Origin of the sequence: Pradoshia eiseniae (assembly GCF_002946355.1) — a bacterium.
In the GTDB taxonomy this organism is placed as follows: Bacteria; Bacillota; Bacilli; order Bacillales; family Pradoshiaceae; genus Pradoshia; species Pradoshia eiseniae.
This window is the reverse complement of record NZ_PKOZ01000003.1, coordinates 117,322-174,992: the sequence shown is the minus strand read 5'-3', so window position 1 is coordinate 174,992 and position 57,671 is coordinate 117,322. Positions and strand designations below refer to the sequence as shown.

The 57,671-nt window shown below is 39.5% G+C and carries 60 protein-coding genes and 2 pseudogenes (1 of these 62 running past the window's edge); 39 read left to right on the top strand and 23 right to left on the bottom strand.

All coding sequences use genetic code 11. The features are described from left to right. The 7 genes and pseudogenes from ppc to CYL18_RS07775 form a co-directional block, all read left to right on the top strand. Positions 1-1,353 carry the 3' portion of a phosphoenolpyruvate carboxylase gene (gene ppc, locus CYL18_RS07810; RefSeq protein ID WP_104848927.1) on the top strand. 1,398 nt of this gene lie to the left of the window's left edge, so only the last 1,353 of its 2,751 coding nucleotides appear in the window; its start codon lies beyond the left edge, outside the window; it ends in the stop codon at positions 1,351-1,353. Positions 1,354-1,710: 357 nt separating this feature from the next. Beyond that, positions 1,711-2,192 (top strand): annotated as a pseudogene (locus tag CYL18_RS19700) (competence protein ComK). A 274-nt stretch (positions 2,193-2,466) separates the two neighbouring features. Further along, on the top strand, positions 2,467-2,730 hold the full coding sequence (locus CYL18_RS07795) for a DUF2187 family protein (protein WP_236636321.1): 264 nt from the start codon (positions 2,467-2,469) through the stop codon (positions 2,728-2,730). A gap of 312 nt (positions 2,731-3,042) precedes the next feature. Beyond that, a complete protein-coding gene (locus CYL18_RS07790; protein ID WP_104848924.1) occupies positions 3,043-3,576 on the top strand; it encodes a ferritin family protein in 534 nt (177 codons plus the stop codon). Positions 3,577-3,716: 140 nt separating this feature from the next. Further along, the gene (gene fabG / locus CYL18_RS07785; RefSeq protein ID WP_104849073.1) at positions 3,717-4,481 is read left to right on the top strand and encodes a 3-oxoacyl-ACP reductase FabG; all 765 of its coding nucleotides are present in this window, start codon (positions 3,717-3,719) and stop codon (positions 4,479-4,481) included. A gap of 12 nt (positions 4,482-4,493) precedes the next feature. Beyond that, the gene (locus CYL18_RS07780; protein WP_104848923.1) at positions 4,494-4,943 is read left to right on the top strand and encodes a MaoC family dehydratase N-terminal domain-containing protein; all 450 of its coding nucleotides are present in this window, start codon (positions 4,494-4,496) and stop codon (positions 4,941-4,943) included. Continuing rightward, positions 4,940-5,344 (top strand): MaoC/PaaZ C-terminal domain-containing protein, encoded by a 405-nt coding sequence (locus CYL18_RS07775; protein ID WP_104848922.1) that lies wholly within the window; start codon positions 4,940-4,942, stop codon positions 5,342-5,344. Before CYL18_RS07780 ends, CYL18_RS07775 begins: the two co-directional genes overlap by 4 nt. 56 nt (positions 5,345-5,400) lie before the next feature. On the opposite strand, the gene CYL18_RS07770 is transcribed toward CYL18_RS07775, so the two are convergent. The 6 genes from CYL18_RS07770 to CYL18_RS07745 all read right to left on the bottom strand — a co-directional run bounded on the left by CYL18_RS07770 (position 5,401) and on the right by CYL18_RS07745 (position 10,142). Continuing rightward, positions 5,401-5,757 carry a helix-turn-helix domain-containing protein gene (locus CYL18_RS07770; RefSeq protein ID WP_104848921.1) on the bottom strand — a complete coding sequence of 119 codons (357 nt, stop codon included), beginning with the start codon at positions 5,755-5,757 and terminating at the stop codon, positions 5,401-5,403. Between the two features lie 206 nt (positions 5,758-5,963). Then, entirely contained in the window at positions 5,964-6,590 is a 627-nt protein-coding gene (locus tag CYL18_RS07765) for a hypothetical protein (protein ID WP_104848920.1), read from the bottom strand. A 521-nt stretch (positions 6,591-7,111) separates the two neighbouring features. After that, a complete protein-coding gene (locus CYL18_RS07760; protein WP_146102830.1) occupies positions 7,112-7,396 on the bottom strand; it encodes a hypothetical protein in 285 nt (94 codons plus the stop codon). An 807-nt stretch (positions 7,397-8,203) separates the two neighbouring features. Then, a complete protein-coding gene (locus CYL18_RS07755; protein WP_104848918.1) occupies positions 8,204-8,506 on the bottom strand; it encodes a hypothetical protein in 303 nt (100 codons plus the stop codon). A gap of 303 nt (positions 8,507-8,809) precedes the next feature. Continuing rightward, complete coding sequence (locus tag CYL18_RS07750; protein ID WP_104848917.1) at positions 8,810-9,010, bottom strand: hypothetical protein; 201 nt, start codon at positions 9,008-9,010, stop codon at positions 8,810-8,812. A gap of 340 nt (positions 9,011-9,350) precedes the next feature. Next, complete coding sequence (locus CYL18_RS07745) at positions 9,351-10,142, bottom strand: LysM peptidoglycan-binding and 3D domain-containing protein (RefSeq protein ID WP_104848916.1); 792 nt, start codon at positions 10,140-10,142, stop codon at positions 9,351-9,353. A 677-nt stretch (positions 10,143-10,819) separates the two neighbouring features. Between CYL18_RS07745 and lepB the strand changes: the two genes are divergently transcribed. The 3 genes from lepB to CYL18_RS07730 all read left to right on the top strand — a co-directional run bounded on the left by lepB (position 10,820) and on the right by CYL18_RS07730 (position 12,836). Next, on the top strand, positions 10,820-11,338 hold the full coding sequence (gene lepB, locus CYL18_RS07740) for a signal peptidase I (RefSeq protein WP_104848915.1): 519 nt from the start codon (positions 10,820-10,822) through the stop codon (positions 11,336-11,338). A gap of 133 nt (positions 11,339-11,471) precedes the next feature. After that, the gene (locus CYL18_RS07735; RefSeq protein ID WP_104848914.1) at positions 11,472-11,948 is read left to right on the top strand and encodes a DinB family protein; all 477 of its coding nucleotides are present in this window, start codon (positions 11,472-11,474) and stop codon (positions 11,946-11,948) included. A 336-nt stretch (positions 11,949-12,284) separates the two neighbouring features. Beyond that, the gene (locus CYL18_RS07730; RefSeq protein WP_236636319.1) at positions 12,285-12,836 is read left to right on the top strand and encodes a transglycosylase SLT domain-containing protein; all 552 of its coding nucleotides are present in this window, start codon (positions 12,285-12,287) and stop codon (positions 12,834-12,836) included. 61 nt (positions 12,837-12,897) lie between these two features. On the opposite strand, the gene yfkAB is transcribed toward CYL18_RS07730, so the two are convergent. Next, positions 12,898-14,025, bottom strand: a complete 1,128-nt coding sequence (gene yfkAB / locus CYL18_RS07725; RefSeq protein ID WP_104848912.1) for a radical SAM/CxCxxxxC motif protein YfkAB — start codon at positions 14,023-14,025, stop codon at positions 12,898-12,900. Between the two features lie 355 nt (positions 14,026-14,380). Here yfkAB and CYL18_RS07720 point away from each other — a divergent pair, with 355 nt between their 5' ends. After that, entirely contained in the window at positions 14,381-14,683 is a 303-nt protein-coding gene (locus CYL18_RS07720) for a hypothetical protein (RefSeq protein WP_104848911.1), read from the top strand. Between the two features lie 68 nt (positions 14,684-14,751). Continuing rightward, positions 14,752-15,066, top strand: coding sequence for a thioredoxin family protein (locus CYL18_RS07715; protein WP_104848910.1), 315 nt, complete (start codon positions 14,752-14,754; stop codon positions 15,064-15,066). A gap of 188 nt (positions 15,067-15,254) precedes the next feature. Here CYL18_RS07715 and CYL18_RS07710 read toward each other — a convergent pair whose 3' ends face one another. Next, entirely contained in the window at positions 15,255-16,232 is a 978-nt protein-coding gene (locus tag CYL18_RS07710; protein ID WP_104848909.1) for an exonuclease domain-containing protein, read from the bottom strand. 177 nt (positions 16,233-16,409) lie between these two features. On the opposite strand from CYL18_RS07710, the gene CYL18_RS07705 reads away from it, so the two are divergent. After that, the gene (locus tag CYL18_RS07705) at positions 16,410-17,171 is read left to right on the top strand and encodes a threonine/serine exporter family protein (RefSeq protein ID WP_236636316.1); all 762 of its coding nucleotides are present in this window, start codon (positions 16,410-16,412) and stop codon (positions 17,169-17,171) included. Positions 17,172-17,183: 12 nt separating this feature from the next. After that, positions 17,184-17,648, top strand: coding sequence for a threonine/serine exporter family protein (locus CYL18_RS07700; protein ID WP_104848908.1), 465 nt, complete (start codon positions 17,184-17,186; stop codon positions 17,646-17,648). A gap of 34 nt (positions 17,649-17,682) precedes the next feature. Here CYL18_RS07700 and CYL18_RS07695 read toward each other — a convergent pair whose 3' ends face one another. Further along, positions 17,683-17,874, bottom strand: a complete 192-nt coding sequence (locus CYL18_RS07695) for a hypothetical protein (protein WP_104848907.1) — start codon at positions 17,872-17,874, stop codon at positions 17,683-17,685. Between the two features lie 271 nt (positions 17,875-18,145). On the opposite strand from CYL18_RS07695, the gene CYL18_RS07690 reads away from it, so the two are divergent. Next, positions 18,146-18,661, top strand: a complete 516-nt coding sequence (locus CYL18_RS07690; protein ID WP_104849071.1) for a GNAT family N-acetyltransferase — start codon at positions 18,146-18,148, stop codon at positions 18,659-18,661. 44 nt (positions 18,662-18,705) lie between these two features. Here the strand turns inward: CYL18_RS07690 and CYL18_RS19695 are convergent, their stop codons facing one another. Next, on the bottom strand, positions 18,706-18,867 hold the full coding sequence (locus CYL18_RS19695) for a ferrochelatase (RefSeq protein WP_146102835.1): 162 nt from the start codon (positions 18,865-18,867) through the stop codon (positions 18,706-18,708). Positions 18,868-19,102: 235 nt separating this feature from the next. On the opposite strand from CYL18_RS19695, the gene CYL18_RS07685 reads away from it, so the two are divergent. Then, positions 19,103-19,396 (top strand): GNAT family N-acetyltransferase, encoded by a 294-nt coding sequence (locus CYL18_RS07685; RefSeq protein WP_161497101.1) that lies wholly within the window; start codon positions 19,103-19,105, stop codon positions 19,394-19,396. Positions 19,397-19,533: 137 nt separating this feature from the next. Next, entirely contained in the window at positions 19,534-20,064 is a 531-nt protein-coding gene (locus tag CYL18_RS07680) for an NADPH-dependent FMN reductase (RefSeq protein WP_104848905.1), read from the top strand. A 95-nt stretch (positions 20,065-20,159) separates the two neighbouring features. Here the strand turns inward: CYL18_RS07680 and CYL18_RS07675 are convergent, their stop codons facing one another. The 3 genes from CYL18_RS07675 to CYL18_RS07665 form a co-directional block, all read right to left on the bottom strand. After that, entirely contained in the window at positions 20,160-20,345 is a 186-nt protein-coding gene (locus tag CYL18_RS07675; protein ID WP_104848904.1) for a hypothetical protein, read from the bottom strand. 428 nt (positions 20,346-20,773) lie between these two features. Continuing rightward, positions 20,774-22,597 carry an ABC transporter ATP-binding protein gene (locus CYL18_RS07670; protein ID WP_104849070.1) on the bottom strand — a complete coding sequence of 608 codons (1,824 nt, stop codon included), beginning with the start codon at positions 22,595-22,597 and terminating at the stop codon, positions 20,774-20,776. Positions 22,598-22,602: 5 nt separating this feature from the next. Beyond that, a complete protein-coding gene (locus CYL18_RS07665; protein WP_104848903.1) occupies positions 22,603-24,327 on the bottom strand; it encodes an ABC transporter ATP-binding protein in 1,725 nt (574 codons plus the stop codon). 208 nt (positions 24,328-24,535) lie between these two features. Here CYL18_RS07665 and CYL18_RS07660 point away from each other — a divergent pair, with 208 nt between their 5' ends. Beyond that, positions 24,536-26,299 carry an ABC transporter ATP-binding protein gene (locus CYL18_RS07660; protein ID WP_104848902.1) on the top strand — a complete coding sequence of 588 codons (1,764 nt, stop codon included), beginning with the start codon at positions 24,536-24,538 and terminating at the stop codon, positions 26,297-26,299. Positions 26,300-26,340: 41 nt separating this feature from the next. Here the strand turns inward: CYL18_RS07660 and CYL18_RS07655 are convergent, their stop codons facing one another. Further along, the gene (locus CYL18_RS07655) at positions 26,341-27,642 is read right to left on the bottom strand and encodes an NCS2 family permease (RefSeq protein ID WP_104848901.1); all 1,302 of its coding nucleotides are present in this window, start codon (positions 27,640-27,642) and stop codon (positions 26,341-26,343) included. Between the two features lie 277 nt (positions 27,643-27,919). Between CYL18_RS07655 and CYL18_RS07650 the strand changes: the two genes are divergently transcribed. Further along, positions 27,920-28,582, top strand: coding sequence for a response regulator transcription factor (locus CYL18_RS07650; protein WP_104848900.1), 663 nt, complete (start codon positions 27,920-27,922; stop codon positions 28,580-28,582). Between the two features lie 207 nt (positions 28,583-28,789). Continuing rightward, positions 28,790-29,017 carry a hypothetical protein gene (locus CYL18_RS07645; protein WP_104848899.1) on the top strand — a complete coding sequence of 76 codons (228 nt, stop codon included), beginning with the start codon at positions 28,790-28,792 and terminating at the stop codon, positions 29,015-29,017. A 72-nt stretch (positions 29,018-29,089) separates the two neighbouring features. Here the strand turns inward: CYL18_RS07645 and CYL18_RS07640 are convergent, their stop codons facing one another. Continuing rightward, on the bottom strand, positions 29,090-29,950 hold the full coding sequence (locus CYL18_RS07640) for an EamA family transporter (protein ID WP_104848898.1): 861 nt from the start codon (positions 29,948-29,950) through the stop codon (positions 29,090-29,092). A 309-nt stretch (positions 29,951-30,259) separates the two neighbouring features. On the opposite strand from CYL18_RS07640, the gene CYL18_RS07635 reads away from it, so the two are divergent. Then, a complete protein-coding gene (locus tag CYL18_RS07635; RefSeq protein ID WP_104849069.1) occupies positions 30,260-31,849 on the top strand; it encodes a catalase in 1,590 nt (529 codons plus the stop codon). 307 nt (positions 31,850-32,156) lie between these two features. Further along, entirely contained in the window at positions 32,157-32,669 is a 513-nt protein-coding gene (locus tag CYL18_RS07630) for a DUF6376 family protein (protein WP_104848897.1), read from the top strand. 291 nt (positions 32,670-32,960) lie between these two features. On the opposite strand, the gene CYL18_RS07625 is transcribed toward CYL18_RS07630, so the two are convergent. Then, positions 32,961-34,490 carry an FAD-dependent oxidoreductase gene (locus CYL18_RS07625; RefSeq protein ID WP_104848896.1) on the bottom strand — a complete coding sequence of 510 codons (1,530 nt, stop codon included), beginning with the start codon at positions 34,488-34,490 and terminating at the stop codon, positions 32,961-32,963. Between the two features lie 177 nt (positions 34,491-34,667). Between CYL18_RS07625 and CYL18_RS07620 the strand changes: the two genes are divergently transcribed. From CYL18_RS07620 to CYL18_RS19095, 3 genes are all read left to right on the top strand, one after another. After that, positions 34,668-35,465, top strand: a complete 798-nt coding sequence (locus CYL18_RS07620) for a type II toxin-antitoxin system SpoIISA family toxin (protein WP_161497100.1) — start codon at positions 34,668-34,670, stop codon at positions 35,463-35,465. A gap of 47 nt (positions 35,466-35,512) precedes the next feature. Next, positions 35,513-35,695, top strand: a complete 183-nt coding sequence (locus CYL18_RS07615) for a hypothetical protein (RefSeq protein ID WP_104848894.1) — start codon at positions 35,513-35,515, stop codon at positions 35,693-35,695. A gap of 113 nt (positions 35,696-35,808) precedes the next feature. After that, positions 35,809-35,988, top strand: a complete 180-nt coding sequence (locus CYL18_RS19095) for a hypothetical protein (RefSeq protein WP_146102829.1) — start codon at positions 35,809-35,811, stop codon at positions 35,986-35,988. 48 nt (positions 35,989-36,036) lie between these two features. On the opposite strand, the gene trhA is transcribed toward CYL18_RS19095, so the two are convergent. Together trhA and CYL18_RS07605 are read right to left on the bottom strand one after the other, a co-directional pair. Next, entirely contained in the window at positions 36,037-36,684 is a 648-nt protein-coding gene (gene trhA / locus CYL18_RS07610) for a PAQR family membrane homeostasis protein TrhA (RefSeq protein WP_104848893.1), read from the bottom strand. A gap of 201 nt (positions 36,685-36,885) precedes the next feature. Beyond that, positions 36,886-39,267: a DUF6359 domain-containing protein gene (locus CYL18_RS07605; protein WP_104848892.1), complete on the bottom strand. Its 2,382-nt coding sequence runs from the start codon at positions 39,265-39,267 to the stop codon at positions 36,886-36,888. 350 nt (positions 39,268-39,617) lie between these two features. Between CYL18_RS07605 and CYL18_RS07600 the strand changes: the two genes are divergently transcribed. The 3 genes from CYL18_RS07600 (at position 39,618) to CYL18_RS07590 (ending at position 41,050) form a co-directional block, all read left to right on the top strand. Then, entirely contained in the window at positions 39,618-40,076 is a 459-nt protein-coding gene (locus CYL18_RS07600) for a LytTR family DNA-binding domain-containing protein (protein ID WP_104848891.1), read from the top strand. Beyond that, entirely contained in the window at positions 40,073-40,483 is a 411-nt protein-coding gene (locus CYL18_RS07595; protein WP_104848890.1) for a DUF3021 domain-containing protein, read from the top strand. Before CYL18_RS07600 ends, CYL18_RS07595 begins: the two co-directional genes overlap by 4 nt. Positions 40,484-40,612: 129 nt before the next feature. Then, positions 40,613-41,050 (top strand): GNAT family N-acetyltransferase, encoded by a 438-nt coding sequence (locus CYL18_RS07590; protein WP_104848889.1) that lies wholly within the window; start codon positions 40,613-40,615, stop codon positions 41,048-41,050. Positions 41,051-41,105: 55 nt separating this feature from the next. On the opposite strand, the gene CYL18_RS07585 is transcribed toward CYL18_RS07590, so the two are convergent. Next, a complete protein-coding gene (locus CYL18_RS07585) occupies positions 41,106-41,435 on the bottom strand; it encodes a hypothetical protein (RefSeq protein WP_104848888.1) in 330 nt (109 codons plus the stop codon). A gap of 308 nt (positions 41,436-41,743) precedes the next feature. Between CYL18_RS07585 and CYL18_RS07580 the strand changes: the two genes are divergently transcribed. Then, complete coding sequence (locus tag CYL18_RS07580) at positions 41,744-43,210, top strand: UDP-N-acetylmuramoyl-L-alanyl-D-glutamate--2,6-diaminopimelate ligase (RefSeq protein WP_104848887.1); 1,467 nt, start codon at positions 41,744-41,746, stop codon at positions 43,208-43,210. 61 nt (positions 43,211-43,271) lie between these two features. Here CYL18_RS07580 and CYL18_RS07575 read toward each other — a convergent pair whose 3' ends face one another. Further along, entirely contained in the window at positions 43,272-43,556 is a 285-nt protein-coding gene (locus CYL18_RS07575; RefSeq protein ID WP_104848886.1) for a hypothetical protein, read from the bottom strand. A gap of 252 nt (positions 43,557-43,808) precedes the next feature. Then, positions 43,809-44,372, bottom strand: a pseudogene (locus CYL18_RS07570) (DUF3898 domain-containing protein); the annotation flags it as partial. Positions 44,373-44,381: 9 nt separating this feature from the next. Between CYL18_RS07570 and CYL18_RS07565 the strand changes: the two are divergent. After that, the gene (locus tag CYL18_RS07565; protein WP_104848884.1) at positions 44,382-44,621 is read left to right on the top strand and encodes a hypothetical protein; all 240 of its coding nucleotides are present in this window, start codon (positions 44,382-44,384) and stop codon (positions 44,619-44,621) included. Between the two features lie 261 nt (positions 44,622-44,882). Here CYL18_RS07565 and CYL18_RS07560 read toward each other — a convergent pair whose 3' ends face one another. After that, positions 44,883-45,887: a LacI family DNA-binding transcriptional regulator gene (locus tag CYL18_RS07560; RefSeq protein ID WP_104848883.1), complete on the bottom strand. Its 1,005-nt coding sequence runs from the start codon at positions 45,885-45,887 to the stop codon at positions 44,883-44,885. A 447-nt stretch (positions 45,888-46,334) separates the two neighbouring features. Here CYL18_RS07560 and CYL18_RS07555 point away from each other — a divergent pair, with 447 nt between their 5' ends. The 9 genes from CYL18_RS07555 (at position 46,335) to CYL18_RS07515 (ending at position 56,239) form a co-directional block, all read left to right on the top strand. Next, positions 46,335-47,348 (top strand): TRAP transporter substrate-binding protein, encoded by a 1,014-nt coding sequence (locus tag CYL18_RS07555; RefSeq protein WP_104848882.1) that lies wholly within the window; start codon positions 46,335-46,337, stop codon positions 47,346-47,348. Positions 47,349-47,449: 101 nt separating this feature from the next. Next, the gene (locus CYL18_RS07550) at positions 47,450-47,956 is read left to right on the top strand and encodes a TRAP transporter small permease (protein ID WP_104848881.1); all 507 of its coding nucleotides are present in this window, start codon (positions 47,450-47,452) and stop codon (positions 47,954-47,956) included. Next, on the top strand, positions 47,956-49,236 hold the full coding sequence (locus tag CYL18_RS07545) for a TRAP transporter large permease (protein ID WP_104848880.1): 1,281 nt from the start codon (positions 47,956-47,958) through the stop codon (positions 49,234-49,236). Before CYL18_RS07550 ends, CYL18_RS07545 begins: the two co-directional genes overlap by 1 nt. 44 nt (positions 49,237-49,280) lie before the next feature. Further along, positions 49,281-50,681: a glucuronate isomerase gene (uxaC, locus tag CYL18_RS07540; protein WP_104848879.1), complete on the top strand. Its 1,401-nt coding sequence runs from the start codon at positions 49,281-49,283 to the stop codon at positions 50,679-50,681. A 26-nt stretch (positions 50,682-50,707) separates the two neighbouring features. Next, positions 50,708-52,165 (top strand): tagaturonate reductase, encoded by a 1,458-nt coding sequence (locus tag CYL18_RS07535; RefSeq protein WP_236636313.1) that lies wholly within the window; start codon positions 50,708-50,710, stop codon positions 52,163-52,165. 57 nt (positions 52,166-52,222) lie between these two features. Then, entirely contained in the window at positions 52,223-53,713 is a 1,491-nt protein-coding gene (locus tag CYL18_RS07530; RefSeq protein ID WP_104848878.1) for a UxaA family hydrolase, read from the top strand. A 15-nt stretch (positions 53,714-53,728) separates the two neighbouring features. Continuing rightward, positions 53,729-54,364: a bifunctional 4-hydroxy-2-oxoglutarate aldolase/2-dehydro-3-deoxy-phosphogluconate aldolase gene (locus CYL18_RS07525; RefSeq protein ID WP_104848877.1), complete on the top strand. Its 636-nt coding sequence runs from the start codon at positions 53,729-53,731 to the stop codon at positions 54,362-54,364. A 3-nt stretch (positions 54,365-54,367) separates the two neighbouring features. Continuing rightward, entirely contained in the window at positions 54,368-55,354 is a 987-nt protein-coding gene (locus tag CYL18_RS07520) for a sugar kinase (RefSeq protein ID WP_104848876.1), read from the top strand. 33 nt (positions 55,355-55,387) lie between these two features. Beyond that, positions 55,388-56,239: an SDR family oxidoreductase gene (locus CYL18_RS07515; RefSeq protein ID WP_104849067.1), complete on the top strand. Its 852-nt coding sequence runs from the start codon at positions 55,388-55,390 to the stop codon at positions 56,237-56,239. Between the two features lie 930 nt (positions 56,240-57,169). Here the strand turns inward: CYL18_RS07515 and CYL18_RS07510 are convergent. Beyond that, positions 57,170-57,671, bottom strand: a 502-nt coding sequence (locus CYL18_RS07510) for a DUF3898 domain-containing protein (RefSeq protein WP_146102834.1), incomplete at its 5' end; no start/stop codon positions are given.

Sequence of the window (57,671 nt, the reverse complement as noted above, 5' to 3'; positions counted from 1 at the left end):
ATTGAGGTTTTCGATTTAATTAAAAGGGCACACAAAGAATTTGGAAAGGAATCGATCCGTGTCTATATTGTCAGTATGACAAGGTCGGCAAGTGATTTACTTGAGGTGCTGCTTCTAGCAAAAGAGGCAGGATTATATAGACTCCATGCCGATGGCACGGTCGAGAGCGACTTGAACGTAGCGCCTTTACTTGAGACCATTGAGGACCTGTCCAATGGCCCAGCAATTCTTGAGACCTTGCTCGATATGCCGGTTTACCGAAATCATTTGCAGCTCTTGAATAATCAGCAAGAAATTATGCTTGGTTATTCAGATGGAAGCAAGGATGGCGGAACGCTAACGGCGAACTGGAAACTGTACAAGGCTCAAATCGAGTTACATGATATGGCGAAGGAATATGGTGTTTCAACGAAGTTCTTTCATGGAAGAGGCGGCTCACTTGGAAGAGGAGGCGGCCCTCTGAGCAGGAGCCTCTTATCCCAGCCTCTTGAGACGCTTGGAGATGGGGTGAAGATTACAGAGCAGGGAGAAGTGCTATCTTCCCGATATCTTATTAAAGAAATTGCCTCTCGCTCACTAGAGCAAGCAGCTTCAACCTTGATTGAAACAGCTGCGAATGTTTCAAAGCGTTCTGAACAAGGCCATTTCCGCGATCCGGCATGGGTAAAGATCATGGAAGATGTATCGGCTGTTTCCTACAAGAAATATCAATCTCTTGTATTTAAAGATGAAGGATTCCTGACGTACTTTAACCAGGCTACTCCGCTGAAGGAAATCGGGGAGCTCAATATCGGCTCTCGTCCAATGGCCAGGAAGAATAGCGATAAATTCGAGAATTTACGAGCTATTCCATGGGTATTTGCCTGGACACAAAGCAGACAATTATTCCCGGCATGGTATGCTGCTGGCTCTGGTTTAAAGTGGTACATCGATCAGGCGGATAGTCATATATATACCTTGAGAGAAATGTATAAAGATTGGCCTTTCTTCCGTTCGACAATAGATAACTTGCAGATGGCGCTGATGAAGGCTGATTTAAAGACTGCCAAGGAATATGCAGCCTTAGTACGCGATCATGAAATTGGTTCAAGAATCTTTACTAATATAGTGGAAGAATACAATCTTACTAAGCAGGTGCTTCTCGAAATCACAGAGGATGTGGAGCTGCTGGAACAAACGCCAAATATCAAGGATTCTGTTCATCGCAGAAACCCATATGTCGACCCGCTTAATTTCATACAGGTTCACTTAATTCATGAATTAAGGGAAAAGGACGGGAGAGACACTGAATTGCTCATTCAAGTCCTGCATACAATTAATGGAATAGCAGCTGGCTTACGTAATACTGGGTGAGTAATAGTTCAAGATTAACCGGGATAGAGAATCTTTAAGATTCTCTATCTTTTTTAATGGCTCTTATCGTATAGAAGCTCGCTTCCGAGGGAGATTTCAACATTACGAAACGGGACCTTTCAATAGATAATATTTTAGATAAAAGCTATTCGTAATAAAAAGCAAAGGAAAAAATTGGATAATTCTGAAATTTAATGTATAATATTGGAAGGGTGGGTTTAAAGTCCTATTTTTAGGAAGAGGGTGAGTAGGATAAATGGATGATTAATAGTAGAGAGATATACGGATGCAATATGAATTAAACTGCTACGAGTTACCAATAATACTGTTTATAAGAGTGACAATTTTGCTGAGTAGGTGGATATAGTGAATGCATATATAAATAATTACATAGGGGCTGGCACTCAAGCCCTATACCCGGTATTTGATAATGGATATCCGTTAACGAAGATCTTTTCAGTCAGCGGCGAATCAATCATACAAATGCCTACTATCCAAATTATTAAGGAAAGTATCATTCGTTATGGTTCTAATTATGATGGTGCAGTAAAAAGCGCAAACACCATTTAGGCGGAAGCTATGCGCTCCCCTTGCAGATAAGTGGTCAATATGAGATTTACATGTTTCCGACGAAAGCTTGCCTGCATGCAGAATGTGTGTGGATAGCTCTTGAACATTATAAAGGATGCGAGCGAGTAGACGGTTTGCATACACGCATTTATTTATCCCATGATACTTCGATTATTGTTGAATGTAAGACCACCTTGTTGATGCATCGCTATAACAAGGCCTTAACCTTAAAGAATAAGATTGATAATTTTCTCATGAGCATGAAATAATGATTAACAACAACCCGTCAAATTCATTTGACGGGTTTTCGTTTTCTCATAAGATAATATGTTACTATATAAGTATTCAGAATTTTCATAACACACTTTACCCATTGCCATAAAAATGAGTAATATGGCTCTGTTTTTTGAAAACTTAATTGATTCTCAATACTAAATGTGATAAATTTATGTATAAAGTTATAATTTACACTTTTTTAAATATTTTTATGGTATAAAAGTCATGTAATCGTAAACAAATACGGTCATTAGGAGGAGAAAGGTAATGGAGAAAGGGCAACTCAATAAAGATTTACTCGCAAATATGGCGAATATTGGTGATTTGGTGGAGTTTAAGCGAAGGAATCTGCAAATCATTGGCAAGGTTTCTCTAGTGAAGGAACTATCCTGTATCGTAGATATAGACACAGATGTGGCGACCTATTTTGACTATGAGACTCCTAAGACAGTTGTTCGCCACGGTAATTATAAGATTATCTCCAATCCTGAAAGCATCTATGACAGTAAATTAAGCCAGGCAGAATTTTAATACATAATGGAAATAGGCAAGATTGCATACATAATACTTAGGAGTAATGATTCAATGTGCGGCAGAACCGTGATTATGCCCAAAAGAATGATTTTGGGCTAGCAAGCCATGCTATCATATGAATAGTTAAACCCCTATTTTTTGCACCTAGTGAAAACTGGGTGTTTTTTTATGAACATAAATCGTCTAGTAGGATTTTATAGGTCACTTGGAGAAATAAACACAAAGCTGTCTCATCTTGTATAAGCGCTTTATCGGGAGATTCCTATTTTTAAGATAACGCGGTAACAGGAGGGGAGAGGCATTAGCGAATTGAATACGCTGCTAAGTGATACCTATAAGCAGGTTTTTCATGTTATTCTGCCGGAAGCAATGGAGCGATTGATCACGGACCAATCGCCAGAAGCGATCGCTGACGCTTCTACTGTTTATAATATGTTCGTTGAAGGTGTTCTGGCCGAGACTGGCTACTTTTCCTTTTACAAATCATTGGAAGAGTCAGGGATTATGCCTGGCTTGCTGGAGGGCATCGGGAACTTGAAGCGGGATGAGTCCAGGCATATAGGATATGAGACCTTCCTTTTACAAAGATTGATTTGTGAGCATCCACATCTTCTCGATGATGTCATCATGAAGAGAATGGCTGTGATGGCGCCTTTAGCTCTGCGAATCGTAGAAGAAGGATTTGTCGATGGAGATTTAGATGCATTTGGAGCGGAACCGGATGAAGTCATGAATTTCGCCCTGAAACAATTGCAGGTCAGGATGGATGTGCTAAGTCGGGCAAAGGGCAAGAAGCTTGATGAAATTTATTCAGCAAGTAATCATGATTTATCCCTTATATGAAAAGCAGGTCAGCGGGTCACTCTGCTGACCCGGCTTGCCTATGACGTCCAATGGTTTTGTTAATTCAGCAAAGAGGAAGGAGAATGGAAGCTTTTTGTCGAAATAGTAAGCGATTACATGAAGGGATGGAGGCTTATTTCATGAGTGAACGGTTCAACGGAAGAGTAGCAGTGATTACAGGAGGAAGCAGAGGTATCGGCAAAGCGATAGCCGAACAGTTTGCTTCGGAGAAAGCGAAAGTAGTCGTGCTGGATGTGAATGAGGAAGCTTTGGCGGCATGCACAGAGGATTTTCGCTCAAAAGGCTACGAGATATTTGCAAGGAAAGCGGATGTCACTTCCTCTATTGAGGTAAATGAAGCGGTAGAAGAAGTGATTTCGCAATACGGCCATATAGATATCCTTGTCAATAATGCTGGAGTCATCCGTGATAATCTCCTTTATAAGATGGAAGATGCAGACTGGGAAATGGTGATGGATGTTCATTTAAAAGGCTCCTTTTATATGACAAGAGCGGTTCAAGCTCATATGGTTAAACAGAAATATGGGAGAATCATTAATATTTCGTCTACCTCAGCACTTGGGAACCGTGGTCAAGTCAATTATTCAGCGGCGAAGGCCGGACTGCAAGGCTTCACGAAAACATTGGCTATTGAATTAGGAAGGTATGGGATAACGGCTAATTCCGTAGCACCTGGTTTTATTGAAACAGATATGACGAAAGCAACCGCCGAGAGAATCGGTATCACATTTGAACAATTGATTGAAGCAAGTGTCTCTGTCATTCCTGTTGGCAGAAGCGGGAAGCCGGAGGATATCGCAAATGCCGTAGCATTCTTTGCGGATGAAAAATCATCATTTATCAGCGGACAAGTACTATATGTAGCCGGAGGTCCGAAAAATTAAGGAGGATTGTCCATGTATGAGGCGGCAATAGGAAAGCGATCAGAACGAGTTAGAAATGTGATTGACCGAAACAAGGTTAAGCAGTTTGCCCGTGCAATCGGAGATGAAAATCCGATTTATGTAGATGAAGCGACTGGGGCTTCCTCAAGGTACGGGAGCAATCTGGCACCTCCTACATATCCAAGAGTGTTTAATTATGGCCAGATAGAAGGATTGACGCTTCCCCCAAAAGGACTGATTCATGGGGAACAGATTTATCATTATGAACGGCCTCTTCTTGTAGGGGATGAGGTATATTGTTACGCGAGAGTAGCTGATTATAAGGAACGAGAAGGAAAAAATGGCAGGATGGGAATCATGCGCATCGAAAACAACGGGGAGGACGCCGAAGGGAAACCAATCTTTTCTTCGACCGTTGTCATTATTATTAATGAGGCTGCTATAAAGGGGATGAATCAATGAACACAATTGAACAGCTAAAGGTTGGTGAAGGAATTGCTCCGGTCCAATTGCCTCCGGTCACACCTGATGTTCTAGTTCAATACGCAGAGGCCTCAGGAGACCATAATCCAATCCATCTTGATGAAGATGAAGCAAAGCGGCTTGGTCTACCTGGAATCATTGCGCACGGCATGTGGACGATGGGGAATTTGACAAAACTATTCACTCCTTATTATGAAGAGGGATTCCTGCAAGATTATCAAATCCGTTTCAGAGGGATGGTCTTTTTGGGAGATATCGTTACCTTGCAGGCTAAGCTGGAGTCGAAGGATGATCAATTATTAACCTTTCAGGTTTCAGCGTCCAATCAAAGTGGTGCTGATGTGCTAAAAGGCAAAGCAATCTTTAGGCTGGCCCAATAATCAAAAAAAGAGGAGCTGCCCAAAAGCTGTGGGTGCCGGCTCCTCTTTCTAAATTATTATCGATAAAATAAACCTAAGGAAATATCCAGTAGCCGCTGTTTCTCATCCTCACTCAAACTTCGGCCATATAGAATGACTTCATTATCATGAAATAGTTGATGTAAATCATAGGATCCATATGGATGAGAAGTAGTGGCTGGCTCTCTCAAATCCGAATTTCCTAACAGATAATCAACAGAGACTTCAAAATAGTGAGCCAATTGTAATAAACCTTCAATACTTGGTTCGCGTGTCTCCCTTTCGTAAGAGCCTAGTGTGGACTGGGCTACCCCGATGATAGTTCCCAGCTCTTCTTGTGATAAACGCTTCTCTTTACGTAATTCTTTTAATCTGGATCCAAAAGAAGATGTCATTATAGATCCCACCTTTTTACGAAACGTATTGTATATTTTTATTATAGGACAAAAGAGCTAAATGAGCGAGTAAAATGGTGTAAAATGAATCTAATAATTACAATAATTAATGTTTTTATGAATTTTAAGTAAAGAACAACATTTCTGAACAACAATTCGATGCATTATTGTCATTCTTTTGCCCTGCTCAGGACCAAAGGCTTGTCCTATAGTCCGTCGGTATCATAAACAGATTTGGAATTTAGATTTACTCCATACCAGCCTCGCGTTGCGGTATGCTGGGATTCTCCGTCATCAACAACCTCATACACATGAATACAGATGTCGCTGCTGCCAGGGACATTGCCTTCTATATCAAAATGAACATTAGATTCATTGGCGTATCCAATATATTCTTTAACAAGCTCAATGGCTTCTGTTGGTTCTGAGAAAATTGGCTCCTCTGAATGAGTATCTGAATCTGTTTCTTCGTCCAATGGTACTGAGGCTCCCTCATTTTTGGTGGTTGAAGAATCCGCTGTAGCTTGATTTTTATTTGCTTCAGCTGCCTCATTGTCAGATTGATAATCTTGCGTTAAGTCAGACTTCGTTGTTTGTTCTTCAAGTGCAGTAATCGTTTTCTTCGCCTCTAGAATACTTGCTTGTAAATCCTCATTTTCTTTCTTTTGTTCAGCCAAGGATTGCTGTAAACCCTCGATTTGATTTGTCAGTTGATCAATTTCAGATGTGTAGCGGGAATAAGACAATACGTAGGCTATTACTCCACTAACCAGCAAAATGCCGAGTATTGCTAGCGTGAGAATATTTAAGTTTTTTCTTTTCATGCTGTTCATGTCAATCCTCCCTAAGTATGTATATATCTATTATATCTAAAAAGATTTTTCTAATATATAATGTGACGGAAATTTATAAGTATTTTTAGTTTTGGATTCGCCTGGAGAATAGATTTATATCCTATAAATAAATAGGTAAAGAAGGAGGTATTAGAAAGAAGGTGAACAGTATATTATAGTTTATTTCTTTATATTAATATATTTTACTTTATAGACTAACCATGAATCTTAGTTGCAGCTCACCTTAGGAGTGGATATAGAATTAAAATCCGCTTAGTATAAATGATCAGGTATTTATTAGTGAGGGGAAAATAAGGGGTTAAGAGCCTATGAGGGAGTCGCCGAAGCGCGTGTTCGAACGAAAAAATGGTGGGTGCTTAGCCTAAAATAATTTACTGTTCATCCCCTTAACAGAAAGTAAAGGTCGGTTTAATACTAGGCAAAAGCTATCAGGTGTAGAGAAATACGAATAGACAGGCTCGCACGAAATGATGAGCCTGCCTTATCATATAAGATAAATTTTATTTTTCGGCCACGGCCATTGGAATCGCTTTCATAATTAAGCCGGATATTAAAAGCAATAGGCTGCCAGCCATGAGAGTTGTGTGAAAGACAAGGATGCTTGATGATACAGCTTCACCGCCTATAGAATAGGCTACTTGGAAAATGACGCGGTAAAAGAACAACATAAACATGAAAATCCCAACAGAATACAGGATTCTATCTGTTCGTTTGCTAGCTGTGACAAGGAAGCAGAGGGCGATAATTAAGACAGCTAAAGCGAATGCCATAGTGACATACATCATTCATTCCTCCTTCGCAAGACCTTTTACATAATTTTACTATACTGGATAGGTTTGTGAAAGTGATAATTTCACTAAATTGTTATAATTATTTCCTAAAATATATTGACTTATTGAATAATATGTGATTAAAAGTAGCTGATTTGAGTAAAAAAGCAGGGCTTTATAAATTGAGATAAAATAAATGACTTTACTTAAGCGTTTTTACCTTCTGGTGAGAAAAGGGATATGTATAAGAGGAACACAACTTATAAAGAGCAGCGGTATTCCTTCTAGCCTGAATAGCAAATGATTTGGGGGGGTAACGTGGTCAATACTGGGGAGACCTCGTTTAGCCGAATAAGCATCCTCGACTTATGAGTAAACGAAGGAGAAATCAATGGTGGCTTCTGCTTTATGGTTCTCGGGTACGGGCTGATCTAATGTAATCATTTCTAATTAATCGCGGTTTTTAGAGGTATATTTGGTTAACATGTCATCATCCCCTTCGATAAGAATAGTTAACTATTACACAAAAATGAGGAATTTGTTTTGTACGTGCTAATTTTTATGAAGCGCAGACTCCTATTTTTGGCAGAATGGGCGAGACTCTCGGTACGGAGCTCTTGCCGAAGGAGAGCTGGCGAAAGCAGCATCCCTACGGAAAGCTAGAGCCCATTCTGTCGAAAATAGCTTTCAAGACCATATGGGGGTGCGAGAGTATAAAAAAACTGTAGACAAAACCCCTTAATGGGTTTTGTCTACAGACTGAGGGAATGAATCATCCCCGGATGATGTGCTTATCAGATGGTTGGTAAGTGCAGGAGTCAATCAAGACATGACAGGCATTCGCATGGTGCGAATGACATTGTTTATATATTTCCTGCGTTTGTAAATAATGGTCTTTAATTCTTCGTTGGTTAAAGAAGTCTCGGAAACATCACAATAATCGGTTCCTTTTCCATGGATGGTCCATTTCTGTTCATGTTCATAAAACATCAGTGTACATTGTCCGCCTCTAATATGATCTTCAAAGACGAAATAAAATTTGCTTCCCTCTTCATCAAAAGAAGAGATTGATTTAAAGTTTTCTACAAAGTGATCCACGTCTTTTTTATACATAATGACTTTCATTCAATATCCCTCCAGTTAAGTAGTGAGTACACTCATTTCATCTTATAGTATTTAATTATATAGATTAATTGGATTTTTCTCTATAGTAAAATAACTGGAATGGACTTTTGAGTTATTTTCCAACTGTAGCAGCAAGGTGAAAGGAAGGGTCTAGAGGAAGGGAGCGGTTTTAGTTGGAGTTGTATAGAGGTAGTATGAGGCTGCTAGAATCCCAAAGTGTTGAAACATACATCATTGTTTCTAAAACAATACTTAAGACCAAATCTAATATGATTTGGCCTTAAGTAATGAAATAGAATCATCTTAATCGCCGATTTTTCCTGTGCCGTTACACTCAGGACAATTCTTGACAGCTGGATATAGACGAATCGCACGCTTAAAGGCTTCCTCGTATGAAAAATGGCTGACTTCTGTCAGACGAATAATCTCTCTATCTAAATTTTCGTATTGTTGATGATGTTCATCATAAATTTTGCCGTCAAAACAATCTCTGCAAATCCCCAATATCCATATCCTCCCTTGAATTGATTACGTCAATATTGTATCGAATAAACAAAAAGGACGCAAAAAGGTAGCTTGCGGAAACAGTATTTAAGAGGATAGGAGAATAAAATATAGAAAAAATGGAATTTTGGTTAAGCGCTTACCAAACAGAGGTATAAATATATAAACCGTCAGCCAAAAGCTGAAAGAATTTAATATGAAGCTGCAAAAAGATAGTGAATCGGAATAAAAGGTGAAGGATAAACATTGAGTATCTATTATTCTCGATTGGGAATAGAGGATAAAAAAACACCTCTCAAGAACTGGATGTAAACTCGAGAGGTGTCTAGTCAGTAGGTATTTAGTTTAATACTTGAACTTGGACTGTTTTGCGTCCCCATGACATCGCTGCATCATGTGAAGGAATGAAAACATCAATCTTATTGCCTTTTATCGCGCCGCCTGTATCAGAGGCAGTAGCATATCCGTATCCTTCAACATAGACTTTAGAGCCTAGTGGAATGACATTTGGATCTACAGCGATAACTTTGGCATCTGGGTTAGCTTTAAGGTTAACGCCTGTGGCTGTAGTACCTGAACATCCGTTACAGTTGGCCGTATAGGCTGTTGCTGATACTGTAAGGGTTTTGCCGGCGCTAGGTTTAGCTTCAGTCGCTGCTGTTTTCTGTACTGCTGGTTCTTTCTTGGCTGTTGGTTGAGCAGTTTGTTTTACGGCAGGTTTTGCTGCAGGTTTAGCAGCAGCTGTGTTCTTGTTTGTTGCGGGTGCTTGACCATCACCTGCTAGTTTAAGAACCTGTCCTGGATGTATCACAATAGAGTTTAATTGATTCCAAGAACGTAAGTCTTTAATAGATACATTCTTTTCTTTGGAGATCTTCCACAAGCTATCTCCTTTTTTTACTTTATAAGTTGGTGTGTCTTTTTTGACAACCAATTTAGTGTTCTCGATGATTGTGTCTGAATCGAGACCGTTCAGTTTTTTTATATTATCTACTGAAGTGTCGTATTTTTGAGATATTCCCCAGAGAGTATCTCCTTTTTTTACTGTAATTTCTTGAGCGGATGCTTTTTGCCCACTCATAGCAACGGTGATGGAAGCTACCGCTACAAACGATAATAAAGTCTTCTTCATGTAGTTTTAACCTCCTAAAATTGTTTGTATCAGCTAACATTGACAATCTTAACAGGTTTATCCAAAAGAAGTAATAACGAGCAGATGATAAATTCGTTACCGATATAACGCTATTATGTCAGTAATATGTCTATTTATCTGAAAATTCAGATAAATAAAGGCGAAAAAAGGGATGATTTATTGGTATGATAGGCTTTGAGTTAGATTGGTTAAAAGTGATTTTTTGTCATAAATGTAACACAAATATCCATTTACTGTCGTAAATGGTAAAAAATGTAAGTTCATTTTCATTGAAAAAATGACGAAAAATCTAAAATAGAGGTTTGAAAATTGGAAGATAGGACTCAAAATTGGTTGAAAATGTAAAATCGATTGTATTTCCATGACAGAATAGTGGGTCGAGGGATCAATCAATTTTTTCGATTTACCAATTGAGAAAGATATAGTTATAGTATATACGAATATCTGACAAAAATTAAGCTTTTTTTGAAAAAGTTGTTGAAATTTTCCTCACCTTTAAAAATTGAAAGAAGTGCTATTTAGCGGTGTGCAACTCTTCCGTTTAAAGAGGATAAGTTTATGCTCGCTTCTAGAATTCGACAAACTAATGAAAATAGATGAATTAAAATAAAGGTGAGCTTAATAGTAAGGAAGAAAAGAGAGGAGATGGACGGCAGATAGTAAAGGAACAAGGTTCGGGCGCAAGTATTTGGAGTGGAATTAAGATATTAATTGCCTCGGTTCTTTTAATTGTTATGATACGGATGTTTTTGCTGACACCTTATAAGGTGGAGGGGCTCTCGATGGAACCCACCTTGCATGATCAAGAGAAAATACTTGTGACACCCGTACGTTGGGAAGCTTCCTATCGCCGCGGGGAGATTGTCGTCATAAAAGGTGATGGCTATGAACGATATGTAAAGAGAGTGATTGGACTTCCAGGGGATAAAATAGAAGTAAAGGGTGAGGATTTATACATCAATGATAAAAAGTGGAACGAAGCATATCTAGATGGTGTCAGTACAGATGACTTTAGTGCCACACTGGTTCCTGAGCATTGTTATTTTGTGATGGGGGATAATCGGACAGTCAGTATGGACAGCAGGAATGGTCTTGGGTTTATTGAAGAGGAGCGGATTATCGGGAAAGGGAAATATGTTTTTTACCCATTTCAAGACATGCGGGAGATTCAATAAAAGAGGGTCTATAAATAGGGTGTTTTCGTGTTTCTTCTATATAATACATTTAGATGATTATAAAGTCGGAAGGAGTTAAGTTTGCATCGGGCGAATGTTTATTTAGTAATAAAGAGCTTTGGAGGGATGAAGTATGCTAAAAAGGCATGAAGTTCTGATTAAGCAGTTAGCCGATTATCGCCATGAATTTCTACAAACGGTTTCGAGTGTTGGAGAAGAGGAAGCAGATATGATTCCGGAAGGGTATCGGAATAATATTCGCTGGCATATGGGTCATGTTTATGTGGATCAGTATTTATGGATTCAGCATTTGACAAAAGAAGAGGTCGTCATGCCGAAGAATTTCGTAGAATGGTTCGGTTACGGAACAAGTCCTTTGGACTGGGGAGAGAATATACCAAGTTTGGATTATTTAAAAAAGCTGCTGGCCATTCAGCCGTTTATGATTCGTGATTTATATGGGGAGCGGCTTGATGAGCAATTCCCGACAACTGAATCGGGAATGCAAACAATTGCTCAAGTATTAGTTAGGACTATATTTCACGAGGGGATTCATTTGGCGAATGTTCAAGCAATTAAGAGAGCAACAGCAGCCAGGAAAATTTATTGAGAATAAGTGGTATGACCATTATTTTAGAATTTAATTAACGAGATTTTACAATAGAAAGCGGGTGTTTGCTAATTGCAGACACCTGCTTTTTATCGATTGTTTATATAAGTCAAACAAGGTGTTCAGCAGTTACCAAAAGAGACCCATGGTAGGGAAAACGATTATTCTGTATATATTTAAGTGATGTTTTATTACGTAATTATTACATTGAATACATTAGCCTTACATTAACGTTATATTCTGATGAATTAATATATTTCTTTGTTTTGGTTTTGGTATAGTACAAGAGTAGCAAGCTAGATGCTAAGAAAAAGTCCTAAACCAAAAGGAGTATGTATGAAAAACAATCAAGGAAACAAACTGCTGAAACTGTTTCTTCTTTCTATGTTTGTTGTTGCTCTTGTCTTTAGTACAACTATACCGGGAACGTCGAATACAGCTGAAGCAGCTGGTTTCAAGTATTCGAGTAAAGTTCCATTATCTAAATCTCAACAGAAATATTTATATGACCTTTGTGTAAAAAGAGGATTGAACTATAAGCATACATTAGCCGTTATTAAGCATGAGAGTAATTTCAAAGCTAAGGCTAAAGGCGGTTCAAACTATGGTTTATTCCAAATTAATAAAGTAAATCATAAAAATTTGGCTAAAGTGACGAAAACCAAAAACAGCCCATATGATGTAAAGGTAAACATGAACTGGGGTACATATATGCTGTCAAATTTGCAGAAAAAATATGCTAAAAAAGGCTATAAAGGAACAGCTCTTCGTGAAGCTACATTAAGTGCCTATAATAAAGGTGAAGGCGGATTTGCCAAGTACGGTAAAGCTACTGCTTATATTAAAAAACATAATCAAGCCTATAAAGTTATACAATCATGGTTCTAACTTAAAAACAGCGCTTAACCGGATAGGGTTAAGCGCTGTTTTTATGTAAATATCCATTTAGCTATAAATTGGATTTTAGGCTGTTGAAGTCCTCATTTGGATAGTAGGCATTTTTCACGAGCACGTTTGGTCCGAGACATTTCACTGCTGGGCAATGGCAGTTAAGCGAGCGGGCTAGCTTTGTATTCATCCACTTCTCATAAACCTCCTTCAAGGAGTGGTGGAGGATGTTGCCGAGTGCCGGGGCATCGCCGAAATCGGTCACAATTACTTCTCCGTTGAAGATATTGACATTCAAGCGGGAGCGACCATCCGGGTCATTTCGGATGGTCACATTCTTACTTGCGTACAGGCGTTTCAGAAGGTTAAGATCCTCATCGTTATTGCTGCAAGGATAAAAAGGCAATGTGCCGAAGAGCATCCATACGTCCTCATTCCTGCAATCGAGCAATCGATGAATAGCTGCTCTAATTTCATCTAAGGACAAAACTTCTAGTGCGGAGGCAAAATCACTCGGGTACATGGGATGAATTTCATGTCTTCTGCAGCCCATTTCTTCCGTAATCTGTTTATGTATGTTCTCCAAATAAGGCAATGTGCGCTTATTCAGCATGGTTTCCGCAGAGACAAGAACTCCTGCCCGGTTCAAATGAATGGAGTTGTCAATGATATTCTGGAAAAGGGCTTCCCTTTGCTTATAGGATGGTTTTCTTTCCATCATCGCGAACCCGCCCTCAACGAATTCATCAATCGTTCCCCAGTTATGGGAAATATGCAATACATCTAAATAAGGAATGATTGATTCATATCGTTCAAGCGGCAGGGTAAGGTTCGAGTTGATTTGGGTATGGACCCCTCGTTGAGATGCATACCTCAATAATGGCACGACATAGCTCTCGACACTTTTTTTAGCAAGCATCGGTTCCCCTCCGGTAATGCTGATGGAGCGCAGATGTGGGATTTCCTCAAGTCTTTGAATCAATAATTCTAGCGGCAGTGCATTCGGGTCTTTTGGCTGCAATGTATAACCGACAGCGCAATGCTCACATCGCATATTGCATAGGGTGGTAGTAGTGAACTCTATATTGGAAAGAGTCATTTTACCATATTGAGATACATCCATATAGGCTTCCCAAGGGTCATACAGGGGACTCATTTCTGTTGAAAGCCCCTTCTTTACACTAATCATATTCAATCTCCTCAAGGTAAAAATTTCATACCCCATATTATGGTCATTTTAGCCGATTTATGTCAATCAATCTATGTGGAGGATTCAGGGGAAAGAAGGAGGTATCCCTCGTGTTTCATCCGTAAATCTTTTAAGGAAAAAGGTATTAACAATTCCAATGGACCATTGATTATAGGTTTTGTTTTAGAAGATAATGGAAATGGTAGTAAGGAGTGATTGGTTTATTTAGAAAGTCAGCGATATGTTTCCTCCACATATAGCGTAAGCTTTAACAAAATTCACTTATAATATCAAGAAGGTTGGATGGAGGTTAACCGTTAACTAATGACTCGAGTGATAAATAAGGAGTGAAAGAATGAGAAAATTCACGAAGACCACGATTGGGTTCCTGCTTGTAATCGGATTGGGATATGCAGCAGCGACTTCCATTTATGCCGGATCAAGTGAGTCAACGGAAGATGAGCTGCCAAAGACCAAGGTTGAATATAAAGGTGAACCAATTGAGGTTTACATTGGAAATCCTGAAAAGGGGAACAGCAAGGAGATTTCTGAATGGACTGATGGACTATCAGATGACACAATTCAAAAAGCATTAGAGGAGTTTGAGAAATCAACCGGAATTCCACTTTCTGAGATTGAAAAGGAAAATGCGAATTGATTCATTTCTCTTTTTTAACGCTTGAGGTAAAATAAGAAGAGCGACTAGTCAGAAAGAGAGGAATTGAAATGAAGAAGGTACAGACAATAGAGGAATTTAACGAACAAATTTCCAATAACCAGCTCACCGTGGAAATCTTTACGACAACCTGGTGTCCGGATTGCAAAAGGCTAGATATGTTCATAGATGAGATTGTGGCCGAGCATGCGGATAAAACATGGTATATGGTAGATAAGGATGAGTTCCCTGAGTTGGCTGAGGAACATAATGTGATGGGAATTCCGAGCTTGCTGGTATATAAGAACGGCGAGAAAATTGCACATTTGCACAGTGCCAATGCCAAAACACCTGATCAAGTCAGGGAATTTTTGAATGAATTATAAATAAAAACATAAAAGGGCTGAGGTATCAGTATTTCAGTCAATAATAAACCCGAATTATTAGGTGATAGTTTTATCACGCTTAATAGTTCGGGTTTTTGTTTGTTTCAATAGATATCCTAACAAAGTCTATTAAGGAAGCTATCGTTTGTCTTGCGGAATCGTTTATAAGTTCTGTCCCAGCCGCTTTTTTAGATTAATTTTTTTGAAGTGTGGCCGCTTTTGGCCTCAGCTAGCAGCCTTAGAAAACGAGACTCATCGAGCAGCTCGATTGGAATGCCCTTATCCTGAAGTTCCCGTGCTTTACTCTCTTTCGAACTGATTCCCTGGTCTCCAACTATTGAGTGATCTTGTCTCCCTATAATGAGATAATCTGTCTTCTTGCTGACACTTGATTTAAGAATACCGCCGAAATTTACGATTGTCTGCATGGCATCAATTCTGTTCATCGAATCAAGGTCACCCGTAAAGACAAAGGTCTTTCCATAGAGAGGGTTATTTTCATCTGGGTCAATCGTTGGTTTTATATCACCTATTTTAACGGTTTTGCTATATTTTTTGGTTACTGGAGCTTTTTCCTTCGTGAAGGCATTCATTGGCCTTAACTGAGATAATCGCTTAATAGGCAAGGAAGGGTGAGCTTCAAGAAAATCAGGAAAGGATGGCTGACCGCTTGCTTCGATGCTTTTTAGCACAAGCTCTGCACAGGCCCTTGCATCAGCTAAGGCATGATGATGTTCTTCTAGGTCGATGCCAAAATAACGGGTCCGCTCCTTAAGTGATTGTCTGACACGATGTCCCCCAATTGCCCGGTTAGAAATAGGGATGCTGCAGCAATAGGTTAATTCGGGTATAGCTAAATCGTATTCCTTCAGGCAAGCATGTAAGACGCTCATATCGAAATAGGCATTATGGGCAATAATCATGGTGTCTTTAAAGTCATGTTCGATTATTTTCCAAACTTCATTAAATGCAGGCGCATCCTTAACGGCCTCAGGCGTTATGCCATGCACCTCCATATTCTTGCGGTCGAATTTCATGATAGGTGGTTGTATAAGGAAATACTTCTCATCTGCAATTTTTTGATTATTGACATAGACGATTCCGATAGAGCATGCGCTATTCGGATATTGATTGGCTGTTTCGAAATCAATCGCGATAAATTCCACTTGCAAACCTCCTGATTCATTCTTTAGATGGGGCTCCTATATGAAAGCATTCTTCTATTATAGCAGTTTATCAGAAAAAGGCAGGAAGCTAGGACTAAATGAGTCTAGCTTTTCCAAGATATTATTGTACAATATATTAATAAAGAATTGATAATCTAAAGCGGAGTAGTGATACGTTTGGCATCCAGTCAGAATGATTGTTTAATAAAGGCCAGTCTTCTAGCCGGCAAAATCATGCTTGAAAACGGAGCGGAAACAAGCCGGGTAGAGGACACAATGGAAAGGATGATATCCAAAGCGCTCGGCGTGGAGCGAAATCAGGAGACCTTTACCTACATAACTTTAAGTGGGATTTTCGTGAAAACGGATATGAATAATACCAATTTTATCCGAATTGATAATCGCGATCATAATTTGAATAAAATTACAAAAGTGAATCAAATATCCCGTCTTTTCACTGAAGACCTCCTTACTCTTGAAGAAGTGTATGAAAAATTGCAGGAGGTCGACCGGGAAAAGATGGGTTATTCCCTCACGATGAAATTGATCTTCACAGCGATTCTAAGCGGCAGTGTTATGCTAATCATGAATGGCACCTTTATAGATTTGCCAGCAAGCATGATTGGCGGTTTGGTTTGTTATGTGTCGTATTTGCTGGGCTATCAATATTTGAAAATACCGTTTATAACAGAATATATAGCCGCCTTTTTAGGCGGTTTGGCTGCTTTCTTTGTCAACGGAATGGTCGGAAGTCATTTGAGCTCTGTGATGATTGGAACGGTGGCTCCGCTGGTTCCGGGGATAGCGATTACGAATGCCATACGAGATATTTTGGCAAAGCATTATATTTCCGGCTCCATCCGTATGGTGGAGGGGATATTTATTGCTGGGTCCATTGGAACAGGAATAGCGACGGTTTATTATATTTTCATACAGTAGGAGTCATTACGGATGTTAAATCTCATTTTTCATATGGTCTTTAGCTTCTTATCATCCATCTCATTCGCCATCATCTGCAATGTGCCGAAGAAGTCTATCCCGATGGGCGGAATCGTAGGGATGCTTGGATGGATGGGCTACATTCTTTTAAGCACCAATGGGTATGGAATCTTTCAAGCAAGTGTGGTTTGCTCCTTGCTGCTAGCCTTTGCCGGGCAAATTGCTGCGCGAATGTTCAAGATGCCTTTGACCGTTTTTTATGTGCCTGGTCTAGTCCCTATTGTGCCGGGCATTTCAGCCTTCCAGGCGTTTCGCCATCTAACCATGAATGACTATGATGCCGCTATTATGGGGTTTTTGAATGTCGGTTATTGTGCAATAGGAATTGCCTGCGGAATCGTTATATCGGATATTTTGTTCAATACATTTTTTGGTCTGTATCGCTTCATAAAGCGTGATGGAAAACAAAAAGCTTGATTTGTCTCGGATAAATCAAGCTTTTTGTGTTTGGCTAATGCTGCTGCCCTCGGTATGATTTTCGGACCTTCTCTATCTCCTTTAGTTCTTCCCAGCGTTCCTCGGCAACATGCTCTTCTTTTTCACATTTCGGACAATAGATTCCAACGATTAGACTGCCTTCGCGGCCAATACGATGCCATTCATGAGTACATAATTTTTGTTTAACCAGTTTGAACAAACCCATTTTTACGTCTCCTTTAATCTCGTTTCTACCTGTCAAAATAGCAAGAAAGAAAGGGAATCCCCATCCGTTTTTAGAATAGAACCGCTAATTTGCAAAAAACTATTAATCTCTTATCAATGGTTTAAGGAAAGGTTACAGACAGGAAAGTCTGTTTTTACTATATATTGTAAATTATACAGGAAGATTGAAAGAAGAAAAGGGAGGATTTACCGTTTGTTATGTCGAATTCCAAAAAAATACTTCAACAAAAACAATTAGGGAAGTGATGCAGATGAGAATTCGGCAGGCGGTCCCTGCAGATGCGCCTTATATAGCGGAAGTGAATGTGGAAAGCTGGCGTTCTACCTATAAGGGGATTGTTCCAGATCAATATTTAAACGGAATGTCACTCGAAAAAAGAGAAAGGCAGTGGCGCTTGATCATTGAGAACCCGGATTCCATTGTCCTGGTTGCCGAACTGGAGGGTGGACGAATCATCGGCTATATCAGCGGCGGAAGAGAGAGGAGCGGAAAATCCCCTTTTGAAGGAGAACTTTATGCCATCTATCTTTTGAAGGATTGTCAAAGAAAAGGGGTAGGCAAGAAATTAGTTAAGGAATTGATTCGTGAAATGAGGAATCAGCATATAACGAATATGCTGGTTTGGGTGATTGAAGAGAATCCGTCTAAATGTTTTTATGAATTAATTGGGGGAAAGCCTTTCTTTAAAGAAAAGCTCATTATTTCGGGAAAGGAATTGCAGGAAGTGGGCTATGGTTGGCCGAGCTTAGATCTTGTTCTGGTTTGAATCGGCTATGCTGCCCGTCATTTATAACGGGCAGCATTAAGTACTTAATCCTGTCTGGCATAAAGATAGGGACTGAGAATACTGGCTAAACAATCGATGAAAAGAGGATCAACACTCGCGGCTGTCAGATAGTGATATTCTTTCCCGCCATTATTCAAGATGTTTTGCTTATTTTCCTTTTCTAATTCCTCAAGTGTTTCAGACAGTCAGCTGTGAAGCATGGTGACATGGACATGCTTAATTCCCTGATGGGCTAGATTGGTCAATGTATCACTCGTTGAGGGCTCAAGCCAAGGCTATATATCTATAATGATATTTATTTGGAATTAATCTGCTGTCAGGCGCATATTCTCAAATGAACAGAGATGCCTGGAGGGCATTCTGGAAGCATTGGGCGTCCAGTCATGGCTAGAGGCAAACATCTGCTGGAAGGTGATGCGAATGGCTGATACAAAAACAGAATTTTATATAGCGATGGACGGTCATATTGTTGCTCAAATAGAATTTGTTCCTTGTGTAAGGGAGCATGAGCATAAAGTTATTCTAATTAATCATACACTTGTCATCGAACGGTATAGAGGAAGGGGGCTTGGCCGTGAATTAATTAATCGAGTGGTAAAACATGCCCGCTCGGAAAATAGACTGATTATCCCAGTCTGTCCATTTGCCAAAATGATATTAGAAGGCAATAACGATTATAAAGATATCCTGATTACAGGTTACCCAGACTCTTGACTAATTCTCTGGAATTAGGAAAGGGTCTTTTTCTATGAAAAAGCGGAATAGTGGATAATCTTTTTTCATCATCGTATGATGAAATCATTATGAAGATATTTAAACGGAAGTACATAGTTTTAGGAGGATGAAGAAGAATGAAAGCAGTCGGTTTATCGGGAGCAATCATCGGAGCGAAAACAGCGAAATCCGTTGAGGAAGTGTTAACGGCCATTAATCATTATGATGAATCCGTAGTTACGGAATTGGTGGACTTGCGCAATTATGACGTGGAGTTTGTGCGAGGTGTGCCCTTCTCTGAATATAATCAAGATACACAAGACGTGGTCAATAAGTTAAATGAGGCTGATGTGATTGTAATTGGAACACCCATTTATCAAGCATCGATTCCGGGTGTTCTAAAGAATGTTTTTGATCATCTTGCACCGAATTGCTTTAAAGGGAAAGTAGCCGGTATTGTGACAAACGGCGGCTCTGAGAAACATTTCTTAATGACGGAATATCAGCTGAAGCCAATCCTTTCGTATTTTAAGGCCATCCTGCCCTTGAATAATGTTTTCTTACATACATCATGCTTCGGTCCAAATAATGAAATCACGAATGAGGAAGAAAAGGAGCGGATTGAAAATCTGGCAAAGGAGCTTATCGAGCTGAAGAAATTATACTAAAATTATAATTTAGTGTGAAAAAAACTTGGCGAACACAGCCAAGTTTTTCTGTAATATGGGAATAAACAGAGGTTTAGTTGATTTTCGATCTTTAATCAAGAATAGTGATGCTGCTTGCTCATTTGTGCTTCTCTTTCATAAGAAACCATCCGTAAGCGGAGAATCAGTGAGTTTCTCCGTTTATTGAAATCAGGTGTTGATATGATATGGTAATCATAATAGTTTTGATAATTGATTCGCAGTTCATTCATTAATTGGTTATACAGCTGGTCTGAACGCATATCACTCACCTTCCTTAGCTTATGTAATCTATTATTATATTATCATAAAATTTTGTATATTCCATCACAATTTCAAAATAACGAATATATTATAAATATTTTTAAAAGGCAGATAATTCTTTCTGGCAAATTGGTTCATTAAATCACCGAGTCATGTATTGAATGGACCTATAAAAGCTAGGGGCAATTATGGAATGGGTTTGGTATTAGACCAGTCTCATTTTTAATTATGCCATCTAAATTTCATATTACTGAAGCCTAGCAAGACTTCTACAAGCAAGTCTGCTATAAGAACTAGAACGGGGAGAACGCAACAAACTCCCTCACTAATTTGTTTTTTTGTTCCATTAGAAAAACCGCACTCCATTTGTTAGATACATCTAATAAACGGAGTGCAGTTTAGTTTAAAGTGTTGGATTCTATCTTGCTCAGCCAGCGAATTGGCTATTATATAAGTCTGCATAGAACCCTTTTTGATCGAGAAGGGTTTCGTGTGTTCCTTGTTCAATCACTGTTCCTTTATTCATCACCAAAATGAGGTCGGCATCCTTAATGGTGGATAGGCGATGGGCAATGACGAAGCTAGTTCGGTTCTCCATTAAGCGATTCATCGCCTTTTGGATATAGAGTTCCGTTCTAGTGTCAACGCTTGAAGTCGCTTCATCGAGAATCAGAATAGCTGGATTGGCAAGAATCGCCCTAGCAATCGTCAAAAGCTGTTTTTGTCCCTGTGAAATATTTGTGGCATCTTCATTTAAAATGGTATCAAAGCCCTCCGGAAGGGTCCGGATAAAATGGTCTGCATGTGCCGCCTTAGCGGCATCCATGATCTCATCCTTTGTTGCATTCACCTTTCCGTAAGCAATATTTTCGGCAATGGTCCCATTAAATAGCCATGTATCTTGCAGGACCATTCCAAATAAGCTGTGAAGCTCTGAGCGTTTCATGTCCTTTATATTGACACCGTCTATACGAATGGCGCCGCCTTGAAGTTCATAGAAGCGCATTAATAAATTGATTAACGTTGTTTTACCAGCCCCGGTTGGACCCACAATGGCGACCTTTTGGCCCGGTTTTACGCTAATATTCATATCTTTGATTAATAACTGATCCTGACTATAACCAAAATCAACATGCTCAAAGGACACCTGTCCAAGAGGGTGCTGAATCGTTTTAGGATTTATCGCCTCTGGTTCCTCTTCCTGTTCATCAAGCAGTTCGAAGACTCGTTCGGCAGAGGCTATTGTCGATTGCAGGATATTCGCAATATTGGCGGTCTGTGTAATAGGCTGGGAGAATTGACGGGCATATTGGATGAATGCTTGAATGTCCCCAACGGTAATGCGCCCGTTGGCCACAAAAATCCCGCCCACGACACAAATGAGGACATACCCTATGTTACCTACGAATTGCATAAGCGGCATGATCACACCAGAGATAAATTGTGCCTTCCAGGATGACTGATAAAGCCGTTCATTGATATCATCAAATTCCTCAATGGCTTTATGTTCATGGCCAAAGGCCTTTACGACTTCGTGACCGGTATAGATTTCTTCTACATGTCCATTTAATTGTCCAAGTATATTTTGCTGGCTCGCAAAAAAGCCCTGTGATTTCTTGGCGATAAAAACGGCGATTATCCCGCTTAAGGGTAAGGTTAACAGCAGGATGATCGTCAAGGATACACTTATGGAGAGCATCATGATGATAACGCCGATAATGGTAACGATGCTTGTGATAATCTGTGTTAAGCTTTGCTGAAGGGTGGTGCTAATATTATCTACATCATTGACTATGCGGCTCAAAATTTCTCCGGTTGTCGTTTGATCCAAATATTTGAGCGGTAGGCGGCTGATCTTGTCTTCTGCTTCCTCGCGCAATTGAAAGACGGTCCTTTGAGCTACACTTGCCATGATATACCCTTGTATTAGGGTGAAAAGGGAGCTGAATAAGTATAGCAGGCCTAACAGTATGAGGATTCGGGCAATATAATGGAAATCTATGCCCCCGCCTGGCACTCCCTTCATCTTTAAGACAATTCCCTCAAAGATTTTCGTTGTCGCTTTTCCCAGTATTTTTGGAGCCAAAATAGTAAAAAGAGTACTTAGAATGGCTGTGAGAAAGACCGCCAAAAGCCTCCATTTATATGGGATTAAATAAGTAATCAATCTTTTCAAGGATCCCTTGAAGTCCTTTGCTTTCTCAACGGGACCCCCATGCCCGCCGCGCGGTCCAAAGCCATGCTTCGCCATCTTGCTCACGCGATCTCCTCCTCGGACAATTGGGATTTGACAATCTCTTGATAGGTTGCATTCATCCTCAGCAGCTCTTCATGGGTTCCAATTCCCATTACATTGCCGTCATCGAGAACGATAATCCGGTCTGCGTCCTTCACGGTAGATACACGCTGAGCTACAATGAGGACAGTGGAATCGCCTGTCTCTTTTTTCAAGGCTTTGCGAAGATTAGCATCCGTTTTGAAATCAAGGGCAGAGAAGCTGTCATCAAATAAATAAATCTCCGGCTTTCTAACGATCGCCCTTGCGATTGATAAGCGTTGTTTTTGTCCGCCTGAAACATTTGTTCCGCCTTGTGAGATAAGACTGTCAAAACCATCGTTCATCGCGGAGATGAAATCGAATGCTTGAGCGACCTTTGCGGCATGAACGATTTCCTCGTCTGTTGCCCGTTCATTGCCAAAACGGATATTTTCCTTCACCGTCCCGGTAAAAAGAACGGCTTTTTGCGGAACGAGGCCAATCTTATTGCGCAATACCTCTAGCGGATAATCACTTGCTGGAACCCCATTAATAAGGATTGAGCCTGAGCTTGGTTCATAGAATCGGGGGATTAATTTCAATAAGGTGGATTTGCCAGAACCTGTTCCGCCAATAATAGCCGTGACTTCCCCTGGTCTTGCAGTAAAGGAAAGGTTTCTTAATGCTGGCTTTTCGGCACCTGGATAATGAAAGCTGACATCTTTGAATTCAATCGTGCCAGCCATACGGCTCTCATGATTGGCAGGCTTTTCTTCGATGCTTGGCTTAATGGCGAGAACCTCATTGATTCTTGAAGCTGAGGCAGATGCCCTCGGAATCAGGATGAACATCATTGACAGCATGACCATGGAAAACATAATTTGCATGGCGTATTGCAAGAAGGCCATTAAATCCCCGACCATCATATTCCCGGCATCTATCTTGATTGCGCCAAACCAGACGATGGCAATCGTTGTGAAATTCATGACGAGCATCATAAAGGGCATGAGAACAGCTATAAGCTTATTAACCTTGATAGTCGTATCACGCAAATTAGCATTAGCTTTTCGAAAACGGTTCTTTTCATAATGAATCCTGTTAAAGGAACGAATGACGCGAACGCCCGTTAATCCTTCCCGCAATACTCTGTTCACTGCATCTAAACGTATCTGCACCTTTTTGAAGAGGGGAATTCCGCGCCAAATGACGAAGGCAATCCCTGTGAGCAGGAGGGGGGCAGAGATGACAATGACACTTGATAAGCCAGGATTAACGGATACAGCCATAATGACTCCGCCAATCGCCATCAATGGCGCCGATATCATCATGCGAAGAATCATGTTTACCACGACTTGAATTTGGGTGATATCATTGGTTGTCCTTGTGATTAAGGAAGCTGTCCCGATTTGGCCAAATTCAAGAAGGGAAAACCCTTCAGCATGTGTGAATACCTTTGACCTAAGCATTTTTCCGAATGACATAGCAACTTTAGCGCTGAAATAGCTTGCGCTTACAGAGCATATCGTGCCGGCAAAAGCGACGAGCAGCATCATCCCTCCGATTCTCAAGATGAAGGGAATATCATGCTTAATGACACCTGTATCAATAATCTTGGCCATTAAAGTTGGAAGGTAGAGCTCGGCCATGGATTGAATGAATACTAGCCCGATGACTAAAGCAATGGGGCCCTTAAATGAAGTTAAATAACGAAATAATTTCCGCACCTCTTACAGCTCCCTTGATAAGTTCGTGCCAATGGTTTGGACGAACAGCTATAGAATATAGTAAGTATGTGCAGCAATGAATCTTCCTATCCTGTATTACTGCAGCTGGTGAGGATTGGCATAGAGCGAGTGATTTATATTTTTTGAAGGTATAATGGAGGTAAGTGGAATTAAATAGACCGAGCGGGAAAGGAGCGAGAAACAATCGTTGAAAAAGGAAAATAGCCGAAAAGGCAGTTATCGCCGATTTATCCGGCTGATTCATCAATCAAATCCATCCTATGGGCAGCTTGGGATTGCCCTTATATTAAGTATCTTGACGACGCTTGTTGGGTTAACAATCCCTATCCTGACGAAAAACCTCGTCGATGGCTTCAGTGTTTCAAATCTAACTGCGGGACAGGTGACGGGAATTATTGCTGTCTTTCTTCTTCAGGCAGTATTAAACGCATATTCAACCTATGTTCTTGGGCTGAATGGGCAAAGAATTATCGCAGGCTTAAGGGAGCTGCTCTATCAAAAGTTAATTAAGCTGCCCGTCTCATTCCTGGATAAAGTCGGTTCTGGTGAGATGGTCAGCAGAATGACAAATGATACGATGGTTGTGAAGGAGTTGATTACGACTCATTTAATTGGCGCCATCACCGGAATGATTTCCGTCATCGGATCGATTATCATCTTGTTTGTGATGAACTGGAGGCTTACCTTATTAATCTTCATTGTATTCCCGGTAGCAGCAGCCATACTGATCCCGATTGGAAGGTATATGCTCCATATATCTAAGGAAACTCAGCAAGAGACAGGCAAGTTTACAGGGGTATTGAATGAGGTCTTGCCAGAGGTAAAGCTTGTGAAGGCTTCAAACGCAGAAGGAATCGAAACGGCCAGGGGAAAAGAAGGGATCATGCGCTTATTTAGGCTGGGCAAAAAAGAGGCTAAAGTCCTTGCCTTAGTATCACCCATCATCACGCTTGTGCTGATGGCTGCATTGGTAGGAGTCATTGGCTACGGGGGGATGCAGGTTTCAAGCGGCATCATCACGGCGGGTTCATTAGTGGCGTTTATCTTATATTTATTTCAAATTATCATGCCAATGGGGCAGATCACGACGTTTTTTACTCAATTGCAAAAATCCATTGGTGCGACAACCCGTATTATTGAAATCTTGAATGAAAAGGAAGAGGTATTGACTGAGGGAGCGAAGCTTGAGGATGCAAAACAGCCGATTCGATTTCAGGATGTATGCTTTGGCTATGACGATGGAGAACTGATTCTAGAGGATATCCATCTAACCATTGAGGCAGGAAAAGTGACCGCTGTCGTAGGTCCGAGCGGGAGCGGAAAAACAACTTTATTCAAGTTGCTTGAACGATATTATCAGCCAACCTCAGGAGGCATTTTTATAGGGGAGCGCAAGATTGATGAGTACTCCCTTCACTCATGGAGAAGTCATATCGGCTATGTCTCGCAGGAAAGCCCGCTTCTTGGCGGCACGATACGAGATAATATTACCTATGGCATTGAAAGAGAAGTGGAGATGGAGGAGTTATTGTATGCCGCAAGGATGGCGAATGCCCTGGACTTTATTGAACAATTCCCCCTTCAATTTGATACAGAGGTAGGGGAGAGAGGGCTGAAGCTTTCAGGCGGACAGCGCCAAAGGATTGCTATCGCTCGGGCCCTTCTTCGTCAGCCTAGCCTATTGATGCTTGATGAGGCAACATCAAGCCTGGATAGTGAATCCGAGCAGCTCGTGCAGCAAGCCTTGGAGAAGCTGATGGAAGGAAGGACGACATTGATCATCGCCCATCGGCTGTCAACGGTCATTGACGCCGACCAGCTGATATTCCTTGAGAAGGGGAGAATAACAGGTGTTGGCACACATCATGAGCTCATGCAATCACACGCTCTTTATCGCAAATTTGCCAATAGGCAATTTAAGCTTAATGACGAACTAAGAGATAAAGCGTAAAAAAGCTCTCATCCTGCGGGGATGAGAGCTTTTTTTGCTGATTAGTGCGAAGGGAACCAAATTAACTGAATTAAGAATAATACCGCAAACACATAGATAAGCACTGGTACTTCTTTCCCTTTGCCTTTGAACAGTTTAAGCAACGGATAAAGGATAAATCCAAACGCAATCCCTGTTGAGATACTAGAAGTCATAGGCATGGTCAGGATGATGATAAAGGCTGTAAATGCCTCGTCAAATTCACCCCAGTTGATTTGCGCCAAGTGACCCATCATGAAGCAGCCAACAATAATCAAAACAGGTGATGTAATGGCAGCCAAGCTAGAAATAGCCGAAATGAATGGGAAGAAGAACATCGCTAAGACAAACAAGCCAGCGACAGTGACAGCCGTTAATCCGGTTCTTCCTCCTGCGGCAACGCCGGTAGAAGATTCAACATAGGCTGTTGAAGGGCTTGTACCAAACATGGCCCCTAGAGTTGTAGCAATAGAATCGCCTAGGAAGGCCTGCTTCGCTCTTGGCAGTTTTCCGTCTTTCATTAGTCCTGCTTGTTCAGATACAGCGACCATTGTTCCGGTTGTATCAAAAATCGTGACTAGCAAGAAAGAGAATACGACAGCAAATAACCCATTCGTGAATACTCCTGCGATGTCCATATCAAAGAAGACAGGCATAGGAGGCAGTGATGGAATTAAATCAGATCCAGTTAGTTCAAGCATCCCTGTGAAATAACCAATCACGGCCGTGATAATCATGCCGATGAAGAAAGCACCAGGCACATTTCTTACTAATAGAATAAGTGTAATGATTAAACCGACAATCGTTAAGAGCGGCAGCGGAGCCGTCAAATCACCAAGGCCCACTAGATTGCTTTCATTAGCAACCAAAATCTGTGCCTGCTTTAGACCTAGGAAAGCAATGAATAAGCCAATCCCTGCTGAGATCCCATGTTTAATGGCAGGGGGAATGGAAGAGATAATCATTTCACGAAGCTTTGTAAAGCTCAATAGGATAAAGAGCAATCCGGCAATAAATACCGTGCCAAGAACTACTTGATAGCTTAATCCGTGCGCTCCGACTACTGTAGCAAAGTAGGCGTTCAAGCCCATACCTGGAGCTATAGCGATTGGGTATTTTGCGAATAAACCCATAATCAGCGTACCGGCAACGGCCGAAATGATCGTAGCCATGAAGACTTGGTCAAATGGAATTCCAGAGGAAGAAAGAATAGCCGGGTTAACAATAACAATGTAGACCATTGTAAAGAAGGTAGTAATCCCTGCTAGGACTTCCGTTTTGACAGAAGATTGATGTTTTGAAATAGAAAAGAATTTTTCGAGCAAAATGGAAACCTCCAAAATATATTTCGTCTAAATCCGAACGTTTGTAACGACCCTTAATATATTATTCGTTTTTTATTCGAAATTCAAGTCGTATTTTGAGAAAAATATGGAAAAGAGGGTTTAAAAAGTGAAAATCCTTTGAGTAACTCGGTATTATTTTTATCCAATAATGATAATTTGATTCCTTAAACTGCTTTAAAATCCATACATTATGTATTATATTTATAAAAGTTATATCAAAAAAGTTATTGGTTATTTAGTTAAGAGGTGATTTGTCATGAGAATGTTAATATTAGAGGATGAGCCAGTAGCAAGAGCAGTTCTCAAGAAAAGATTGGAACTTCAAGGATACAAGGTGGATGAATTTGATGATCCAGAAGAAGCCATCATTGCTTGTGATCAATATGACTACGACCTGTTAATATTTGATATTACCATTCACGGAGCCATAATTGATGGATTGGAAGCAGCCTCGATTATAAGGAGAAAGAAAAATATACCATTCATTCTCGTGACAGGTGCGGATTCATCTGATGCCAGATTAAGAGGGCTGCAAGAGGGTGCGCTGCTTTATTTTACAAAACCATTCAGTTACAAGGAACTTGTATTGAATATCAAAAATCTAATGGATAATAGGGTAAGAAAAAGCCATGAATATATCCATGCAGGACATAAAATAGAACCGTTGAAAGGAACGATTACGCTAAAGGATGGGTCGGTTGAAACGCTATCAAAAATTCCGATGCAGGTATTAACGTACCTTCTCGACCATAGAGATCAGATTGTTACAAAGAAAGAATTATGGGAAGCTATCTGGTCTGAGCATGGAGAGATGAGCGAAGATATTATCAATACGACCATTAATCGTATCAGGAGAAAGCTGGGACGAGAAATCATCAGCACGATTAAAAATGTCGGCTATGAGATTCGGGAATATTAAAAAAAGCGTATTCGCACATCCAGTGATGTATATAGCCTGCTGCTTGGCGGTGGTGAATTTTTCCGATTTATACGACTAATCTGACCTGCTATATAACAGTCAGGTCCATTTTTCTAACAGTTTTGTTAGTAATCCATTATCATAAAAAATAGTGTGCTAATATTAAATCATGATTTTTTAGCATCGTTTTTTATGAGGTGGTTTTTAATGGAAAAGATTGTAACTAACACAGGTTTGAAAAGCATGATTGGAATTGAAATCATAAAAGCGGAGCGGAAGGTTGACTTTTCCGTTACTGCAGATGTCTATCAGCAGAAAATTAAAGAGTATAAGAGAGCTAAGCGATTAAAGCAGCTGCTGAAAGAGTTTGACAAAGGGCAAGAATATATTACGAAAGAATTTGAACAGCTTTCAGGGAGAGAAATAACCCTTTAAACCATAAATCATTGTCCATTTTAGAAAACCCCCTTGGGATGAATAAATCCCAAGGGGGTTTTGCATTTTGACTTATAGAATGAGGCAAATCGTGCCGGCCGTAATGACTAGGCCACCAATGATTGTGTTTTTCGATAGCTTTTCCTTTAATACGATGACGCCGAGAATCATCGTAAGAACAGTGCTGAATTTATCAATCGGCGCAACAATTGAAACTCTGCCTAGTGAGATAGCCCCGAAATAACAAAGCCAGGATAAGCCAGTCGCTATTCCAGAAAGGATGAGGAACAGGAAGGATTTTCTCGTGATTTTCCTTATCTCATGGGTTGTGCCTTGCCAAAAAACAATTCCCCAAGCAAAGACGAGGATAACAATCGTCCGAATAAACGTAGCAAGATTGGAATCAACATTTTCAATGCCAATCTTGGCGAGGATACTTGTTAAGGCAGCGAAGACAGCGGACATGAGAGCAAGAAATATGTATGACTGTTTCAGATTGACATTCTTTTTCTTCTTTGTTCTTCCAATGAGGATGAATGTACCAATGCTGATTAAAAGACCTCCTATGATAACCATTGGGGCTGCAGGCTCTCCAAGAATGATGAAGGAAAGGATGATAGTCAAGACAATGCTGGATTTATCGATAGGTACGACCTTTGATACATCGCCGAGCTGGATGGCTTTGAAGAAGCAAAGCCATGACAAACCAGTCGTCAGCCCTGAGAGAATAATGAAAGTCCATGATTTAATGGATATGGAAGTTACCATATGCCAAGTGTCCGTTATGAGAACGACTATAGCTGCCATGATAAGAACAACGATTGTTCGCACAGCTGTGCCAAGATTGGAATCAACATTTGTGATGCCGATTTTGGCCAGAATGGAGGTTAAGGCGGCAAATACCGCTGCCAAAAGGGCAAGGCTAATGGTCATGTTTATCATCTCGTTTACATTTATTAGCTAAATTAACTAATGAGTACTATACAGGAAAAAATCAAAAATATCACGCTGTCTTTAAGGAATTCCTAAATGCCGGGATAGATACAGGGACATTATAAGGACTTGATTAATAGGGAGAAAATCAGTTTAAAGAAATTCCAGATTCAATCACATTATTAGCAAAAAGTATCTTAAAAGGTAAAAAATAACTAAGAATAAGTTTATGTTATTTCCCCAAAGGGAAGTGAGGAATGATGCTAACTTTTTAAAGGGTGAATACTAGTGGATCGATCAAAAGACGAAATGAATCAAAATCAAAACGGAAAAGAAAATCGGCAGGAAGATGCACTGACCAATCGTCAAGGTCATAAGATTACGGATAATCAAAATGTCCGGACGGTTGGAAACCGCGGTCCTATGACCTTAGAGAATTATCATTTCCTTGAAAAAATATCGCACTTTGACAGGGAGCGAATTCCAGAGAGGGTCGTCCATGCAAGAGGAGCCGGTGCCTATGGCTATTTTGAAGCCTACGGAAAAGTTGGGGACGAGCCAGTCTCTAAATATACCCGAGCGAAGCTGTTCCAGGAAGCTGGGAAGCAAACGCCGGTTTTTATTCGTTTCTCCACAGTGACGGGTGCCCGTGAATCGAGCGAAACGGCTCGTGACCCGCGCGGCTTTGCGGTCAAATTCTATACAGAGGACGGGAATTGGGATTTAGTCGGTAATAACTTAAAAATCTTCTTCATCCGTGATCCGCTTAAATTCCCAGACATGGTTCATGCGTTTAAGCCTGACCCGGTCACAAATCTTATGCATCCTGAAGGAATGTTTGATTTCTTCTCTAATTCACCTGAAAGCATCCATATGGCTACATTCCTGCACTCTCCTTGGGGGATACCAGCGAATTACAGACAAATGCAAGGCTCAGGTGTCAATACGTATAAATGGGTGAACAAGGATGGGGAAGCCGTTCTCGTTAAATACCATTGGGAGCCTAAACAAGGAATCAAAAATCTTACCCAGGCAGAAGCAGAGAAAATCCAAGCCACTAATGTTGCGCATGCGACACAGGATTTGTATGAAGCAATTGAGCGCGGTGATTATCCTGAATGGGAGCTATGCATGCAAATCATGAGCGACGATGAGCATCCTGAATTAGACTTCGACCCGTTAGACCCAACAAAATTATGGCCGCAGGATCAGTTCCCATTCTTGCCTGTCGGAAGAATGGTGCTCAATCGTAATCCAGTTAATTATTTTGCTGAAGTTGAGCAGGCAGCTTTTGGTACAGGGGTACTCGTGGATGGGTTAGATTTCTCGGATGATAAACTCCTGCAAGGACGCACCTTCTCTTATTCAGATACACAAAGATACAGGGTTGGCCCTAATTATCTTCAATTGCCGGTTAATGCACCGAAAACGAAGGTAAGGACAAATCAATCCGATGGTCAAATGACCTATTCCGTTGATTTTGCCAATGAATCTAATCCTCATGTCAATTATGAACCGACTAATCTCGGCGGATTCGCTGAAGCAGAAAAAGAAGGGAAAGATCACGAGCCTCATTACAATGAGCGTCTTGTCAGACAAAGAATAGAGCGGGCTAATGATCACAAGCAAGCAGGTGAAACATATCGTAATTTTGAGGACTGGGAAAAAGATGATCTCATTAACAACCTAGTCAACGCTCTAAAGGTATGTGCCCCAATCATCCAAGAAAAAATGATCGAGCACTTCACGAAAGCGGATGAAGAATATGGCCGCCGAGTGAGGGAAGGCTTGGCAAATGCCTTGAAGGAGATGGAACAGCAGGATGTCACTAGCTCTCCTAAGGCTGATGAAGCTGTGAAAAAAGCGGAAGACATGGGACATGATGCTGAACCATATTAATAAGTAAGACTCTTTGAATCGCGAAGATGATAAAGTCAATTGAGAAAGCTGAGATACCTTATAGAAGCTGCTGTCTGTTTTTACAGGCGGCAGCTTTTTCATTTCCTTAGCCATGATAATTGTTGCAGTGGAGAAGCGGGAATATCGTGAAGAAAACTTACTAAATGGATCTACAATCGTTATTTTTGGTTAATTGATTATCCTTATGTTTGAGCAATTATAGCGCTTCTTACTTCCGAAAGTTGTAAAATAGTTATATGGTTTGGCGCAATTCATTTATTAAATTTAAAAAGGATATAAACATTCATTGTTGCTTGAAGAGAGTGTTTTCAATAAATATTTTGTCTTACTGACGAATGAATGGGGGAAAAGAATGAAGAAATTATTATCTATGCTTGTTTTGCCCATGGTCATTTTTCTAACGGGTTGTTCAGCAATAGAAGAAGTATCAGATTCTTTGAATTATGTGACGGAAGCGACAGATTACATTGATGATTTAAATCAATTCGCAGACGAATTACCTGCTGTTGCAGAAGCCGCCGTAACCGATTTGAATTCAAAAATCCAATTAGAAGAATTACTAACGGAAATGCAAAGCGAAATTGAAGGGTTTAATGTACTTGAAGCACCAGCTATGTTAGATGATATCCATAATCAGGTGGTCGAGCATAATAAGGAACTAACAAGCAAGATTGAGCTGTATTTAGAAAAAATCGAGACGGGAACATTAAGCACAGAATTACTTTCGGAGATTGGTTTATTGGAGGAAATAGCTGTTTATAATGATCTGTTAACCGAAATGAAGAAGTTAAGCGAATAATACTCCCCGCTATAATATGGTATGGAGATGATATCAAACATAAAATTGATATAAATCCACGTAACTAGTATGGGAGCTGTCTATAGGGGACAAGTCCCGAGCTGTGAAGAATGTAGTAACGGTTATCTTAACGAAGAGGCGTATATGGTAACATGAAATTTGAAGTTGCAAGCTGGAAATGCCCGGCTTGAAGGAACAAACGCTCATGATAAACAAAGAACCCTATCAGTTGACCTTTTTTCAAAGTGTCTATCTGATAGGGTATTTTATATGTTCTCAGTGTCTTTTTAGCTAATTGAGCTTTTTTAACGGGTCAACGGCAGGACCTTCGAGTACCTCCCCATTAGTGTCAAAGCGCGAGCCGTGACATGGACAATCCCATGAGCGTTCGCCGCTATTCCAGTTTACCTCGCAGCCCATATGGGTGCATGTCGTATCCAAGATGCATAAAGAGCCATTCTCATCTCGGTAAGCACCGGCTCGCTTGCCCTTGAATTTTATATGACCGCCTTCATTTGGTTTTAAATCATTTGGATCAACATCATCTGGACTTATTTTTCCTTTGATTAATTCCTTGGCTACATTTGCATTCTCCTTCACGAAGGTTGAAGCACTCTGCAGGTTTGTCTCAGAACGGCTTGGTGAAAACAATTCTTCATACGGATTTTCCTGGTCAGTTGCTAAATCGCATAGAAGCATGGAGGCTACGGCGCCATTTGACATCCCCCATTTTCCAAATCCTGTCGCAATGAAGAGGTTCTCCTTTGATGAGGAATATTGCCCGATATACGGAAGCTTATCCAAGGTAACCAAGTCCTGTGCTGACCATCGGTAAGGAAAATCATCTACGGTGAAATAATCCTTTGTGAAGGATTCCAGAGCGTTATAACAGGATAATTCATCTTCAGATTGACCTGTTTTATGGCTTTCTCCGCCAATGAGCAACAGCTTCCTTCCATCATAATCTGTGTAGCGAAGTGAGCGTGTAGGCTGATCAGCACTAATATACATCCCGTCTGGAATTTCCTCTTCAACCGTTGCCGCGACGATATAGGAGCGCATCGGGTGGAGCCTGGAGAAATACAAGCCCAACATATCGTAAAAAGGATAATGAGTGGCTATGATGATTTTCTGTCCGCTTATACGATGTCCATTTTTAAGAATCGCATGAAGGCCAGAATCATCTTCTTCAATATCTTTGACAGGTGACTGCTCATAGATGGCTCCGCCTAATTGTTCGAATGAAACTAACAAATTGCTTAATAGCTTGAGTGGATGAAACTGAGCTTGCCCATTCATCGATACAGCTGATTTAATCTGGAAAGGAAGCGGCAATTCGGAGAGAAGCTCTCCATCAATGCCAAGCTTCTCGTATGCCTTGAATTCAGCTTTGATTTTTTCATCATACTCGTCTGTTACCGCATAGGTGTAGGCTGTCTGCTCTGAGAAGTCACAATCGATGTTCTCTTCCTTTATGACTTGTCTTATATAATTCAAGCCATCCATATTTGCTTTATAGTAAAGTTTTGCAGCCTCTTCGCCTGATTTTCGAATAAGCTCATCATAGAATAGGCCATGCTGGGCCGTTATTTTGGCTGTTGTATGTCCTGTCGTTCCATAGAGGATTCGGTCTGCTTCAAGCAGGATGACTTTACGCCCTCTTTTGGCAAGTTCGTAAGCAGACAGGACACCAACGATACCTGCACCGATGATGACGATTTCTGTTTCGTTATCCTTTACAGCCTGGGGGTAAGAGTGCGCTTCCTTGCGGTCGATATATTCTGTCCAATAAGATTTTGAATACGTTGGGATCTTCGACATAATGCACCTCCGGTTTTCCAATATAGTTTATACATTACCCATGATTTCCTAAAACAATCAAAAATATGGAAGGGACATGTCTAAAAACCAATCGAATGTCCTACTGCTATGACAATTCATATGTTGGTAATTAATGGTACAATGGAGTTGTTGAATACAAATTCAGGGGAGATGCTGATGGTAGGGAAAATTTGCGTTGCACTCATCGTCCTATTTGCGATTTATTCTTGCTTGAGCGCGATACTGAAGCCAAGTCAATTTGACTTGAATTTAAAGAAACACAGGCGAATATTATATACAATCTTCATTGCAACAACTGGCAGCGGGGTCGTTTTTGGGGGTCTTGACCTTGATGATTGGCCATATGTCGTGAGCTTGGCATCCATTGTCGTGTTTACTGACTTAGCTGTCCTTTTGACACCTAGCATCTTGAGAATTTGGCAGGCTGAATTTCTGAACGGATCCGAACTCCTTGAAGAAACGCTGAAAGAGAATGAGCGGCTGATCAGAGACACAATGGCAAAGGTTAGCTTTATGTCCTACTTGGTACAGGATGCGATTTATTACTTCGCAAAGAAACCAATACCTGAGACGAATGAAGAGTATATGACTGAACTTGAACAATATTTGCAGCAATATGGAGACCGTTTTGGACTAATGCTCGATGTACGGCAATATGATATTAATTATAGTTCGGACCTGGAGGTTTCTATCCAAGAGAAAATTCGCCAGGAGCTGCTGCTTATGAATGATATTCATAATATAGGGTTGGAGGAATCAAAGCTTGAAGAGTATATTGCCTCCATCTATAACAGTGAAATCATCACTCTTGAGGAGGAGGAGACCTTCATTGTCCCTATACAGCTTCCCGAGTACCACTTCATTGTCGTAATTAAGAAGGGGAAAGGCAGTCCAATTGAAATAGACGGGATTCATGCGGCAAATTTGGTACATATATATGATTCATTTATGTAAAATGATGGTATAATAATAGGAGGATGAATTGGCTAGGGGGATTCGAAATGAAACAAAGACGAAGAGAGCGGATGAATATCGAGACGGTAAATCAGTCGGACTTACTCGCAAGCGGTTCTTCAATTGGCGTCAAGCGGACACATCTCTCCAATAAGTCAATGAGCAAGCAGACAAAAAGATTAAAAGAGCTGAATAAAAAGGCTTTAGCCTATATTCAATCGGTCAAATAAGGACCAATAACAAAGATTTTAAGGTGCGGGATTCCTTTGATTCTGCCCCTTTTTTGTTTCCCTATGACTTTACATACAATTGATAACAAAATATTAGTGGGTATTCTCATTAATTGAGCATAACCTATAGAAAAGCAGCGAAGAATGGAGCAAGAAGGCGAGTGGGAACAAGAAAAGAAGAAAATAAACTAAAGAAAAAGCCGTATACGACATTGGCACGCAATCCAAAGATGCTGAAAAAGAATAAAGAGGCGCTCAAATGGCTGAAAAGCATCCGCGGGCGGCTTGGCTAACCTAAAGAAAAGGACTCCAGATCACTCTGAAGTCCTTTTTTGATGTGGTTATGACCAAGGCAATAAATAGATAAAAATACAGAGGAAGTGACAGGCACTCCCGGCTAGAACAAATAGGTGCCAAATGGCATGGTGGTGCTTAAATCCCCGCCATACATAAAAAACAGATCCAGCTGTATATAATATGCCTCCAGTGACCAGCAAGACAATTCCATTAGGGGCGAGAAAGACAGTCAATGGCTTCCAAGCAAAGACAATCATCCAGCCCATGACAATATACAGAATGGTAGAGAACAGCATATATTTCTTCACGAAGAAGGATTTAAAAACCGTACCGCCAAGAGCAATTCCCCAGACAATCCCAAAGATTGTCCAGCGTGTCCATCCGTCAAGGGCAATGAATAAGAAGGGCGTATACGTACCGGCAATAAAGAAATAGATAGAGGTATGGTCGAAAATTTGGAATAGGTCCTTTAGTTTTCCTTCAGGCAGGCTATGGACGAGGGTAGAACAAAGATACATTAATAGCATGGTGCTGCCGAAGATGGTGAAGCTGACCACATGCCAAGCTGTTCCGTATTGGGCAGAATAGCTGATCAACAACACGAGTGCAGCTATGCTCAGCAAGGCTCCTAAGCCATGAGTGATCGCGTTGACGATTTCTTCCTTTTTCGTAAAGACATGGGTTTCATTCATTTTGATTCCTTCTTTCATTGATAGGTCGTAATATACATATATATATATTTTGTCTTAGATATTGTTAATATGTAGTTATGGATACTACATTATAAAGTATAACGCGTATATTAAAAGCGGTCAAGGTATATGAAAGCAAAAAAAGAAGAGAGGGCATGTCGCCTTCTCTTCTTCTATTAAGACTGGTCAATAAGGTTCGGTCTACTTCAGCATGGTCTGAATTAAGACAGGATCATGATCGCTCGCACGCCCATGCTCTTCCATGAAAGCTGCATTAATATGGACAATATCTACAGCTGTTCGAAGTGTAAGTTTTTTCGATACCAGGATATGATCAAGCACTTGTAAATTGCCTTGATAGGCATAGGTGTACCGGTCAATCGAAGGGATAAGGTCAATCATATTTGTCATTTCCTTGCCTTTTAGGGTGGTGAGTGTCTCCGTGAATTCAAAGTCATTCATATCACCAAGAGCGATTATATTCGCATTTTTATCTTGAGACTGGATATCCTTGATGAACTGGTTGACGATGCCGGCAATTTGAATGCGCTGTTCCTCGCTCGATAAGACAGCTGGCTGTGTTTTTCCGAATAAAGGTAGGTCGCCACCCTTGGAATTAAAATGATTCGCAATGACAATCACGTCATCTCCATTAAACGTGAATTGAGCGGCCAGCGGTTTGCGGCTCTCAGAAAATGCATCATTTTCAGGGTCGATGCGCCCAGGATTTAAGGTGAGCTTTCCGTCCTCATAAGCTGTTGCCTCATTTGCGGTCCCTTTTGGAGCGTCCACAAGAGAGACGCGTTCAGGGTTATAAAGGAAGCCGACGCGAATATTGGCGCCAGGTGCTCCGCCGTCTTCATTATTGTTTGGAGCAATATCTGTATAAGCATAGGTTGGTCCGCCCAGTTCCTTGATCTTATCAATCAATGCCTGATAGCTTGCACTTGCATCCGTATTGCCGCTGTTGGTTGCACCGTCATTGTCCTGCACCTCTGTCAGCCCAACAATATCCGGCTGATTTAAGTTTTCAGCAATTGCTTTGGCAAGCTTCATTGTCTTTTCCGCACCTGTTTTTGGGGAGAAGTTCTCGACGTTATAAGAGGCGACAGTGAGCTTCTTCGAATGCTCCCTAAATTTTGTTTTCTCTTGTTTTAGGCCGCCTTCCTTTAAATCCGGTAAGCTATCTCGGTCTGAGAAAATCTTGTAATTGCTGAATCCGTAACTAACGACACCCGTGATATCTCCAGTAAAGGAATCGCCTGTTTTTGTTACGAAGGAAGAGTCATCAATATCAATGATTAAACGTTCTGGATTATAGTCATTCTCAGAGATCCTCAGTCCTCCGGCTAAAGTATTTAAGAGTGTGTATTTGGAGACGACATATAATTCGCCATAATCCTGTGGAGCGATAACCTTAGGCTTTGCCACCTTTACGAGCATCCCCTCCAGGCTTTCGTAATAATCAATACCGTCCTGCCATGGATCAAAGCTTTTGAATTGGTCGTTATCGATAATCCTTGTCGGCTGTCCTTTAAGCGGGCTAATTTCAACTGGTTTTGGCAGCGCTTGTCCTGCAGCTGTAACCGTAATGGCAGTAGCGTTGATTTCTGTCACGGGAAGGTCGGTCTCTAACTTTTCTGCGTATCCTTCCAATACCCATTCCTTCACCTGTCCACTTACCTTTACAGCGTCACCGGAAGAGAGGCCATGGTTCCGTTTATAGACAAGAATTCCCTCTGAAGTGGATGGGTTTTTGTCAGGTGTAATCGATTGGATATATACATTGTTTGCATCAGCAACATAAGTAACAACACCTTCAACATCAGCTACATATTGATTCTCATAAGGGGAGTAATGGGATGACCCCTGGATATCATGAATGTCTAAACCAGTTAAAGCGATATAGTACGCAAAAGAGGTTATTTCACTATTCTTTAAGCCATCAGCTATTACAACTGCTTTGATGGTTGTATCCTTTGTAATTTGAATTGGTCCAGCGTAACGAGTGCTGTCTTCGGTCGGATCAGAGCCATCGATTGTATAATATATGGCGCTGTTCTCTGTTTCGGTTGTCAAGATAATTTCCGTCCCTGAAGTGACGGCTCCGGGAGTGACTGAACTCACAGGAGCTGCAGCCTGCGGAGTGGGTTCGCCTTCCTCTATAAACATGAGGGCAGATGGGCTCTTTAAGCCTGGGACAGTGAAATAAGGTTCGAGATTACCAGTAACTTGAACTTTGCTTCCGATAATGTCCGGATTCGTTTGCAGGCCGAACTCGGCTCGATAACTTGCTGGAAGCTGAACAGGCAAAAGCTTCGCGTTATCTCGTTCATTTGGCGAATCAGCTAAGGCAATATTAAAATCATTGCCAAATGGAGCTTCGAAATCATAGCTGTTGCTAGCTGCTGTATGAGCGACAATGTATCCGCTTACGGTAGCCTCCCCGGAATTATTGGCTATTGCTTCTGCAACCGAAATGGGGGCTGCTGCCTTTGATCCTGTCGCTGGGATCAGGAGGGAACAAATGAGAAAAAAGAGTAAACCAGGAATGAATACACGGTTCTTGACAAACGTTGGCATGTGACACGCTCCTTTAAATTTTTTGCCATATCATCCATATACTACAAAATACTCATAAATCAAGACAGTGTGGGAAGAATCATCTTTTGTCTAATTAATGGTTAGAGTGTATGCGGAAAGTAATGGGTAATATCACTTATGTTTCTGAAGGTTCTCCTTTTGTATGGCAAATAACTTAGTCCGAAGGGATGGGGAGAGAATAGCTAACTGCAGGTGAACCGCCATTTTTTGCAGGATATCACCTATTTCATACCACATATAGCAAGAGGGATGACTTTAAAGGAGAATTTCCTTACCATTGGAATAGAAAGGAAATAAACAGATAGGCAGGCAAGAGGGGGAGTATAGTTTTGAGGCTGATTTTAAATATTGACAAAGAATTCAAAGAAACGAAAGTGACGATTGAAGCACCTGAGATTAATGAGGATGTCCAAGGGGTTATGGATGTTGTCAAAGAGAGGGAACGTCCATTTTTAATCGGAAGAAAGGGAGAAATGCAGCATATATTAAACCTTGCTGATATTCATCTCTTTCATTCAGAGAAAGATTATGTGGCAGCGGTGACAGCTGAAGGCTCTTTCTTAGTCAAAGAAAAGCTTTATGAGCTGGAGGACATCCTTCCATCACATACCTTCGTTCGTCTATCAAAATCAGCCATAGCTAATTTATATGAATTAAGCCGATTTGAAGCATCATTCAATGGAACACTCTGTGTTTACTTTAAATCCGGCAAAAAGGAGTATGTATCAAGAAACTATGTGCCAATCATGAAAGAAGCATTAAGAATAAACAGGAGGAAGTCTAAATGAAAACATTTCTTTATCGGAGCTTTATAGGGATTATTTTTGGAGGATTCCTTCATGTGCTGCTGGTTTGTATAGGAATCATCTCGACGAATGCTGAAACGATTAATGCAGAATCATTTGGGAAAAACGCAGCAGGTATGATGATATGCTCATGGTTTTTTACCGTCACGCCCCTCTATTTCGAAATAAGAAAATGGAATCTCATCCAACAAACCATGCTGCATTTTTTGACAGTTTGTGTGCTTTTCTTCCTTGTATCCTTCACGATTGGCTGGATTCCTGTCTCCATTTCGATCATAATCAAGCAGCTTTTAATATTTCTGGCTATTTACATCGTTAGCTGGACATTGTTTTTTCTCTATTTCAAATACCAGACGAAAATCCTCAATGAGAATCTAAAAAGATTGTAATCGCTTCCTATTTAATATCAGCCAAAAAAAGACAAAAAACCTAGCGGAAATTCACATTCAGTGTATAATTAGGAATGTGTCAGCTTGTTTGACCGATTATTTTTCTATGAATATATAGGAGGCAAGTGCATGACGATTATGACAGAAACAATTATGGAACTCATTTCGGTGGAACAGTGGGAAGAGGCCTATCCAATCATGAAGCAATTACGAACCGATTTGGATAAACATCAATATTTCGAATTGATGGATGAGATGAGAAAGGATGGCTATCGCTTATTCGCCTATTTTCAGGGGGAAGAGATGGCAGCGATTATTGGCATAAGCGTGCGTGTGAATTTCTATAATAAGCGTCATGTAGTTGTGCATGATTTAGTAACCACCGAAAAAGAGCGTTCGAAGGGCTTTGGAGAAAAGCTTTTGGCCTTTATCCATGAATGGGCAAAAGTGAATGGGGCTAAATATGTTGCCCTTGAATCTGCATTGCCTCGTATGGATGCACATCGATTTTATGAAGATAAATTTCAATATGATAAATGGTGCTATTCTTTTAGGAAAGAATTATGATCTATGTAAGACAATCGGCAGAAATTTATGGCCGATTGTTTTTTTATGTCCAAATTCAAAAAGATTGTTTCCAAATCATGGTCAAGGTTAAATAGGCGCTATTATTTGCAGGATTTTCCGGAAGGATTTTGACTACTATGGCTCCTGGTGTGAAACTTACTTGCGGCCGATGGGTAAGGGGCAGGCTGTCAATCATCGAGATGACTTGATCTTTTTTTCCTTCCCGGGCAAGCTCCATTAGTGTGCGTGCAAATTGTGGATTGGTATCGATTTGGTTGCTTATGGTATATAAATCTGTAATCATTTCCTTCGAAAGTCTTGCGGAATTCGCAAAAACTTCTGTATCAATGGGCGGATATTGCTGTCTTGAGTTCAAATTACTCATTCGTCGCGCCTCCTTTTTATTATTAGACCTATGAAGCTTATGGATTATCCTGTTCATTAATATAGGTATGCAAATGAATCCATTTGGGTGATATACCGCTTTAAGCGGCAGACCTTTTCACATTCTTTGCAATGAACTGAAGTAAAAAGGTTTCATTTGTGAAAAAAAGTGGAAATACACTCAAACAGAAGGGATTAGCATAAATAAAAGCTGAAATACAAAATATACGAATACATACAATCCGCGATAGATATATTAGTGGTTCAAAGCAGGATAGCTGTGGTAGGAGTGTTAAGGAGTTGCAGAATATGAAACTGAATCAACTGCTAGAAGGAATAATGAATGAACTTCCTGCTGAGGCAGGCTTAATAAATATAAAAGGCATTACAAATGATTCACGCGAGGTAGCTGAAGGGTATTTATTTGTGGCCATTTCAGGTTATAAGGTTGACGGACATGATTATATCGAGTCTGCGATTAAGGCTGGTGCGGCAGCTATTATAGGCGAGAAAGATGAAACGGGGATCAATATGGATATCCCATATATACGCGTTGCTGATGGCCGGAGAGCACTCGCAGAATTAGCAAGAAAGTTCTACAATCCTCACAAGGATAAAAAGACCATTATCGGTATCACAGGCACAAATGGAAAGACCACGACTTCTTTTATGCTAAAGCATATCCTAGAGCAAGCCGGGAGTACATGCGCTTTGTTTGGATCTGTTTATAACATCATTAATGGTGAAATAGAAGAGTCAACTGTAAATACGACAATGGATGCTCTTGCCATGCAAAAAGCCCTTCATAAAAGCAAGGATGAATATGTCATCATGGAAGTTTCCTCTCACGCCTTATCTCAATACCGTGTTGAAGGAATCGAATATGATATCACCGTCTTCACAAACCTCGATCACGATCATTTAGATTATCACAAGAATATGGAGGACTATTTCTTAACGAAAGCCAAATTATTTGAAAAACTTAAACCGGGCGGGAATGCCATCGTCCATATAGGTGATCAATGGGGCAGCAGGCTTGCCGGAATGCTTGCTGATGAAGATAGAATCAATCTTTATACCATCGGGAAAGTGAATGCAGATCTATGCATAAGAACAGGCAGCAGAAATGAAATGGAGTTAATTGAAGATTCAGGTCTCAGGCTGCCTATAGTCCTGCCCATTATGGGCAAGCATAATGGGCAGAATGCAGCTCTTGCCTACCAGGCTGCACGAACATTGGGGCTTAACCCTAATGAGATTATCGATGCATTGAAGAGCTTTATAGGTGTCCCGGGGAGATTTGAAGTACAAAAACTTCCGAATGGCGCTACATTTGTGATTGATTATGCTCATACTGGGGAAGCCTTCAGCCATTGCTTGAATACAGCAAGAGAAATGGGAGCGGAGCGGGTCATCCATATCTTTGGCTTCCGGGGTGACCGGGATAAAAGCAAACGAAAGAATATGGTTGATATATCAATGCTCTTAAGCGATTTTTATATTTTGACACTCGATGATTTGGATTCGGAATCTAAGGAAGAAATGGCCAATATCCTTCATAATCTTAACGCATCAAAAAAAGGCGTGGTCATCCTTGATCGCACGAAAGCAATTGAATACGCTTGCCGTCATTCTAATGCTGGAGATTGGATATTGATTACGGGTAAGGGAGATGAGAAATATCATTTATCCTATGCCCTGCCAACATCATCTGATAAGGAAACGGTCGAATATGTCGTGGGAGAGCAGGAACTGCGCGTCATGGCAAATGGGTGATAAAAGAATCAAAAGAAGATGGTACCCTAGGGGCCATCTTCTTTTTTTCTTGCTCCGGGTGTCACGCACGGTTACTTTTCATTATATAAAGGGCAGCAGCGATGATGATTGCCAGGATAAAACCGGCAATACTCATCATTAACATCAGCAATAAGGATATTCCTAACCCGATGTTCGCATCAATAGAAGGGTTTAGATATTCACTAATCAATAAGAATGAAGCCCAACCGCCGATTGCCAGATACGTTAAGATGACAGCATATAGACCAATTCTTGGCCCTTTTTTTATGACCTTCACCACGGATAGGAAGGATGCAATAAATAAGACATAAATAAGAATAGCCATTCTTTCACGCTCCTCTACATAAATTGTGTTCCGTATATATGGGTATCAAAATATTCAGTCCATTTCCATTGTAATTCTTTTTGGCAAAAATAGGAATGGTTAGTTAGCTAATTAATCAGAGACGTTCATAAACTGGACCTGGAATATTTCAATAGGCCTAAAGGGAACAGTTCAGTTTTTATGATTTATTTTATAGAAATTAAAAAGGATAAAATCACCGTCCAAACAGGTGTTTTATCCCTATCTTATCGTTTAAAACGTATTGGCCTCATAGGACTTCTTGCTGATCTTCTCAATTACCTGATGCAAATCATCTGGTTTATGGAATTCAATAGGGGAGAAGCCTTTTTCAAATAAAATCGTGTCAGCCTCAATAAGAAGAACATAACGGTTATTGATTTTCGCTAAATGAATGGTTTCGCCAAAATCAGCCAGCAACCCTTTAATGCTAGTACTGTCAAGCTTCATTTTAAGCTCTACTTCCGGTTCGCGCTCAACCAATTGGGCAGCTGCCTCGACAACCTGTTCGGTGGAGAGCTTCTCCTGCAGTTCACGCTTAGGACTGTCGGCCCAGATTTCAATTGACTCCTCAAATTGGCGTCTTTCCTCGCTTTCAGGCTCATATACCTCGCCGATATGCTCCTGCACCATTTCCATAACATGATTTTTCATGATTTCCTGTTTGGATTCTCCGTACTCCACGAATTTCAGGAAGTCTTCGAAATAGCGTGCATGAGAGGATTGGTGAATTTTTAGCTCACTTTCTTCAATCATACCTTCCTCCGGCATATGAGGGTACATGATGCTTTTCATGTTGATATATTAATGCTGAATGAATCCATAGAAAGAGAAAAGCTTGAGCATTCGCAGTATAGTCGCTATCTTGTTTTGGCAAAGACCTATAAGGCAAAGAAGGATGAGTACGATTATATTTGTGCCCAATTATCTGATATGGAAGCATCTCTTCAAGATGCTCCTAAGAAAATGCTGGCTGCAATTGATGGAAATGAAGTTTCTGCCAATTATATGTGTGAAATAGATTTTTTGCTAGGGAAGTTGGGGTAGCATGGAGGGGGGACTTTTGTGAAGTGTTATATTTCAATTGAAAGAGTAGAAAATTTATTACAAAACCCCATTAAAAAATTAAACAGGTTGAAAAAGATGGTTATTGGTAAACAAATAATTAAGTAGTGGCATTTTGCGTTTCATGCAACTTGCCACTAGTTCTTTAATAATATGTATTTTCTACTAGTCATTTTTTGTTTGATTCATTAGTATAGATTTTTTAGATACCTTCTATAGTCATTAGATAGTTTTATATATCAACTACTTATCTTGATATGCGGATACAACTTGAGCGCAGGAACTGCGTTCATTAAGTACAGGCTCAAGTATAATATTAGGAGTTAAAATATCTAACGAATTAATTAGCTCAAATAATGTTTGGACAATTTTTTTTGCAATTTCTTCAATAGGTACGCCTATACTCGTTAGAGGAATTTCTAAGTTAGCCATTTGTGGAATATTATCATATCCGATGACTGAGAGATCTTTAGGTATAATAAAATTTGATTCTCTAAGCGCCCTAATGATCCCGGCACTTATGTCATAACTTGCTCCAATTATTGCCGTTGGTTGGTAACTAGTATTGAGTAATCTTTTTGTTGCCACATATCCATCGTACCAGGTTAAACCAGCGGTATTAATAAAGTTATAGCTATTCGTTTGTAGATTGAAAGCTTCCATTGCTTTTTCAAAACCAATATATTTTTCAACTTGTCGATCATCTATAGGAGAAAAATCCCCGATAAAACTTATTTTAGTATGTCCCAACGTGACCAAATAGCTTACAGCTTTAAACATTGCGTCTTGATAATTTACATCAATAACTGGAATGGTTTTATTTGTACTCACGCCATATGTAACTAAAGGAATGGAATGTGGAGAAGGGTCAATCATTTTATGGCTTTCTTCATCAAACAAAATAATGCCGTCGACTTGTGATCGTTTAAAGACTTCAAGTGAAGAGTCAATTGAATTAATAGAAAGGATCATTGAATATCCTCTTTTACTAATTTCTTCGTTAATTTTTGTAACCAATATGGATGGAGCCATCCTTTCCAGTGTTGGCCAAATTAATCCTATGACTTTTGATTGTTTAGATACAAGTTGTTGGGCGGCATAATTTGGCTCATAACCGAGTTCTTTAGCTAAAGTTAATATTTTTTCCTTTGTCTCCTTTTTTACTAGTGGACTGTTGTTTAATGCTTTGGAGACAGTTGAATAACTTACACCTGCTCTTTGGGCGATATCTTTTATCGTTGTCATCATCCATTCTCCTAATTTTTGAATAATTAAATATATATTACCATTAATAACAACGTTGTAAATAGATTAACGAACAACTTATATGAAAAATATGTCTTTTGTAATACTCCAGCTACGGACTCGGTTCTCGAGGGGCGTGTGAGAAAAGCTTCTATATCGCTTTCCAATCTTATTGAATCTCAGCTGACAAGCAAATTCCGCAGGAGTCGCTGTCCTTCGCTCCAATAAAACAAAACTTGTAAAAATGGATAAACCGCGAATTATAGCAAATTATTTTTTGTGTAAAAATGTAAAAATATATTGAAAATTCCAATATATTGAATTAATATTATAAAAAATAACAACGTTGTTATTTTGTGTTAATACATAAAAGGAGGCTAAGTTGAAAAGTAATTTTTGTGATCAAAATGAAAGCGGTTACTAAACTTAGAGGTGAAGGAGAGTAATTATATGAAGCTAAAGAAGATGTTTGCGATGTCTATATCTGTTGCTTTAATTAGCTCAATCATAGTAGGTTGTGGAAATTCTGAAACAAGTTCGACTAATTCTGATGAGAAGAAGCCAATTGTACTAAAACTAGCAGAGAATCAATCGGAAGACTATCCAACTACTATTGGTGATAAAGAGTTTGCAAGACTAATTGAAGAAAAGACAGAGGGTCGATACAAGGTAGATGTATATTCAGGCGGTCAATTGGGCGATGAAAAAAGTGTAATTGAACAAGTCCAGTTGGGTACGATTGACCTTGCGAGGGTAAATGCTAGTCCATTAACTGAATTCGTCAATGATATAGGTGTTTTGTCTATGCCATTTTTGTTCAAAGATGAAGAGCACAAATGGAATGTGTTAAATGGTGATGTTGGCTCAGAACTATTAGATGCGCTTAAATCGGCTAATATGGTAGGACTTGCTTACTACGATTCTGGAAGCCGAAGCTTCTATAATTCGAAGAAAGCAGTTGAAAAGCCGGAAGATTTAAAAGGTCTTAAAATAAGAGTGCAGCAATCCAGTTTATTCATTTCCTTAGTTGAAGCGCTTGGAGGATCAGCAACTCCAATGGCATATGATGAAGTATACTCTGCTATTCAAACGGGCGTAATTGATGGAGCGGAAAATAACTTTCCAAGCTATTATTCTACTAATCATTATGAGGTAGCAAAATACTATACATTAAACAATCATTCTAGTGTACCAGAAGTATTAATGGCATCGAGTTCCTCATGGGATAAATTAAGTGAAGATGATCAAAAGCTGTTCTATGAAGCGGCTGTCGAATCCCAAAAAGTCCAACGTGAAGCTTGGAAAGCACTAGAAGATGAATCAAAAGCAGGTATCGAAAAAGCTGGAAATACAATTATCGAAGTGAAGGATTCCACACCATGGCGTGAAGCGGTAGAACCTGTCTATGAAGAGTTTGGTACAGCATATAATGAATGGATCGATAAGATAGAGAAAGCGGAGTAAATAAAGAAATTGTTTAATAGTACTTTTTTAAAGCTCAGTGTTTGGTTGAAAACGTTGTTATTTCGATTTTCACTGAGCTTTTTTCAAATAGGAGGTATTTTATGAATGGTCTCAAGAAAATAAAATTGAAATTTGATAATATAGTAGATTTTATTGGGATGATCGCTATTGCTGTTATGACAATAATTGTTTCGTTGCAAGTTTTTTCTCGGTACTTTTTTAGTTATACGCCAAGATGGTCAGAAGAAGTCTCTTTATTATTACTCGTCTGGGTTAGTTTTATTGGAATCGCTGTTGGGTTTCGCGAGAAGCTACATATTGGTGTTGGTGTATTCGTTGGAATGCTACCTAAAAAATATCAGACAATTTTTGATTATATAGCAAAGGTGTTATTGATTGGGGTAGCGATTATATTTATATTTTACGGCTTAAGATTTACTAGTTTGATGAATAATTCAATTATGGCAGGAACTGGACTGTCGCAAAGCGTCTTATATGGCGCTATTCCAGTATCTGGATTCTTAATGTTGATTTATGGTATTGAACTTCTATTCGTTAAAGGTATGCACCAAGAATGGGATGATCAAGAAGAGGGGGATGAAATGTAATGGCAGTTTTTATATTATTGGGGAGTTTTGTCTTCCTTCTTCTAATAAGAGTACCAGTAGCATTGTCGTTGGTTATTTCTTCTTTTTTAACAGGTTTTTATTTAGATATTGACTTAGCAGCTCTAGTGCAACGGATGGTTAGTGGTTTGAATTCTTTTTCTTTATTAGCGATTCCTTTCTTTATATTGGCTGGAGAAATTATGAATGAAGGTGGGATTTCACGAAGGTTAATTAATTTGTCTAACGTAATTATCGGAAAAGTCCGCGGTGGATTAGCTATGGTGAATGTGTTGGCAAGTACATTTTTTGGCGGTATTTCTGGATCTGCAGTAGCTGATGTATCCTCTATTGGCTCCGTTTTGATTCCAATGATGAAAAAGAAAGGCTACGATACAGATTACTCGGTTAGTGTCACTATTTCAAGTGCTGCCCAAGGAGTTATGATTCCACCAAGTCATAATATGATTATTTATTCAACTGCTGCAGGTGGCGTTTCGGTAGGTGCGCTATTTATGGGTGGAATTATTCCAGGGTTATTACTGGGTCTTATTTTGATGATTTTGTCTTATGTAATCGCTGTAAAAAGGAATTATCCAAAAGGTGATCCTATTCCAAGAGAAGAAATTCCTAAAATCATTCGTGAAGGATTACTTGGCTTGTTCACGGCGGTTATTATTATTGGTGGTATTGTTACGGGAATCTTTACGGCAACTGAAAGCGCAGCTATTGGTGCCGTGTATGCATTCATCATTACATTTTTTGTGTATCGTGATATTCCACTTTCAAGAATGTCGATTATATTGAAAAGAACGTTTAAGACATTGTCGATGGTATTGTTTTTAATATCGGCTTCTTCCGCATTCGGATGGTTATTGGCGTTATTGAAAGTTCCGGCAATTGTGACGGATACGTTAACTGCCTTTTCACCAAATGATATCGTTACGTTATTAATTATTAATTTGATATTACTAGTTTTAGGTATGTTTATGGATATGGCACCTCTTATTCTTATCGCAACACCAATTCTATTACCAGTTGCCATGAGTGCAGGTATGGATCCGGTTCATTTTGGTGTAGTGCTTATATTAAACTTAGCAATTGGATTAATCACTCCTCCGGTTGGTACTGCCATGTTTGTAGGATGTGCGATAGGGAAAATTTCGATGGAAAAAACAGCTATTGGAATGCTCCCTTTCTACGTAGCTATGATCCTTGTGTTATTGATCATTACGTTTTTCCCTCAGTTTACGCTCTTTTTACCAGAATTGATGAATAATTAGCGGATTTGATGTTTTGATAATTCGAAATGTAGGAAGGTGTTTCTATGAAACAATTTATGGATGATCATTTTCTATTAACAAATGATACAGCTTATAAACTTTACTATAATTATGCAAAAGATATGCCCATTATTGATTACCACTGTCACTTAAGCCCGAAAGAAATATATGAAAATAAAAAATTTAATAATCTGACGGAAGCATGGTTATATGGAGATCATTATAAGTGGCGGGCCATGCGAGCAAATGGAATTAAAGAGGAATATATTACAGGATCGGCAAGTGATTATGAGAAATTTTTAGCTTGGTCAAAAACTGTACCAATGACAATCGGAAATCCTTTATATAATTGGACGCATTTGGAGTTACAACGCTTTTTTGGCATATATGAAATTTTGAATGAAAATAGTGCACCTGCCATTTGGAAAACAGTGAATGAAAAATTACATTCTGATGGATTTGCTGTGAGAGATTTTATTACGAAGTCAAATGTAGAAATTGTTTGTACAACAGATGATCCAGTTGATTCGCTTGAATATCATTTGAAGCTAAAGGAAGAAAAGGATTTTGACGTAAAGGTGCTACCAAGTTTCCGACCAGACAAAGGTTTGGAAATCAATAGAGAAGGCTTTAAGGAATGGGTACAAAAATTAGAGGCAGTAACGAACATAAGAATGGACGATTATGATCAATTCTTATTGGCCTTGCAATCACGTATCGAATACTTCCATTCATTAGGTGGGCGAGTTTCTGACCATGCGCTTGACACGGTGATGTATGAGGAGACAACAAAGGATGAAGCGGCAGCAATATATAAGAAAGCTCTTCAACTTGGAAAGGTTTCTATTGAAGAAGAAACAAAGTATAAATCGTATACATTAACGTTTTTAGGAAAGCAGTATGCTCGCCTTGGTTGGGTGATGCAATTCCATATCAATGCTTCCAGAAACAATAATACACGAATGCTCAATCAACTCGGACCTGATACTGGTTATGACAGCATTAACGATGCTCAAATTGCCAAACCTTTATGTGATCTACTTGATGCATTGGAGCGAGCAAATGCCTTACCGAAGACGATTTTGTATTCATTAAATCCAAAAGATAATTATGTCTTAGCAAGTTTAATTGGTAGTTTTCAAGGTGGAGGCGTTGCTGGGAAGATTCAGTTCGGAACGGCCTGGTGGTTTAACGACCAAAAAGATGGAATGTTAGAGCAGATGAAGGCATTAGCTAATTTAGGACTTCTAAGCCGTTTTATCGGAATGCTAACGGATTCAAGAAGTTTTTTATCTTACACTCGCCATGAGTATTTTAGAAGATTGGTTTGTGATTTGATTGGTCAATGGGTAGAAAATGGAGAAGTGCCGAATGATGAGAACCTCTTAGCGGCTATTGTTCAAGGGATTTGTTATCACAATGCAAACAAATATTTTCAAATGTAAGATTGCAAGTCAGAAGGAGGATTACTTTGAAAAAATTGAATAGTATGCTGATTGAGAAAAAAGAACACCCAGAGAAAGTCCTTCAGTTTGGAACAGGGAATTTTTTAAGAGCTTTTGCCGATTGGATGATTGATACAATGAATAAACAAAATCTTTTTAATGGAAGCATTGTTATCGTTCAATCTACGAATAATGGAACAGCAAATGTTATTAACGAACAGGACGGATTATATACATGTGTTCTGCAAGGGATTTCAAATGGTAAGGCGACGCAAGAATTTGGGGTAGTTCAATCTGTTAGTAGGGCATTAAATATTTATAACGAATATGATGAATATTTGTTATTGGCTAGGAGTGTTGATTTAAGGTTTATCATTTCCAACACGACAGAAGCAGGAATAATCTTCAATGAAAATGACCTTCTGAATGACCAATCGAATAACAGCTTCCCTGCAAAACTAACGACGTTTCTCTATCATCGGTTTTTAGCGTTTAATGGAGATAAGGATAAGGGACTTGTCATAATTCCATGTGAACTGATTACTCAAAATGGAGACAAAATAAAGGAAATCGTTCTGAAATATGCACAAATTTGGAATCTAGATAAAGATTTTCGAGAATGGATTCTTCAAGCAAATACATTTTGTAATTCACTTGTGGACCGAATTGTACCTGGGTTTCCCAAAGATCAGATTGATGAAATTCAGGAGAAACTCGGTTACCAAGATCAATTGATTGTTGTGGGAGAACCGTATCATTTATGGGCGATTGAAGGACCGGAATGGTTAAAGAGAGAGTTTCCGGCAGAACAAGCAGGTTTAAATGTCAAAATTGTAAAAGATTTGGAGCCATATCGGGAAAGTAAAGTACGCATTTTAAATGGAGCTCATACAGCAATGACATCTGTAGCTTATTTGTGTGGGATTGATACTGTACGAGAAGCAGTATTAGATCGAGATATAAAAAAATTTCTTGATCAGCTGATGTTTAAAGAAATCATTCCTATTCTTCATTTACCTAAGGAGGAGTTAAACAAATTTGCGGATGAAGTATTAAATCGATTTTCAAATCCGTATATTCATCATTATTTGTTAAGTATCTCTCTTAATGCAATGTCTAAATTCAAAGCAAGAAATTTAACGAGCTTATTAGATTATGTGGACCAGTTTAATGAGATTCCGAGAGCACTTTCCTTTTCCTTAAGTGCTTGGATTTCATTTTATAAAGGGCGGCGTTTTGAGAAATCAATCGAATTGGTTGACGATGAATGGGTTTTAGAATTTTTCAAGCAACAATGGAACCGTTATGAAGGAGAAGAGATGAACTTAAGAGAATTAGTCGTTCAAGTACTTGCGAATGAACAATTATGGGATTGCGATTTAAATAGAATACCTGAATTAACGGACTACGTGGCTAATTTTTTAAATATTATTGAAAGAGAAGGTATGAAAGTAGCTGTTCAAGCACTTTTGCTAAATGGCTAGAAGATTATTGTAAGCTAAGGACTGACTTTCAACAATACTCAAAAGATGGTGAGAAGTATGAAGGAATTTATCACTTTAAATGATAAGGATAACGTTGCTGTTGCGCTAAGAAATTTTAATAAAGGTGAAAAAATCGTCGTTCGAAAATCGGAAATATTGTTGGTTGATGATATCGAACGTGGTCATAAGATCGCTTTAGAAAGCATTCCGGCTGGTGCAGACATTAAAAAGTATGGATACCCAATTGGTCAAGCTACAAATTGTATACAAGTAGGGTCCTGGGTTCATACCCATAATGCCAAAACGAACTTACATGATATTAAAGAATATGAATATTTGCCTACCTTTATCGAGAATCCATATAAGAATAGAAATACAACATTTAAAGGATATAGAAGGAAGAATGGAAATGTTGGCATACGCAATGAGCTTTGGATTGTACCAACTGTTGGCTGTATTAATGGAATTGGAGATCAGATTGTTAGAAGATTTAAAGAAGAAGTGGGTGATATAACTCCGTTTGAAAATGTCCTTGTCCTAAAGCATAGTTATGGTTGCTCTCAGCTAGGAGATGACCTCGAAAATACAAGGAAGATTTTGGCGAATGCTGTGAATCATCCGAATGCTGGCGGAGTATTGGTAATAGGACTTGGGTGTGAAAATAATGAACTAGACCAATTCAAAGCAATGGTAGGGGAAGTTGACTCTTCTCGGGTTAAGTTTTTATTGTCTCAGGAAGTGAAGGATGAAGTTGAAGCAGGGGTGAACTATCTAAAGGGGATTGTATTTGCTGCTCAATCAGATCAACGTGAGGATATTCCATTATCTGAGTTGAAAATTGGTTTAAAATGTGGAGGATCAGATGGTCTCTCAGGCATAACGGCCAACCCGCTACTGGGGAAATTATCTGATTTTCTAGTAGCTCAGGGGGGAACGACCGTTTTAACAGAAGTGCCAGAAATGTTTGGAGCTGAAACTATCCTAATGGAGCGTGCTAAAGATAAATATGTCTTCGAGAAAATAGTCGCTTTGATCAATGATTTTAAACAATATTTTATTGATAATAAACAACCAGTATTTGAAAATCCTTCACCTGGAAATAAAGCAGGCGGTATAACAACACTTGAGGATAAATCACTTGGCTGCACGCAAAAGGCCGGCATTTCAGTTGTGGAAGATGTTTTGCAATATGGAGAAAGATTGCAGATAAACGGCTTAAATCTTCTGGCTGCACCAGGGAATGATTTAGTGGCCTCTTCGGCCTTAGCAGCGGCTGGTTGCCATATGGTGCTATTCACTACTGGAAGGGGTACACCATTCGGTACATTTGTGCCAACAGTGAAAATATCCAGCAATACACCACTTTATGAAAATAAGAAACATTGGATTGATTATAATGCTGGCATTTTAGTAGAAGACATGTCAGAAGAGAAAGTATTAGAGGAATTTATCGAATTTATAGTTGAAATTGCTGGTGGAAGGCTAGTAAATAACGAGATTAACAATTTTCGAGAAATTTCCATCTTTAAAACAGGTGTTACTTTATAAAGGAGCGGACTTAGGATGAAAGAGGATTTATTGGAAGTATTGAAACGGGAAAAAATTATAGCAATCATCCGAGGTATACCAACAGGAACTGTTATTTCAGTTGCACAGGCATTGTTAGATGGAGGGATTTTATTTCTTGAAGTAACTATGAATACCGAAAATGCAGACCTTATGATACGTGAGTTAAAACAGACATACGGCAATCAACTAATCATTGGGGCAGGTACTGTATTAAATGTAGAGTTGGCAAAAAAAGCAATTGATGCCGGAGCAGAGTATATTATTTCTCCTAATCTAGATGAGAAAGTAATCCAATACTGTGTGAATAATGAGATTGACGTTTGGTCAGGTGCGTTGACACCTACTGAAATAACAAAGGCGTATAACCTTGGTTCAAAAGCTGTAAAAGTATTTCCGATAGGGTCATTGGGGGTAAATTATATTAAAGATATTAAAGCTCCTCTTAATCATATTCCGTTAATTGCAACAGGGGGAATAAATGAAGAAAATATTCAACAAACATTAAAAAATGGGGCGATAGGTGTAGGATTAGGCGGGAATTTAGTGTCTAACGCATTGGTGGAGCAAGGAAATTATGGAGAAATTACGAAAAGAGCAAAAGCCTTTATTCAATTGGCAAACGAGGTGTAATGGATGAGTAAAGTGGATGTAGTGACAGTTGGAGAAAGTATGGTGCTTTTTCAACCAATTACGGACAATTCATTAAATTATGCGCCTCTATTTATGAAATCATTGGCAGGAGCAGAATCCAATGTGGCTATCACTCTTGCAAGATTGCAAAAGAAGGTTCGTTGGATTAGTAAGCTAGGTAAGGACCCATTTGGTGATTTCATTCTTTCTACATTGGCGGGTGAAGGAATCGATGTATCAAGAGTGAAGAGAGAAGTACATAAAAATACAGCTATATGCTTTAAAGAAAATAAGGGATATGGGGATCCAAATGTCTATTATTATCGTAAAAATTCTGCGGCAAGTCTGTTCTCTCAGGAGGATGTAAAAGAGGATTGGTTTGAAAACGCATTACATCTTCACGTAACAGGAATTACGCCCGCACTTGGTGAAAACACGGTTGAATTCATAAGAGAAGTGATGGTTTTTGCAAGAAAGCAAGGGTTATCCATTTCTTTTGATCCGAATTTAAGAAGAAAACTTTGGACAGAAGAGAAGGCAAAAGAAGTATTGCTTTCCTTAATTCCACTTTGTGATATTTTTATGCCTGGTTTAGAGGAAGCAGAATTTTTACTTGGTAATCAGTCAGTTGAAAATTACGGCAAGCAATTTATTGAAATGGGTCCTAAAATTGTAGCTCTTAAATTAGGGGAACAGGGATCTAAGGGTTTCTATAAGGATCAAATAATTGAATCTAGTGCGTATAAGGTCAATCGAATTGTAGACACGGTAGGTGCTGGTGATGCCTTTGCAGCAGGATTATTATCGGTTTTGTTAGAAGAGGAAAATTTGGCTAGTCACGAAGGGATTTTAAGGTCATTGCATCATGCATTGCGCCGGGCAAATATATTGGGAGCTTTGGCTACCCAATATAAGGGTGATTGGGATGGTGCTCCTAATCTCGAAGAAATACTTTTGATTGAAAATGAAAAACAGATTCCTTCAAGGTGAAGTTAAAATATGCTACTAAAGGGAGAGCTAAATATGATTCCTATACATACGGACTTGAAAGGGAAAGTAGCGGTAATAACAGGTGGTAGTGGTATATTGGGGAGTGGTTTTGCTAAGTCGCTTGCCGAATGTGGCGTAAAAGTCGCAATTATCGGTCGTAATCAAGATAAATTAAACAAAGTAGTTCAAGAGATTACAGGTCAGGGTGGAATAGCCATTCCGGTTGTAGCAGATGTATTACAGGTAGAGCAGTTAAAAAAAGCGAATGATTTAGTGAAAAATACTTTGGGTACATGTGATATCTTAATTAATGCAGCAGGTGGCAATCATAGTAGTGCAACAACGTCCACTGAACACTTGAATGGCGATGCAGATTCATGTTTCAGAGATGAAAAAACTTTATTTAATTTAGATAAAAGTGGTATTGAATATGTACTGAATCTAAATTATCTAGGAACGTTGCTACCAACTCAAATTTTTGCTTCTGATATGGTAGGAAAAAAGGGGTGTTCCATAATAAATATTTCTTCCATGAATGCTTATACTCCTTTGACAAAAATTCCTGCCTACAGTGCGGCAAAAGCAGCAATCAATAATTTCACTCAATGGCTTTGTGTATATCTTTCTAAGGTTGGAATACGTGTCAATGCAATTGCACCTGGTTTCTTTCTGACGGAACAAAACTATGATCTTTTAGTCACTGAAGATGGGTCGCTAAGTGAAAGAGCACAGAAAATCATTGAACATACACCGATGGGAAGATTCGGAGAACAGTCAGAATTAGTAGGGACGTTATTGTGGCTCGTTGATGAAAGATTATCAGGATTTGTCAATGGAGTGGTGATTCCAGTAGATGGTGGATTCTCAGCTTACTCGGGAGTTTAAGTAATTTTTAGGGGTCTATGGTAGAAACCTGTTAAAGTTAAAATTTTTATTAAGTAGTAATAGTAGATTGGCTGGTATGAGTTCGGTGTTTATATTTGACTTATGCTAGTCAATTTTGCTTAATATGTTTATTGCTATAGTATTTGATATCCTTCGCTCATTGTACGATGCTACATAATCTTTAAAAGCATAAATTCAAAAGCGGTCATTCCTGTCAGACGGTGAAATAATGCCGAGAGCTTTTCGTGATTATCGAAGGTAAACGTTGTAATTTCATCTTTAATGGTATAAGCTTCATGTCTCGAATCTCGGAATAACGCAAAAAATTCTTAATATAAATAAGCCGCCTATATGCTCTGAGAGCCCGATCAGTCCATACTGGTAATTTGTTGGTGATACTAAAATGCCCTCACTTTCTAAATGCCGCAATTCATAAGGATACCTAATCTCATATTCTTCATCTACACACATTAAACATTACCTCCTTACTATTAAAATAAAGGATTCGATAAAAAGCGGTTGAACCTTTTGTTTGTGAGGATATTGGTAAACTGTAAAGAATTTTCACTAAATTGATAATAGAGTTACAATATGTCATTTAACATACCGAAAAACTTTGAGAATATTAGTAAAATACAAGCTATCGGAGAAAAAAACTACCATCATGAAAAAACACTAATGGATAGCGAATAGTAATCCGAATTGTATAGGTATCCTCAACCTGATTATAGGCTATAGTATCTTATTGGTTAATCCGGATATTTAATACATCTATCATTATATCGGCATAAAAAGGAATGGGGGTTGCTGTGCCCAGAGAAATCGGACCAATGGACCTAAAAGAGGTGAAGTATATCTAAGGAAATTATAGAGACGAAACAGGATAGAGTCACCTGAATGAAGGTGACTCTATCCTGTTTAAAAAGACATTTAAAACGTATTGGCCTCATAGGACTTCTTGCTGATCTTCTCAATTACCTGATGCAAATCATCTGGTTTATGGAATTCAATAGGGGAGAAGCCTTTTTCAAATAAAATCGTGTCAGCCTCAATAAGAAGAACATAACGGTTATTGATTTTCGCTAAATGAATGGTTTCGCCAAAATCAGCCAGCAGCCCTTTAATGCTAGTACTGTCAAGCTTCATTTTAAGCTCTACTTCCGGTTCGCGCTCAACCAATTGGGCAGCTGCCTCGACAACCTGTTCGGTGGAGAGCTTCTCCTGCAGTTCACGCTTAGGACTGTCGGCCCAGATTTCAATTGCCTCCTCAAATTGGCGTCTTTCCTCGCTTTCAGGCTCATATACCTCGCCGATATGCTCCTGCACCATTTCCATAACATGATTTTTCATGATTTCCTGTTTGGATTCTCCGTACTCCACGAATTTCAGGAAGTCTTCGAAATAGCGTGCATGAGAGGATTGGTGAATTTTC

What these genes read in the sequence shown, in the direction of transcription:
- CYL18_RS07700 (WP_104848908.1), top strand. Translation starts at nt 17,184, where the DNA reads ATGTTAAATCTCATTTTTCATATGGTCTTTAGCTTCTTATCATCCATC.
- CYL18_RS07780 (WP_104848923.1), top strand. Translation starts at nt 4,494, where the DNA reads ATGTATGAGGCGGCAATAGGAAAGCGATCAGAACGAGTTAGAAATGTG.
- CYL18_RS07760 (WP_146102830.1), bottom strand. Translation starts at nt 7,396, where the DNA reads ATGATGTATGTCACTATGGCATTCGCTTTAGCTGTCTTAATTATCGCC.
- CYL18_RS07590 (WP_104848889.1), top strand. Translation starts at nt 40,613, where the DNA reads ATGACGATTATGACAGAAACAATTATGGAACTCATTTCGGTGGAACAG.
- CYL18_RS07720 (WP_104848911.1), top strand. Translation starts at nt 14,381, where the DNA reads ATGAGAAAATTCACGAAGACCACGATTGGGTTCCTGCTTGTAATCGGA.
- CYL18_RS07765 (WP_104848920.1), bottom strand. Translation starts at nt 6,590, where the DNA reads ATGAACAGCATGAAAAGAAAAAACTTAAATATTCTCACGCTAGCAATA.
- CYL18_RS07575 (WP_104848886.1), bottom strand. Translation starts at nt 43,556, where the DNA reads ATGGCTATTCTTATTTATGTCTTATTTATTGCATCCTTCCTATCCGTG.
- CYL18_RS07550 (WP_104848881.1), top strand. Translation starts at nt 47,450, where the DNA reads ATGAATGGTCTCAAGAAAATAAAATTGAAATTTGATAATATAGTAGAT.
- CYL18_RS07670 (WP_104849070.1), bottom strand. Translation starts at nt 22,597, where the DNA reads ATGGCGAAGCATGGCTTTGGACCGCGCGGCGGGCATGGGGGTCCCGTT.
- CYL18_RS07585 (WP_104848888.1), bottom strand. Translation starts at nt 41,435, where the DNA reads ATGAGTAATTTGAACTCAAGACAGCAATATCCGCCCATTGATACAGAA.
- CYL18_RS07530 (WP_104848878.1), top strand. Translation starts at nt 52,223, where the DNA reads ATGAAGGAATTTATCACTTTAAATGATAAGGATAACGTTGCTGTTGCG.
- CYL18_RS07615 (WP_104848894.1), top strand. Translation starts at nt 35,513, where the DNA reads ATGAAACAAAGACGAAGAGAGCGGATGAATATCGAGACGGTAAATCAG.
- CYL18_RS07560 (WP_104848883.1), bottom strand. Translation starts at nt 45,887, where the DNA reads ATGATGACAACGATAAAAGATATCGCCCAAAGAGCAGGTGTAAGTTAT.
- fabG (WP_104849073.1), top strand. Translation starts at nt 3,717, where the DNA reads ATGAGTGAACGGTTCAACGGAAGAGTAGCAGTGATTACAGGAGGAAGC.
- CYL18_RS07595 (WP_104848890.1), top strand. Translation starts at nt 40,073, where the DNA reads ATGAAAACATTTCTTTATCGGAGCTTTATAGGGATTATTTTTGGAGGA.
- uxaC (WP_104848879.1), top strand. Translation starts at nt 49,281, where the DNA reads ATGAAACAATTTATGGATGATCATTTTCTATTAACAAATGATACAGCT.
- CYL18_RS07620 (WP_161497100.1), top strand. Translation starts at nt 34,668, where the DNA reads ATGGTAGGGAAAATTTGCGTTGCACTCATCGTCCTATTTGCGATTTAT.
- CYL18_RS07645 (WP_104848899.1), top strand. Translation starts at nt 28,790, where the DNA reads ATGGAAAAGATTGTAACTAACACAGGTTTGAAAAGCATGATTGGAATT.
- CYL18_RS07515 (WP_104849067.1), top strand. Translation starts at nt 55,388, where the DNA reads ATGATTCCTATACATACGGACTTGAAAGGGAAAGTAGCGGTAATAACA.
- CYL18_RS07715 (WP_104848910.1), top strand. Translation starts at nt 14,752, where the DNA reads ATGAAGAAGGTACAGACAATAGAGGAATTTAACGAACAAATTTCCAAT.
- CYL18_RS07695 (WP_104848907.1), bottom strand. Translation starts at nt 17,874, where the DNA reads ATGGGTTTGTTCAAACTGGTTAAACAAAAATTATGTACTCATGAATGG.
- CYL18_RS07730 (WP_236636319.1), top strand. Translation starts at nt 12,285, where the DNA reads ATGAAAAACAATCAAGGAAACAAACTGCTGAAACTGTTTCTTCTTTCT.
- CYL18_RS07680 (WP_104848905.1), top strand. Translation starts at nt 19,534, where the DNA reads ATGAAAGCAGTCGGTTTATCGGGAGCAATCATCGGAGCGAAAACAGCG.
- CYL18_RS07755 (WP_104848918.1), bottom strand. Translation starts at nt 8,506, where the DNA reads ATGAAAGTCATTATGTATAAAAAAGACGTGGATCACTTTGTAGAAAAC.
- CYL18_RS07525 (WP_104848877.1), top strand. Translation starts at nt 53,729, where the DNA reads ATGAAAGAGGATTTATTGGAAGTATTGAAACGGGAAAAAATTATAGCA.
- CYL18_RS07640 (WP_104848898.1), bottom strand. Translation starts at nt 29,950, where the DNA reads ATGACCATTAGCCTTGCCCTTTTGGCAGCGGTATTTGCCGCCTTAACC.
- CYL18_RS07580 (WP_104848887.1), top strand. Translation starts at nt 41,744, where the DNA reads ATGAAACTGAATCAACTGCTAGAAGGAATAATGAATGAACTTCCTGCT.
- CYL18_RS07690 (WP_104849071.1), top strand. Translation starts at nt 18,146, where the DNA reads ATGAGAATTCGGCAGGCGGTCCCTGCAGATGCGCCTTATATAGCGGAA.
- CYL18_RS07625 (WP_104848896.1), bottom strand. Translation starts at nt 34,490, where the DNA reads ATGTCGAAGATCCCAACGTATTCAAAATCTTATTGGACAGAATATATC.
- CYL18_RS07520 (WP_104848876.1), top strand. Translation starts at nt 54,368, where the DNA reads ATGAGTAAAGTGGATGTAGTGACAGTTGGAGAAAGTATGGTGCTTTTT.
- trhA (WP_104848893.1), bottom strand. Translation starts at nt 36,684, where the DNA reads ATGAATGAAACCCATGTCTTTACGAAAAAGGAAGAAATCGTCAACGCG.
- CYL18_RS07565 (WP_104848884.1), top strand. Translation starts at nt 44,382, where the DNA reads ATGCTGAATGAATCCATAGAAAGAGAAAAGCTTGAGCATTCGCAGTAT.
- CYL18_RS07545 (WP_104848880.1), top strand. Translation starts at nt 47,956, where the DNA reads ATGGCAGTTTTTATATTATTGGGGAGTTTTGTCTTCCTTCTTCTAATA.
- CYL18_RS07675 (WP_104848904.1), bottom strand. Translation starts at nt 20,345, where the DNA reads ATGCGTTCAGACCAGCTGTATAACCAATTAATGAATGAACTGCGAATC.
- CYL18_RS07745 (WP_104848916.1), bottom strand. Translation starts at nt 10,142, where the DNA reads ATGAAGAAGACTTTATTATCGTTTGTAGCGGTAGCTTCCATCACCGTT.
- CYL18_RS07650 (WP_104848900.1), top strand. Translation starts at nt 27,920, where the DNA reads ATGAGAATGTTAATATTAGAGGATGAGCCAGTAGCAAGAGCAGTTCTC.
- CYL18_RS07555 (WP_104848882.1), top strand. Translation starts at nt 46,335, where the DNA reads ATGAAGCTAAAGAAGATGTTTGCGATGTCTATATCTGTTGCTTTAATT.
- CYL18_RS07735 (WP_104848914.1), top strand. Translation starts at nt 11,472, where the DNA reads ATGCTAAAAAGGCATGAAGTTCTGATTAAGCAGTTAGCCGATTATCGC.
- CYL18_RS07635 (WP_104849069.1), top strand. Translation starts at nt 30,260, where the DNA reads ATGAATCAAAATCAAAACGGAAAAGAAAATCGGCAGGAAGATGCACTG.
- CYL18_RS07685 (WP_161497101.1), top strand. Translation starts at nt 19,103, where the DNA reads ATGGCTGATACAAAAACAGAATTTTATATAGCGATGGACGGTCATATT.
- CYL18_RS07770 (WP_104848921.1), bottom strand. Translation starts at nt 5,757, where the DNA reads ATGACATCTTCTTTTGGATCCAGATTAAAAGAATTACGTAAAGAGAAG.
- CYL18_RS07775 (WP_104848922.1), top strand. Translation starts at nt 4,940, where the DNA reads ATGAACACAATTGAACAGCTAAAGGTTGGTGAAGGAATTGCTCCGGTC.
- CYL18_RS07795 (WP_236636321.1), top strand. Translation starts at nt 2,467, where the DNA reads ATGGAGAAAGGGCAACTCAATAAAGATTTACTCGCAAATATGGCGAAT.
- CYL18_RS07605 (WP_104848892.1), bottom strand. Translation starts at nt 39,267, where the DNA reads ATGCCAACGTTTGTCAAGAACCGTGTATTCATTCCTGGTTTACTCTTT.
- yfkAB (WP_104848912.1), bottom strand. Translation starts at nt 14,025, where the DNA reads ATGATTAGTGTAAAGAAGGGGCTTTCAACAGAAATGAGTCCCCTGTAT.